Annotated in this window: 49 protein-coding genes, 1 tRNA gene and 1 pseudogene (1 of these 51 only partly in view); 22 read left to right on the top strand and 29 right to left on the bottom strand. The window is 62.0% G+C overall.

Features of this window, described 5'->3' with window-relative positions; genetic code table 11:
* Positions 1–18: 18 nt before the first annotated feature.
* The 5 genes and pseudogenes from HPO_RS20520 to HPO_RS10275 form a co-directional block, all read right to left on the bottom strand.
* Positions 19–249: a hypothetical protein gene (locus HPO_RS20520; protein WP_157532766.1), complete on the bottom strand. Its 231-nt coding sequence runs from the start codon at positions 247–249 to the stop codon at positions 19–21.
* A gap of 196 nt (positions 250–445) precedes the next feature.
* Positions 446–763 (bottom strand): YkgJ family cysteine cluster protein, encoded by a 318-nt coding sequence (locus tag HPO_RS10290; RefSeq protein WP_035597991.1) that lies wholly within the window; start codon positions 761–763, stop codon positions 446–448.
* Positions 764–911: 148 nt separating this feature from the next.
* A complete protein-coding gene (locus tag HPO_RS10285; protein ID WP_035597990.1) occupies positions 912–1283 on the bottom strand; it encodes a DUF4168 domain-containing protein in 372 nt (123 codons plus the stop codon).
* 166 nt (positions 1284–1449) lie between these two features.
* A pseudogene (locus HPO_RS10280) lies at positions 1450–2275 on the bottom strand (TIGR00282 family metallophosphoesterase).
* A 96-nt stretch (positions 2276–2371) separates the two neighbouring features.
* Complete coding sequence (locus HPO_RS10275; RefSeq protein WP_035597987.1) at positions 2372–4117, bottom strand: hypothetical protein; 1746 nt, start codon at positions 4115–4117, stop codon at positions 2372–2374.
* Positions 4118–4186: 69 nt separating this feature from the next.
* Here HPO_RS10275 and HPO_RS10270 point away from each other — a divergent pair, with 69 nt between their 5' ends.
* Complete coding sequence (locus HPO_RS10270; RefSeq protein ID WP_035597985.1) at positions 4187–4906, top strand: M48 family metallopeptidase; 720 nt, start codon at positions 4187–4189, stop codon at positions 4904–4906.
* A 121-nt stretch (positions 4907–5027) separates the two neighbouring features.
* On the opposite strand, the gene HPO_RS10265 is transcribed toward HPO_RS10270, so the two are convergent.
* Together HPO_RS10265 and HPO_RS10260 are read right to left on the bottom strand one after the other, a co-directional pair.
* On the bottom strand, positions 5028–5558 hold the full coding sequence (locus tag HPO_RS10265) for a hypothetical protein (protein ID WP_035597983.1): 531 nt from the start codon (positions 5556–5558) through the stop codon (positions 5028–5030).
* A 71-nt stretch (positions 5559–5629) separates the two neighbouring features.
* Complete coding sequence (locus HPO_RS10260; RefSeq protein WP_035597980.1) at positions 5630–6508, bottom strand: motility-associated protein; 879 nt, start codon at positions 6506–6508, stop codon at positions 5630–5632.
* A gap of 136 nt (positions 6509–6644) precedes the next feature.
* On the opposite strand from HPO_RS10260, the gene HPO_RS10255 reads away from it, so the two are divergent.
* Positions 6645–7916 (top strand): MFS transporter, encoded by a 1272-nt coding sequence (locus tag HPO_RS10255; protein WP_035597977.1) that lies wholly within the window; start codon positions 6645–6647, stop codon positions 7914–7916.
* 21 nt (positions 7917–7937) lie between these two features.
* On the opposite strand, the gene HPO_RS10250 is transcribed toward HPO_RS10255, so the two are convergent.
* Positions 7938–9272, bottom strand: a complete 1335-nt coding sequence (locus HPO_RS10250) for a lytic murein transglycosylase (RefSeq protein ID WP_241767897.1) — start codon at positions 9270–9272, stop codon at positions 7938–7940.
* A 111-nt stretch (positions 9273–9383) separates the two neighbouring features.
* Here HPO_RS10250 and ykgO point away from each other — a divergent pair, with 111 nt between their 5' ends.
* The 7 genes from ykgO to HPO_RS10215 are packed head-to-tail and all read left to right on the top strand — an operon-like array spanning position 9384 to position 13472.
* A complete protein-coding gene (gene ykgO / locus HPO_RS10245) occupies positions 9384–9509 on the top strand; it encodes a type B 50S ribosomal protein L36 (protein WP_011648318.1) in 126 nt (41 codons plus the stop codon).
* A 31-nt stretch (positions 9510–9540) separates the two neighbouring features.
* Positions 9541–10149: an HAD family hydrolase gene (locus HPO_RS10240; RefSeq protein ID WP_035597975.1), complete on the top strand. Its 609-nt coding sequence runs from the start codon at positions 9541–9543 to the stop codon at positions 10147–10149.
* A gap of 15 nt (positions 10150–10164) precedes the next feature.
* The gene (locus tag HPO_RS10235) at positions 10165–10761 is read left to right on the top strand and encodes a tetratricopeptide repeat protein (protein ID WP_241767896.1); all 597 of its coding nucleotides are present in this window, start codon (positions 10165–10167) and stop codon (positions 10759–10761) included.
* A gap of 5 nt (positions 10762–10766) precedes the next feature.
* Complete coding sequence (locus HPO_RS10230; RefSeq protein ID WP_035597974.1) at positions 10767–11717, top strand: alpha/beta fold hydrolase; 951 nt, start codon at positions 10767–10769, stop codon at positions 11715–11717.
* Between the two features lie 36 nt (positions 11718–11753).
* Positions 11754–12017 (top strand): DUF2312 domain-containing protein, encoded by a 264-nt coding sequence (locus HPO_RS10225; RefSeq protein WP_199285915.1) that lies wholly within the window; start codon positions 11754–11756, stop codon positions 12015–12017.
* A gap of 49 nt (positions 12018–12066) precedes the next feature.
* Positions 12067–12564, top strand: a complete 498-nt coding sequence (locus HPO_RS20825; RefSeq protein ID WP_199285914.1) for a hypothetical protein — start codon at positions 12067–12069, stop codon at positions 12562–12564.
* A 26-nt stretch (positions 12565–12590) separates the two neighbouring features.
* Positions 12591–13472: an SDR family oxidoreductase gene (locus HPO_RS10215; protein ID WP_035597972.1), complete on the top strand. Its 882-nt coding sequence runs from the start codon at positions 12591–12593 to the stop codon at positions 13470–13472.
* Positions 13473–13489: 17 nt separating this feature from the next.
* Here the strand turns inward: HPO_RS10215 and rpoN are convergent, their stop codons facing one another.
* The 11 genes from rpoN to HPO_RS10160 form a co-directional block, all read right to left on the bottom strand.
* Positions 13490–14986: an RNA polymerase factor sigma-54 gene (gene rpoN, locus HPO_RS10210; RefSeq protein ID WP_035597970.1), complete on the bottom strand. Its 1497-nt coding sequence runs from the start codon at positions 14984–14986 to the stop codon at positions 13490–13492.
* An 18-nt stretch (positions 14987–15004) separates the two neighbouring features.
* Complete coding sequence (gene lptB, locus HPO_RS10205; protein WP_051612506.1) at positions 15005–15739, bottom strand: LPS export ABC transporter ATP-binding protein; 735 nt, start codon at positions 15737–15739, stop codon at positions 15005–15007.
* Between the two features lie 93 nt (positions 15740–15832).
* Positions 15833–16363, bottom strand: a complete 531-nt coding sequence (locus tag HPO_RS10200; protein ID WP_035597964.1) for an LptA/OstA family protein — start codon at positions 16361–16363, stop codon at positions 15833–15835.
* Complete coding sequence (lptC, locus tag HPO_RS10195; RefSeq protein WP_051612505.1) at positions 16350–17027, bottom strand: LPS export ABC transporter periplasmic protein LptC; 678 nt, start codon at positions 17025–17027, stop codon at positions 16350–16352. The genes HPO_RS10200 and lptC overlap by 14 nt, the downstream gene beginning before the upstream one ends.
* 101 nt (positions 17028–17128) lie before the next feature.
* Positions 17129–17743: a ribonuclease D gene (locus HPO_RS10190; protein WP_035597960.1), complete on the bottom strand. Its 615-nt coding sequence runs from the start codon at positions 17741–17743 to the stop codon at positions 17129–17131.
* Between the two features lie 49 nt (positions 17744–17792).
* The gene (locus HPO_RS10185; RefSeq protein WP_035597957.1) at positions 17793–18257 is read right to left on the bottom strand and encodes a YaiI/YqxD family protein; all 465 of its coding nucleotides are present in this window, start codon (positions 18255–18257) and stop codon (positions 17793–17795) included.
* Positions 18254–19288, bottom strand: coding sequence for an SO2930 family diheme c-type cytochrome (locus tag HPO_RS10180; protein WP_035597951.1), 1035 nt, complete (start codon positions 19286–19288; stop codon positions 18254–18256). The genes HPO_RS10185 and HPO_RS10180 overlap by 4 nt, the downstream gene beginning before the upstream one ends.
* A 13-nt stretch (positions 19289–19301) precedes the next feature.
* Positions 19302–20549 carry a parallel beta-helix domain-containing protein gene (locus HPO_RS10175; RefSeq protein ID WP_035597949.1) on the bottom strand — a complete coding sequence of 416 codons (1248 nt, stop codon included), beginning with the start codon at positions 20547–20549 and terminating at the stop codon, positions 19302–19304.
* Positions 20550–20670: 121 nt separating this feature from the next.
* Positions 20671–20910, bottom strand: a complete 240-nt coding sequence (locus HPO_RS10170) for a DUF1150 family protein (protein ID WP_035597946.1) — start codon at positions 20908–20910, stop codon at positions 20671–20673.
* A 337-nt stretch (positions 20911–21247) separates the two neighbouring features.
* Positions 21248–21323, bottom strand: a tRNA-Ala gene (locus HPO_RS10165).
* Between the two features lie 54 nt (positions 21324–21377).
* A complete protein-coding gene (locus tag HPO_RS10160; RefSeq protein ID WP_035597938.1) occupies positions 21378–21899 on the bottom strand; it encodes a TIGR02300 family protein in 522 nt (173 codons plus the stop codon).
* 129 nt (positions 21900–22028) lie between these two features.
* Here HPO_RS10160 and aroA point away from each other — a divergent pair, with 129 nt between their 5' ends.
* The 6 genes from aroA to mscL all read left to right on the top strand — a co-directional run bounded on the left by aroA (position 22029) and on the right by mscL (position 28222).
* A complete protein-coding gene (aroA, locus tag HPO_RS10155) occupies positions 22029–23348 on the top strand; it encodes a 3-phosphoshikimate 1-carboxyvinyltransferase (RefSeq protein ID WP_035597935.1) in 1320 nt (439 codons plus the stop codon).
* A 54-nt stretch (positions 23349–23402) separates the two neighbouring features.
* Positions 23403–24494 carry an NADH:flavin oxidoreductase gene (locus tag HPO_RS10150; protein ID WP_035597933.1) on the top strand — a complete coding sequence of 364 codons (1092 nt, stop codon included), beginning with the start codon at positions 23403–23405 and terminating at the stop codon, positions 24492–24494.
* Positions 24495–24538: 44 nt separating this feature from the next.
* Positions 24539–25177 (top strand): (d)CMP kinase, encoded by a 639-nt coding sequence (gene cmk, locus HPO_RS10145; protein ID WP_035597929.1) that lies wholly within the window; start codon positions 24539–24541, stop codon positions 25175–25177.
* Between the two features lie 143 nt (positions 25178–25320).
* Positions 25321–27288, top strand: a complete 1968-nt coding sequence (rpsA, locus tag HPO_RS10140; RefSeq protein ID WP_035597927.1) for a 30S ribosomal protein S1 — start codon at positions 25321–25323, stop codon at positions 27286–27288.
* 115 nt (positions 27289–27403) lie between these two features.
* Positions 27404–27703: an integration host factor subunit beta gene (locus HPO_RS10135; protein WP_035597925.1), complete on the top strand. Its 300-nt coding sequence runs from the start codon at positions 27404–27406 to the stop codon at positions 27701–27703.
* A gap of 105 nt (positions 27704–27808) precedes the next feature.
* A complete protein-coding gene (mscL, locus tag HPO_RS10130; RefSeq protein ID WP_035597924.1) occupies positions 27809–28222 on the top strand; it encodes a large conductance mechanosensitive channel protein MscL in 414 nt (137 codons plus the stop codon).
* Positions 28223–28344: 122 nt separating this feature from the next.
* Here the strand turns inward: mscL and HPO_RS10125 are convergent, their stop codons facing one another.
* From HPO_RS10125 to HPO_RS10105, 5 genes are read right to left on the bottom strand one after another with little or no spacing between them, the layout of a single operon-like run.
* A complete protein-coding gene (locus HPO_RS10125; protein ID WP_035597921.1) occupies positions 28345–28986 on the bottom strand; it encodes an HAD-IA family hydrolase in 642 nt (213 codons plus the stop codon).
* Positions 28986–29711, bottom strand: coding sequence for a DUF3299 domain-containing protein (locus HPO_RS10120; RefSeq protein WP_035597918.1), 726 nt, complete (start codon positions 29709–29711; stop codon positions 28986–28988). Before HPO_RS10120 ends, HPO_RS10125 begins: the two co-directional genes overlap by 1 nt.
* A gap of 48 nt (positions 29712–29759) precedes the next feature.
* Positions 29760–31028: an ABC transporter permease gene (locus HPO_RS10115; protein ID WP_035597915.1), complete on the bottom strand. Its 1269-nt coding sequence runs from the start codon at positions 31026–31028 to the stop codon at positions 29760–29762.
* Positions 31025–31720 (bottom strand): ABC transporter ATP-binding protein, encoded by a 696-nt coding sequence (locus HPO_RS10110; protein WP_035597914.1) that lies wholly within the window; start codon positions 31718–31720, stop codon positions 31025–31027. Before HPO_RS10110 ends, HPO_RS10115 begins: the two co-directional genes overlap by 4 nt.
* 7 nt (positions 31721–31727) lie before the next feature.
* Positions 31728–32384, bottom strand: coding sequence for a ZrgA family zinc uptake protein (locus tag HPO_RS10105; protein ID WP_035597911.1), 657 nt, complete (start codon positions 32382–32384; stop codon positions 31728–31730).
* 330 nt (positions 32385–32714) lie between these two features.
* Between HPO_RS10105 and HPO_RS10100 the strand changes: the two genes are divergently transcribed.
* Both HPO_RS10100 and HPO_RS10095 read left to right on the top strand, forming a co-directional pair.
* Entirely contained in the window at positions 32715–33392 is a 678-nt protein-coding gene (locus tag HPO_RS10100) for a ZIP family metal transporter (protein WP_233349192.1), read from the top strand.
* Positions 33393–33457: 65 nt separating this feature from the next.
* The gene (locus HPO_RS10095; RefSeq protein ID WP_035597908.1) at positions 33458–34309 is read left to right on the top strand and encodes a hypothetical protein; all 852 of its coding nucleotides are present in this window, start codon (positions 33458–33460) and stop codon (positions 34307–34309) included.
* Here HPO_RS10095 and HPO_RS10090 read toward each other — a convergent pair.
* Complete coding sequence (locus HPO_RS10090; protein ID WP_051612511.1) at positions 34306–34755, bottom strand: Lrp/AsnC family transcriptional regulator; 450 nt, start codon at positions 34753–34755, stop codon at positions 34306–34308. The two genes, HPO_RS10095 and HPO_RS10090, sit on opposite strands and share 4 nt — an antisense overlap.
* Positions 34756–34860: 105 nt before the next feature.
* Here HPO_RS10090 and HPO_RS10085 point away from each other — a divergent pair, with 105 nt between their 5' ends.
* Entirely contained in the window at positions 34861–35934 is a 1074-nt protein-coding gene (locus HPO_RS10085) for a PLP-dependent cysteine synthase family protein (protein ID WP_035597902.1), read from the top strand.
* 6 nt (positions 35935–35940) lie between these two features.
* Here the strand turns inward: HPO_RS10085 and HPO_RS10080 are convergent, their stop codons facing one another.
* Positions 35941–37242, bottom strand: coding sequence for a polyhydroxyalkanoate depolymerase (locus HPO_RS10080; RefSeq protein WP_035597900.1), 1302 nt, complete (start codon positions 37240–37242; stop codon positions 35941–35943).
* Positions 37243–37497: 255 nt separating this feature from the next.
* Here HPO_RS10080 and HPO_RS10075 point away from each other — a divergent pair, with 255 nt between their 5' ends.
* Positions 37498–37839, top strand: coding sequence for a hypothetical protein (locus HPO_RS10075; protein WP_157532762.1), 342 nt, complete (start codon positions 37498–37500; stop codon positions 37837–37839).
* Here HPO_RS10075 and HPO_RS10070 read toward each other — a convergent pair.
* On the bottom strand, positions 37836–38258 hold the full coding sequence (locus HPO_RS10070) for a hypothetical protein (RefSeq protein WP_035597895.1): 423 nt from the start codon (positions 38256–38258) through the stop codon (positions 37836–37838). The genes HPO_RS10075 and HPO_RS10070 overlap by 4 nt on opposite strands.
* A 155-nt stretch (positions 38259–38413) precedes the next feature.
* Between HPO_RS10070 and HPO_RS10065 the strand changes: the two genes are divergently transcribed.
* Both HPO_RS10065 and HPO_RS10060 read left to right on the top strand, forming a co-directional pair.
* Positions 38414–39292 carry a CHAD domain-containing protein gene (locus HPO_RS10065; protein ID WP_035597892.1) on the top strand — a complete coding sequence of 293 codons (879 nt, stop codon included), beginning with the start codon at positions 38414–38416 and terminating at the stop codon, positions 39290–39292.
* Positions 39293–39374: 82 nt separating this feature from the next.
* Positions 39375–40433 (top strand): phytase, encoded by a 1059-nt coding sequence (locus tag HPO_RS10060; RefSeq protein ID WP_035597889.1) that lies wholly within the window; start codon positions 39375–39377, stop codon positions 40431–40433.
* A 13-nt stretch (positions 40434–40446) separates the two neighbouring features.
* On the opposite strand, the gene HPO_RS10055 is transcribed toward HPO_RS10060, so the two are convergent.
* Positions 40447–41121 (bottom strand): DNA-3-methyladenine glycosylase I, encoded by a 675-nt coding sequence (locus HPO_RS10055; protein ID WP_035597887.1) that lies wholly within the window; start codon positions 41119–41121, stop codon positions 40447–40449.
* Between the two features lie 9 nt (positions 41122–41130).
* Complete coding sequence (locus HPO_RS10050) at positions 41131–42264, bottom strand: iron-containing alcohol dehydrogenase (RefSeq protein ID WP_035598062.1); 1134 nt, start codon at positions 42262–42264, stop codon at positions 41131–41133.
* A gap of 286 nt (positions 42265–42550) precedes the next feature.
* Here HPO_RS10050 and HPO_RS10045 point away from each other — a divergent pair, with 286 nt between their 5' ends.
* On the top strand, positions 42551–42680 hold the 5' portion of the coding sequence (locus tag HPO_RS10045) for an OmpW/AlkL family protein (RefSeq protein WP_035597885.1). The gene runs 551 nt beyond the window's last position; only the first 130 of its 681 coding nucleotides appear in the window; its start codon is at positions 42551–42553; the stop codon falls past the right edge of the window.

Below are 42680 nucleotides of genomic sequence, written 5' to 3'. Positions count from 1 at the left end.
GATTAATTTCTGGGAGGATTACCCGTCCACCTCGTAGCGAGGGTCGGCATTTTCATGCCAATATACGTCATTTCCAACTGCTTGGCTCGATGGAGCACTCTCGCGCTTAAGCGGAAGACGAAATACCACTGCAAGTGGACAAAGCGACCCAGCGGGCTCATCCACCCTTAATACCTCATTCCCCCGCGCAATTTCATCTTCATAAATGGGTAATAGATCGGGACTCAATTTTTTACGAATGTCGTTCATCTTCATTTTCCTAGCGGAATAGTCTGCAAGGGTTGCAAACTAGTTCCATAATTTCTGATGAAAAACTGATTTGCTCGACCTAAGCCAAGATGGGGATTGGCCAAAGCAAGCGTAGGGTGGGTTGAGCAGCGCGATACCCACCGTCCGCCCCCGCCCCACACGCCGCCCGGTGGGTTACGCCTTCGGCTATCCCACCCTACGACGCTTCCCGCGCCAAAGCCCCCATCACCCCATTCGCCCGTCTTGCCTTGACGCATTCAAAGCTCCCGGCACGGAAGGCGCGGCAGGCTTCGGGGCGGTCTTCGTAGACTTGGCAGGCGGCCTTGCCGTTTGACAGGTCTAGGTGAATGCAGTGGCCGCATTCGAAGCGGACGAAGGTGCGCCCCTCTTCGGTGAAGAGGCTTTCCGGCGGCAGGGAGCGGGCGGCGTCCCAGGGGAGGAGTTCGAGATAGCGGGGGTTCCGGCTGAAACAGCAGGCGCCGCAGGACACACAGTCAAACGACACATCGGGCATGGGATTGCGAAAGACGGCTCCACCGCCCGGCCCGCGCCTCTCGCAGCTCCCGGCAGCGCGGCGCGATTTACGCCAACTCATTTTTCCATGCAAGAGGGGCCGTCCCTGCCGGAACGGCCCCTTTAAGAAGGTGGCTTTTCAGCCTGCCTCAGCTGCCGAATTCGGCGCGCAGCTTGGCAAGGGTCGCCTCATCGGTTTCGGCCAGCTGGATAATCTCCGTATACCGCTTGGGCGTGATGCCTTCGGTCTGGATGGCGGCGGTGATCTGCTGCTCGGCCTTGGCCTGAACGGCAGCGGCCTCATCCTCGCTCGTGGCAGCCTGCAGCTCCAGCGTCATCTTGTTGGCAACCTCAGTCACCTTCTTGTTGGCGGCCACGAACTGGGTGGCTTCAGCGTCTGTCATCGGCGCGATGGCCACGGGCGCTGCCTCAGTGCCCTGCGCAAGAGCCGTGCCCCCGCCCATGGCGGCCAGCGCCAGCATTGCCGAAACAGTGCGTGCCCGGAATTTCTGTAGAGCCATGATACGTTCTCCTCTCAGGTCTCTCCAAATGTCTGGCATCAGCCAAACAAAAGCGGGCCAGCGGCTCAACCCCTGGAGCGCCTTTCTGAGGGGATTGTAATATAATGCTTTGTCATGACATTCCGGACACGAACCCGTATCCTGAAGCGCCCACAACAGAAAACGCCTAGACCGCCGGCACCTGCGGGCTGAGCCGGCCACCCATCCGGATCGGCTCCACGCGCAGGGCGAGGCCCGTGCGGTCGTCCGTTTCTACATAGGTTCCGCACAACGTCCCCTCGCCGAGGGCGGGCTGATACCCGCTCTCCGGGCAATTGCGTGGTGAACCGGTAAAGCGACATTTCCTTCTGCATACCGATCACCGAATCATAATCCCCGCACATGCCGGCGTCCGTGTGATAGGCCGTGCCGCCATTCAGGATCATCGTATCGGCGGTGGGCACATGCGTATGGCTGCCGACCACAAGGCTGGCGCGGCCATCGCAATGATGACCCATGGCCATCTTCTCGCTGGTCGCCTCGCAATGCATGTCCACGATCACGGCGTCCGCCACCGCGCCCAGCGGCATCTGGTCGAGCGCCGCATCGGCCGCCACGAACGGACAGGCCAGCGACTGGCGCATGAAGACATTGCCCTGAAGCTGCACCACGCCCACCCGGCGCCCGTCGGGCAGCATGTAAAGCTCTGCCCCCTTCCCCGGCGCGCCAGCGCCCACGGGGTAGTTCAGTGGGCGGAGCAGGCGCGGCTCGCGCTCGATATAGGTGAGGGCTTCGCGCTGATCCCAGGCATGGTCGCCCAGCGTCAGGCAGTCAGCGCCCGCGCCGAAGAACTCCTCCGCAATCTGACGGGTGAGCCCAAAGCCACCGGCGGCATTCTCGCCATTCACCACGACAAAATCGAGCCGCAGCCGCGCGCGCAGGCCTGGCAGGTGCTCCAGCACCGCCGCCCGTCCGGGCTTGCCGACTACATCTCCAAAAAACGCCAGTCTCATATGCTCAAGCCTATGACTCCATTATCTCTCATTGAAAAGGGCGCGGCAGCCTTCCGGCCCCGCGCCCTTCCCTGTCTTGCCTCAGCCGGCAATCGCTTACTTGTTGCCAGCGGAGAAGCCGAGCTTCGTCTTGTCCAGCTTCTTGGCCGGGTCAGACGGGTTGCTTGCCGCGTCCACGAAGGTCTGCGCCGTCACCGGCGTCTGCGGCGTCATGCTGATCGTCAGGGTCTTGGGATCCTGAACGAAGCTGGAGATCGCCGTTGCCAGCTCGGTTACGACGGCCACATCAATGCCGGTGCTGCCCGCCATCATCGGCGCCATGGCCATCACGCCGGAAATCTGCGCGCGCAGGTTTGCCGGGTCCTCACCAGACTGAGCGGCATAAGCGTTCAGAGCGCGGTTGAAGAAGCCATTGTCGGCGAACGAGACTTCAAACTGATGGAAGGCCAGCTTGCTCATCATCGCCTCCATCATCGCGTCCGGATTGGCCTCAAGCTGAGCGGCCGACGACGCAGCGGCAATTGCCTTGGAGCCTTCATACTTGGCCGAAACGTCCAGCTTGAAGCCATCGTTAAGCTGCCAGTAGTTCTTGCCCTTCGGCAGGGTCACGACGTCTGCATCCGGATCATAAAGCTGCTCGCCGGCGGCGCTCAGCGTCAGTGTCTCATAGCCCAGTGTCGCCAGCGCGCCGGCAAACTGCTCCCCATCGGGATTGTCACGGGCAGCCACTGTCAGCGTGAACGGATCGGTGGTGATCTTGGTCGCCCGGCCCTGGCCATCGCGGCCAACATAGGAATTGAACGAGGCCATATCGATGCTGGCGCCGATGACGTCCGCCTTCAGGCCCTTCATCAGGGCTGCGTCAAAACCCGGATTGCCCGGATCGGCCTGCATCGCCTCGGTCATGGCGGTGGGATCGGCCGAGCTGTTGGCAGCCGCGGCGATCAGGCCGTAGTCGAGACCGGCAAGGCCAAAGCCGTCCAGCGTGATGTTCACGTCTCCGGAGGTTTCTTCGCTGAACTGGAAGTTCAGCTTCGACAGGCCGAGCTTGCCGGCCTTCTCTTCCTTCAGCCCGTCGATATAGAACGAGGCCAGCTCAAAGCCGCCCGAGCCGCTTGCATCCACGATGTCGAGATCGACATCCTTGATGGCCCAGCGATCAAAAGACAGCGCCGCGCCTTCGGGAAGATCGGCGGGCTCGCCCTGCCCGAACAGGCTGGCCACCCAGGCGGCGGTTTCCGGCGACGGGTTGATCAGTTCGATGGTGCCGACCGTGCCCCGGCTTTGATCTTCAGAGCCTTCAACCGGGGTCACGGAAATGTCGGACAAGCGCATCAGCGAGAAGTTCGCCGCGCCATTGATCATGCCGAGGCCGTCAAATTCCAGCTTGGCAGCCTTAACCACCGGCGGCGGGCCGGCCGGCTCGGTCGCGTTCATGCTGGCGCTGTACTCTTCCAGCGTCATTTCCGAGCCATCATCGGCAATGCCGTCGCCATCATAATCCATATAGGAGAAGAGCTCAGCGATCTCTTCTTCGGTGTAGAGCGGCTCGCTTGGGCCCGTGTCCCTGGGGATGGACAAGATCACATTCGTGAAGACCGCCTTGTCACCGTTGATATCCCGGCTGTCGAAAGACAGGATACCAGATCCGGACTCAGCCAAAGAGAAGGCTGCCAAGGCCTGAGAAGCGGTAGCTGCATCCCCTTTCCGAAGCGAGATGTCCGAAAGTTTTGACACATCAAATTCAACTGCCGCGAGAGCGGCCTCACCACTCGGCTTGTCTTTCTGCCCACATGCCGTAAGCAAAGTTATAGCGATCACGCCGGTGAGCAGATACTTCATAAGATGTCCCTCTGGTTTCGGTTTGGGGGGTGCGGTGTGGCCGCTGTGTTTAGTGCGGATTCTTTACACATGCTCTACAACAATGGCCAGACCATGACATTGAAGGCACCCGGCGGACAGCGGGTGAAAGTACGCCTTGAGGTCAATGCCAAGGCCAGGCGGCTGATTATCCGGCTCGACGAGCGCCGCCGGGAAGCCGTTGCGATTGCGCCAAGTCCACGGCAGATGGAAGCCGCCGCCGCATTCGCGGCCGAGCGGGTGGACTGGATTTCCTCAAGGCTTCAGCACCTTCCGGAAATCGTCCGATTCGAAGAGGGCGCAATTTTCAACTACAGGGGGTATCCCTGTCAGATTTCAGGTGAGGGCGGAGGCCGGCTGGCCAAGCTTTCGGCAGGCGAGCCAAAAATCCTTTCTGTTCCAGGGGATGCCGAAACCATTCATCTGCGGGTGGAGCGGTTCCTGAAGAAGCAGGCGCGTGCCGAGCTGACACGTGCTGTTAAACGCCACACCGAGACCCTTGGCGTTGAATATAAAGGAATTTCCGTTAAGGACACGCGCTCCCGCTGGGGATCGTGCACCTCTGATGGGCAGCTTTCCTTCTCATGGCGACTTATCATGGCCCCGCCGGAAGTCCTTGATTACGTGGCCGCCCACGAATGCGCCCACCTGAAAGAGATGAACCATTCGAACAAATTCTGGTCTCTGGTGGCAAAATGCTGCCCTGACTGGAAGCGCCACAGATCCTGGCTGCGCGTTCACGGGGCAGAACTTCAGGCCGCTGGTGAATAATCCGTGTCAAGACGGATTTTCCGCACAAACCGGAAATAAATTTTCTCCCCAAGAGGGAGAATACCGATTCCAGACCGAAGCCCGCCGGAGCACCCTGAGTATTTGAGTGCGGTTTTGAAGCTTAGGTCTCGAGTTGGGATTTGGACTCAGGGAGAGAGAACTCGAACCCGATTGCGCGCGCGCCATAGGCCCCTTCGCGATAGCGTTCGATGTTCTCTTTGAACCACTCCTGGATATGCTCAAAGATATGCGCATTGAAGGGCCGGGCATCTTCCTCCGTGATCGGGAGGTGGAACTCGTATTCGGCGCCCTCCTCGATATGCACGATGAAGCTCTCGCCCGCCTTCCGGCAGTGCAGCGCCAGCCGCAACCAGTCCTGCGACTTGGTAACCCGTACGGCCAGGCCAAATGAGACCGGCCCCAGCGGACGAAAACCGCGCGGCGGAATGGAGAAGGCCTGGTCGCCATAGGAGCGCGGCTCAAAGGGACCGGCCGGGGGCACCAGATGCACGCACACACCATCGCTGGCGCCCAGATAGTCACAGAGGCCCGAACGGACCTCTTCCGCGAGGCGCCGGATACGGTTGTAGTTTTCCTCCGCCAGGGCCTGGTAGACCTCAACAGTGGCAACAAGTTCATCGAAGCGGGACATAGGCGACAGCCTTATTCTGCAGATTGGAGTGGTTTGCAGGCGAGCCTAGCGTCTATGCCTTCCGGCGCCAATCAGGCAGCTGGTCTTCGCGCACCTGCGAGCGGGGTCACCTGCGCCCCGCCCATTCCGGCGGCATCCGGCTGCAACGCCAGAGGCAGGGTCGTGCGCGCCATCTCAATGGCGAGCGACGGCGCCGCGCCCTCCCCAAAGCTGCGGATGAGCACCCGGATGGTTTCGAGGAATACGGCCTCTTCCTCGACAATCTGGCCATAGCGCGCTGCAATCGGCCCCACGAGGCCGTAAGCCAGGAACACGCCGAGGAAGGTGCCCAGCAGCGCAGCCCCGATCATCGCGCCCAGAATGGCGGGCTCCTGATCAATCGCGCCCATGGTGCGGATGATGCCCAGCACTGCCGCCACAATGCCCAGCGCCGGCAGGGCGTCGGCCAGGGTCTGCAGCGCGCCGACTGCCTTGGCCCGCTGCGCCATATGCCCGTCAATGGCTTCCATCATCCGCTGATCCGCCCGCTGAGGATCAGAAAGATCCAGCGCCATCAGGCGGAACGCGTCACAGATCAGCGTGCGTGCAGGCGCATCTTCCAGAATGCGGGGCGCGGCTTGGAAAAGCGCTGATTCCTCCGGCATCTCGATGTCAGCTTCGATGGCAACAAAGCCCCGGCGCTTGACGGCTCGCATCAGGCCGCCGGTCAACGTGAAGAGGTCGGCATAGTCCGCCTTCTTCCAGCGCGCGCCCTTGAAGGCGCGCACAAAACCGGCAAACGCCTCCCGCGCAACGGCAGGCGAATTTGCCAGCATCACCGTGCCGATGGCCGCCCCGCCGATCAGCGCCAGCTCAAACGGCAGCGCGTGCATCGCCGCCGGTCCGCCGGTCAAGGCAAGACCACCGCCCACCAGCAGGAGCACAATGACAAGACCGGCAAGTTGGAGCACCGCGCGTCATTTCCCTTTCAAGACTCAGAAGCTGAGCCTACCCTTCATGCCCGGCGCGTCTTAAAGCCACGTTCACAAGGGGCGTATTCGGGCGCACCGCACTCGGCAAAATCCGTGGGGAGCGGAAAACATACTCATGCCAGGCACAAATGACCGGCTGCCCGATCAGTCCCGCCCGGATCGCCGGGGCGCTTTCATCCTTCTCTTCTTCGCGCTCATGGCCATCGGGGCCGGCAATACCATGCTGCTTGCCGCAGTGCTGCCCCAGCTGACGCGGGAAATGGAGATGCCGGACTGGATGGCCGGCGCCGTATTTTCACTCTCGGCCCTGCTGTGGTCGCTCACCTCTCCCTTCTGGGGGAAACGCTCCAACATCTGGGGCCGCCGCAAGGTCGCCGCCATTGGCCTGGCTGGCTATGCCGCCTCAATGTTCTTCATCTGGCTGACAGGACGGCTCGCCCTGTCCGGCATCATGACGAACATCATTCTTGTCTTCATTTGCCTCGCGCTGGCCCGCTCACTGTTCGGCCTGATCGGCTCGGCGGCCAACCCGGCCGCGCAGGCCTATGTAGCCGACCGCACCAGCAAGGCAGAGCGCCAGAGCGAGATTGCCTTCCTTTCCTCCGGCTTCAGCGTGGGCAGCGTCATTGGTCCGGCGTTTGCCGCCGCGCTGGTGGCCTGGGTCGGTATCCTCTCCCCTGCCCTGGTGACCGCGCTGCTGGCGGGCACGATGGCTGCGCTCGTCTGGTGGCGCCTGCCGGAAACCCGCGCGCCAGTCGCCGACGCCGTCAAACTGGAAGCGGAAATCAGCGCCAAGGGCCTCTGGCACTCTGACCGGGTACTGCCCTTCCTCGTCTATGCGGTCGCCATGTCACTGGTCACCGGCGTACTGACCCAGGTGTTCGTTTTCGCCGTGATGGACAAGCTCGGTGTCGCGGGACGGGAGGCTGCACAATATACCGGCCCGGCCTTCACCGTAGGCGCAGTAGCCGTGCTGCTCGCCCAGCTCGTGATCATTCCGCGCCTGCATCTGCGCAACAAGACCCTGATGTGGGTGGGCTGCGTGCCGCTCCTGATGGGCACACTGATGATTGTCTTCGCCAATGATTTTGCGAGCCTCATCCTGTCACAATTCCTGATCGGCCTTGGCCAAGGCCTTGCCCGGCCTGGCTTCTCCAGCGGTGCCTCGCTCGCCGTCTCGCCCCAGCTTCAGGGAAATGTCGCCGGGCTCGTCATCTCCGCCAACGGTATGGGCTACATCGTGACGCCCTTCTTCGGGCTGTTCTTCTACGAATATGTCAGCCGCGAACTGCCATTCTATCTCTGCGCCGGCATGCTGATTGCGATGTTCTTCTATGCCCGGTTCGGCATGAAGGACGGGCTGGGCGAGATCCGGGAGGACGACTGACGCCTCCCCAGGAACCCGCGCCTAATTGATGGCAGGCGTGCCTGAGCGGACAGCCGCCAGCATTTCCTTGGTGGGATAGCCATCTGCCAGGAAGCCGCGTGCCTTCTGGAAGTTCTGCAGCGCCGTCTTGGTCCGCCGGCCCGCAATCCCGTCAGCGGTGCCCGCGTCATAGCCCAGGGCATTGAGTCCGTCCTGGAGGTCTCGGACTTCAGCCACCGTCAGCGGTGCCAGATGTTTCGGCCAGGCGGCCACCGGGCCACCCTTTCCGATGATCATGTCGCCGGAAAGCCCCACAGCCAGCGCGTAGGAATCGGCACGGTTATAGGTCTTGAACACGTTGAAGTTCTTGAACAGCAGGAATTTCGGCCCGCTGGCCCCGGCCGGCAGCCAGAGTTCGGCAAAATCGGCCCCGCCGGTCTCGAAAGCGCCGCCCCGGATCGGGGAAAGCCCTGCGGCTACCCAGGTCGCCATCCGGCGCTCACTGCCATCCGCCAGGCTGAAATCAAACCCTTCGGGTGTCAGCACCTCAATGCCCCAAGGCTGGCCCTTCATGTATCCGGACCGGGCGAGATAATTGGCGGCCGAAGCAAGGGCATCTGCCTCACTTTTCCAGACGTCCTTGCGGCCATCGCCGTCAAAATCGACGGCGTGGGCCACATAGGTGGAAGGCATGAACTGGGTCTGCCCCATCGCCCCCGCCCAGCCTGCAATCAGGTCTCCCCTGCGGGCATCACCATCCTTCAGGATTTTCATCAGGGCATAGAGTTCGGATTCGGCCAGATTCCGCCGCCGGCCTTCCACGGCCATATTGGCCAGCGCATTGGCTGCATCATCCCGGCCGATAAAACCGCCGAAATTCGTCTCCATCCCCCAGATCGCCAGCAGCGCCGAGCGGTCGACCCCATAGGCCGCCTCAATGGCATCCAGGGTCGTGCGGGTAGAGGAAAGTTTCTGCTGGCCCTGAGTGATCCGTGTATTGCCCAGCGGCGTGGCCAGATAATCCCAGATCGGCTTGGCAAACTCGGCTTGATCGCTGGGCGCGGTCTGAGTTTGCACCGTGTCAGCGCTGCCCAGCCACATTGTGATCGGGCTGATATTTTCCAGCATCGACTTCACGATCGCCCGGTCATGGCCTGCGGCCATCGCGCGGGCGGAGAAATCGTCACGCCAGGCATCCATGGCTGCATGGCCGGAGGATTTATAGACAATCGGCCCGGTTTCTGGCGCCGGAGAGGGCGTTCCCGTCACCGGGGGCTTTGGCGAAGGCGCCTGAGGCCCGGCTGCGCACGAGGCTAGCGCCCCGCAGACAATGGCAATTCCCATCCATTTTGAACGGGCCAGTCCTGTGATAATCATGGCCTTTGCCCCTTTGGCGGCCTTCTCGCCGCAGTTACCGTCCTTGACTCGGCTATCCGGATTCATTACGCGCTCCGCTTTCCCAATTCCTAAACGTTCCAGGCCAGACCCATGAAAGTCCGCTCGTCTCTCAAATCGCTCAAGTCACGTCACCGCGACTGCAAGATCGTGCGCCGTAAGGGCCGGGTCTATGTGATCAACAAAACCGACCCGCGTTTCAAAGCGAAACAAGGCTGACCCTTAGATGAACAGGGAATGAGGCGGCACCATGACAGCCCGCATCGCCCTGTTTGATTTAGGTGGCGTCCTCCTCGATTGGTCGCCTGCGCGGCTTTATTCCCAGATCTTCAGCAACGCGGCTGAAGCGGACCGGTTCCTTGCCGAAGTATGCACCATGGCGTGGCATACCGAGCATGATCGCGGCGTCAGCTTTGCTGACAATGCCGCTCCGCTGATCGCGCAATATCCCCAGTACGAATCCCAGATCCTTGCCTGGCACAGCCGCTGGGGCGAGATGTTCGGGGGCTATGTTTCCGGCACCGACCGTCTGGTGGAAATGCTGTTCGGCCGCGAAGTGCCCCTTTACGGTCTTTCCAACATGCCCGCGGAAATCTGGCCCCAGATGCTGGATATGTTTCCGGCCCTGCACCGTTTCCGCGACATCGTGGTTTCCGGCCAGATCGGGCTGATCAAGCCAGACCCGGCCGTCTTCCATTATGCCCGCACCCGCATGGGCGATCCCGATCCCGGTGAGGTGCTGTTCATTGATGATCTGCCCCGGAATATCGCGATGGCAGACGCGCTCGGCTACCAGACCCACCTGTTCACAGGCGCTGCCCGGCTGGAAAGCGAACTGATCCGCCAGGGACTTCTCTGACCCTGAAAGGCGTCTTTGACAGTTGATCTGAAGGCGGGCGTTGCCGCCGGCCGCCGGCGCGTCATATTGGAAACCATGATCAAGCAGCTTCTCCCTGCCCTTCTGCTGTTTTCGCTGGCGCCGCTGGCGCAGGCCTTTCCGTCCGACGAGATGTTCGAAAAACTGAAAGCGGCTGAGGATGAGGCGATCGCGGCCGATGTTGCTGATGATATCTGGGCCAGCTGGCTGGAATCCGGGTCGCCCAGCGCTGACCTCGTGATGCGCCGGGCGGCCGAAGCGCTGGCTTATGGCGAAACGGAGCTTGCCCGCGACCTGCTGGACCGGGTGATCCTCATGCGGCCGGACTTTGCCGAAGCCTGGCACCGGCGCGCGGGCATCTTCCTGTCGGAGGAGAACTATTCCGAAGCACTGCGCGACCTGAACCAGACGCTGGAGGCAGAGCCCCGTCATTTCGGCGCCTGGCTCGGTATGGGCTTTGTCCTCGAACAGCTAGGCGGGGAAGCCGAAGCGCTCGACAGCTACCGGGAAGCGCTGAAAATCTATCCGTTGATGCCTCAGGCCAAGGCGGCGGAGGCGCGCCTGACGCTGAAGGCCGAAGGCCTGGAGCTTTGAAACGCATGATCACCGTGTCTCTGGTGGCCCTGTCGGGCCTCAGCCTTGGCGCCTGTGTCTCCAGCATGGCCTATACCTCAAAGGTAGAGGCGGCTTACCCGCCGGACGGCCAGCAGGTCGCTGTCAATGGCCATAGCGTCCATGTCATGACCCGTGGGCCGGAAGCTGCGCCGGTCGTGCTGATGATCCATGGCGCCAGCGCAAATGCCCGCGAATTCACCTGGACGCTGGCCCCGCGCCTGGAAATGGATTTGCGCGTGCTGATGGTAGACAGGCCGGGGCATGGCTATTCTGAACGCTTTGGCGGCGCAGACACGCTGGCCGCACAGGCCGCTCAGATGGCCGGCGCGCTGGAGCTGCTGGCCCCTGGCCGCAAGGCGACCGTGGTAGGCCATTCCTTTGGCGGCGCCGTGGCCCTAAGACTGGCGCTTGACCGGCCAGACCTTGTCTCCAGCCTGGTCCTGCTGGCGCCCGTCACCCATGATTGGGGCGACGCAGAGGGCGGCACCGCCTGGTACAATTCCTTTGCCGCCAACCCGGTATTCGGGCCGTTCTTTTCCCAACTTGCCCCGATTGCCGGGCCAGCGCAGATGAAAAACGGCATTTCCGGCGTCTTCGCCCCGGCACCCACCCCGCCTGACTATTTCGAAAACTCCGGCATCGGACTTTTCCTGCGCCCGCCAAACTTCCGCGCCAATGCCCAGGATATGACCCAGCTGAAGCAGGAACTGGCCGAGCAATCCCGGCGCTATGGCGAGCTTGCCGTGCCCATCACCGTATTTTCCGGCAGCAAGGATACGGTCGTTTCACCAAAACTTCATACCGCCCGGCTCAAGAAGCAGGTTCCCATCGAACTGGTGATCCTGCCAGACGAGGGACATATGCCTCATCATGGCGAGGGCAGCGCTGTAGCGGGCGCCATCCGGCGGCTGGCCTTTGGCCGCCAGACCCGCTAAAGCCTTCCTCTCGCCTCAGCCCGGAAAGGACACCCCATGGACGACAGCTTTGAGCTGACCAAAATCGACGAAACCACCCGGGAAAAGCTCCGCCAGACCGTTGCCAAGATCGAGCGGCTGGAAGAGGAGAAGAAGGAGGTCGCCGAGCAGATCAAGGAAGTCTATGCCGAAGCCAAGGCGATCGGCTTTGACACCAAGGCCCTTCGTCAGGTGATCCGCCTCCGGAAGATCGAACGTGCCGAGCGCGAGGAACAGGAAATGATCCTCGAAACCTATCTCATTGCCCTTGGCGAGGCCTGAGACCAGGGGGATAATTGCGGCAACGGGCAAATTCGTCTGATGTGATCGCATGACCAGAGAAGTCGATGAGCGCAAGAAGCGCGCGGCGCTGAGGAAGCTGCGAAAAGCCGCGATGCTGGCCGAAAAAGGCCTTGGGCCTCCCTTGTCGGACTGGGAACGCGAATTTCTCGAGGAGGTTGAAGACCGGATCGAGAAATTCGGCTCTGCCTTTGCCGATCCCATGAAAGGCGCGGAAGGTGAGGCCCTTTCCAGCCTGCAGCAGGCAAAACTGCGCGAGATTGACAAGAAAGCCCGCGGCAAACCCAGTCGCGGCCTGCAGACGCGAAAGCCGATGGGCATGAAGCGCAAGCCGGTCCCGCGCGCACGCGACCATGATGTTGAGGCTGATGAGCCTGAAATAGCGCCCGAGCCGCCCGCCAAGCCAAAACCCACCCTGGTGCCCGCCTCCAGCCTGTCCCCACCCGAGCCCGGTAAGATCACCCGCCTGCGTCAGACAAAGCCCCGCCTGACAGTGATTGAAGGCGGCGCAAAAAAAACTGAAAACTGACGAGCGTTTCAGACGTATAGTCAGGTATGACCGATCTGACCGCTCCCGCCCTCCCCCGCAGCCTGCTTGTCACCGGCGCCTCCACCGGCATTGGAGAGGCCTGCGCCCGCCACATGGCCGCCAGAGGCTGGACTGTATTTGCCGGAGTTCGCAGCCTGAAGGACGCCGACGCCCTGAAAGACGGCGCCATGGGTGATCTTCGGCCGCTGATTCTGGATGTTACCAAGCCCGAACAAGTGGAGGCCGCCGTCACCACGATTGGCACTGCGCTCGGCAATAAGCGTCTCTCGGGCCTCCTCAACAATGCCGGCATTGCCAAGATGGGACCGCTGGCGATCCAGCCGCTGGACGATTTCGAGGCCCATTTCAGCGTCAACGTGTTCGGCTTGCTGCGCGTGACGCAGGCCATGGTGCCCCTGCTTGGCGGTGACCCGGCCCGCCAAGGCCCGCCTGGGCGCATCGTCACGATCACCTCGGTCGGCGGCAAGATCGCCGCCCCCTTCCTCGGCGCTTACACCGCCACCAAACATGCAAATGAGGCGATGACCGACACACTCCGCCGCGAACTCGCGATCTATGGCATCGATGCCATCGCCGTCGGCCCCGGCTCGGTGCGCACGCCTATCTGGAACAAGGCCGAAAAGGACAATGAAGACGGCCTCTATTCCGGAAGCGATTGGGAAAAGCCTTTGGAAATTTTCGAAGAAACCATGCTGAAAGGCGGCAAGACGGGCCTCCCGCCTCAGAAGATCGCTGAAGTCGTCGAAGACGCGCTCAGCAGTCGCAAACCCAAGGCCCGCTATGCCCCGGTGCCCGACAAGCTCACCAACTTCACCATCGCCAGCCGCCTGCCCAAACGCTGGCTTGACGCGATTTTCATCAAGCGCTTCGAGTTGAAGAAGAAATAACGCGAGTAGTTCAGAAATCAGCCCGCCCGGCCCATGCGGCGGCGCTGGACGCTCGAGGGAATGTTGAGGCTTTCGCGATATTTCGCCACCGTGCGGCGGGCAATCTCGATGCCGAATCCGGTGAGGATTTCAACGATCTGGTCGTCCGAAAGCACATCTTCGGGCGCTTCTTCATCGATCAGCTGCTTGATCCGGTGACGGACGGCCTCGGCCGAATGGGCCTCCCCGCCGCCGGTCGCAGGGATGGAGGCAGAGAAGAAGTATTTGAATTCGAAAAGGCCCCGCGGGGTGGCCATGTATTTGTTCGTGGTGACCCGGCTGACGGTGGATTCGTGCATCTCGATGGCATCAGCCACCTGCTTGAGGTTCAGCGGCCGCAGATGCGCCACACCATGGGCGAAGAACCCGTCCTGCTGACGGACGATCTCGCTCGCCACCTTCAGGATGGTGCGGGCGCGCTGGTCCAGGGACTTCACCAGCCAGCTGGCCGAGGCGGCACATTCAGAGATGAATTCCTTCTCCTTCTCGCGCATCGGCAGGGCGGTGACCTCGGCATAATAGGCCTTGTCCATCAGCACGCGGGGCAGATTGTCAGAATTGAGCTCAACGGCAAACATGCCGTTGGGCAGTTCACGGACGTAAACATCTGGCGCCACGGCGACGGTGGTGTCGCTGGAAAAACCCGCGCCCGGCTTGGGCGAAAGCTGGCGCAGTTCCAGCAGCATGTCCTGGATGTCGGCCTTGTCGACCCCGCACACATCCATCAACGCCTTCATGTCATGACGGGCCACAAGGTGGAGATTGTCCAGCATCGCCTGCATGGCAGGGTCCAGCCGGCCGCGATCCCTCAGCTGCAACGCCAGGCATTCGGGCACAGAGCGCGCCATCACGCCGGTCGGGTCAAAGCCCTGGCAAACGGTCAGCACTGCCTCGACATTGGCAATGTCGGCGCCCAGCGCCTTGGCAACATCTTCCAGCGGCGCGCGCAGATAGCCGGTCTCGTCCATCTCATCGATCAGCCGGGCAGCGATCAGCCGGTCAGCGGCCGAAAGGCCCGCAAAGCTGAGCTGGGAATGGAGATGCTCGTGCAGCGTCACATCGCCGGAAACGTTGGCCGCATAGTCGAAATCTTCAGAGGCCGGACCATTGGAGGCGCCCGACCAATCGGTGGTGGCAGAAGGCCCGCGCGCATCGGCGGCCAGGGCGGCATCAGAGCCGGTGCCCGGCTCGAACACATCTTCGCCCGGCGCGTCCAACTGGTCGCGGGCTTCGCCAAGGCCAGAGCGCTCGTCAAGGGTCAGCTGTTCGCGGCTCTTGGGGTCGCTCGCTTCGGCGGCGGCGGAGCCGCCCTCATCCTCGACCTTCACGAGCAGCGGATTGCGCTCAAGCTCGGCCTCGATGAATTCGGAAAGCTCCTGGTTCGACAGCTGAAGAAGTTTGATCGCCTGCTGAAGCTGCGGCGTCATCACCAGGGATTGGCCCTGGCGCATGTCTAGTGATTGTTTCATGGCCATAGGCCGCGCCCCCTGAGATCAAGCGGCGAACTGCTCACCCAGATAGACCCTGCGCACATCCTCATTCTTCAGCACATCCTCTGGCGTGCCGGTGAACAGAACTTCACCATCATACATGACATAAGCCCGGTCGACGATCTGGAGCGTTTCACGCACCTGGTGATCCGTGATCAGAACACCCAGGCCGCGCTGCTTCAGATAGCGGACAAGTTCGGAAATGTCGGAGATGGCGAGCGGGTCGATGCCGGTGAACGGTTCGTCCAGTAGCATGAAGCTCGGACGAGACGCGAGCGCGCGGGCGATCTCCACGCGCCGCCGTTCACCGCCCGACAGGGAGGTGGCAGGCTGGTTGCGCAGATGTTCGACATGCAACTCGCTGAGCAGGCCATCGACCTGTGCCATCCGCGCAGCCCGGTCTTTCTCGACCAGTTCCGCCACGGCGAGCACATTTTCTTCTACAGTCATCCCCCGGAAGATTGACGCTTCCTGCGGAAGATACCCCACGCCCAGACGGGCGCGCTGATACATCGGAAGGCGGGTAACGTCCTCGCCATCGATGGAAATGGAACCGGAATCGGCTCCGATCAGCCCCATGATCATGTAGAAGCAGGTGGTCTTGCCGGCCCCGTTGGGTCCAAGCAGGCCGACGACTTCTCCCCGCGCAAGGGAGAGCGAAACATCGCGCACAACCTGACGCTTGCCAAAGGCTTTGGCGAGGTTGCTGACGACAAGGCCTTCGGCCGGTTCGCTCATGATCTGGTCATTCCCTTTACGTGGAGCGGTATCGCCGCCCTCTGCTACCCTAGACCGTCATGCTTAAGATCGGCTTCAGGATTCCGTCAAAATTCACCGGTTCGCCTGTGATTGGGTCTCCGGATCGATCACCATGCGGGTGCGCCCGCCGCCGCCTTCCAGCGTGGTGCGGCGATTGCCGATCTCCATCTTCAGACGCTGACCCTCCGCCACGTCCCGGTCCCGCATCAGGGCTACATTGCCGGTCATCGTGATGGTATCGGTGGCCAGCTCATAAATTCCGCGGTCACCCTTCGCCTTCAACTCGGGGGTGACGTAATAGACGTTCCCTTCGGCCACGATCGACTGCACCTGGCCAAAGCCGGCGGCCACGCCCTGAGTGCTGGCGCCCGGCGCCGGCTCACCGGTAAAGAGGATGGTGACGGTATCAGCCCGCAGGCGCGCAGTGCCCTGGCGGATGTCGACATTGCCCACCAGCAGGACCTTGCGCTCCCGCTCCAAGCTCTCGGTCCGCTCCGAATTGATATAGATCGGCCCGCCCTCAGAAGAGATCTGCGCATGGGCCGGCACGCCCATCAAAAGGCCAAGCACAAGGCCGATACCGGCTGCCTTAAGGAGTGCCATCTTGTTCACCTTCACGCGTTTCTGCCGATGGTTCGGACTTGCTGGGATAAATCACTGTCTGGACATTGCCCATGAAGACGATGCGGTCACCGCCATCAAGGATTTCATACGAGTCTGCCCGAATATCTCCAAGAGGGCCCCTGCCCTGCAAGGGCGAAAGGCCTTCCACACGGTCTTCGGCCACATGCAGCCGGGCGCCCTGCGAATTGAAAATATAACCGGCCGCATCCGATATCCGCACATCCTCATACAGTTCCAGGATGCCGGTATCGCGGTCATAAAAGCCTGACGGCGCCTGCACTTCTGTCCCCTTGGAGTCGCGTAGCACCGGGCCGACCAGGTCAACCGCCCCCTCTCGGGAGCGGCGGCGCTTGGCTGCTTCAGCGGTGATCGTGAAGATCTCGCCGGCCGCGTCGCGCCCGGTAAAGCGAGGATTGATCATGGTCACCGCCTGGGTGTCGTCCACCGGCGGGGGGCGGCTTTCCTGATTGATGGCGCTGCGCACGATATAGCCGAGGAACAGGCCAATGGAGATGGCAGCAGCCGCCACCAGCCCATAGCGCAGATACTTCACCCGCGAAGACCGGCGCCGCGCCTGCGCCAGCGTCAGCTGCCGCCGGGGCGCCCAGAGCGAGATCGGATCATTGTGACGGGTTGCGTCCATGGAGGCGGGCAAAATCCGGCTAAACTGCAGTCAACCGGGAGTCTTACCCGTGATGTTCGTGCTGTGAAAGCACGAGAAGGCAGGTATTGGCGGGACTTTGCTCAGCTGTGAGCAAAAATATCCTCGTCCGGCCATCCCGCCAGGTCGAGGTCGGCCCGCACCGGCAGGAAGGCAAAGCACGCCTCAGCCAGCTGCTTGCGGCCCTCGCGCTCCAGCATGGCCTCGAGCCCTGCCTTGATCTGGTGCAGATAGAGCACATCGCTGGCAGCATACTGGATCTGGGCGTCGGTCAGCTTGCTCTGACCCCAGTCAGAGCTCTGCTGGGCCTTGGACATGTCGACCCCCGCCACCTCGCGGGCAACATCCTTCAGGCCATGCTTGTCGGTATAGGTCCGGGCAAGGCGTGAGGCGATCTTGGTACACCAGATCGGCGCGCAGGTAATGCCCATCCAGCGCTTCATCATCACCACGTCAAACCGGGCGAAGTGGAAGATCTTCAGCACCTTGGGATCGGTCAGCAGCGCCTTGAGGTTCGGGCAGTCGTAATCACGGCTCAGCTGTACGATGTGCGCCTTGCCGTCGCCGGCCGAAATCTGCACGAGGGTGAGATTGTCCCGCAGGGGGTTCAGGCCCATCGCCTCGGTATCGACGGCAATCACGGGGCCAAGGTCGAGACCTTCGGGAAGGTCGCCCTTATGGAGGGTGATCTGGTTCATATAGCGGCCCTTATCACGGCGCGCGTTAAGCGCAAGTCAAAGGCGACGCTTACCCCTGCGCGCGCTTCGCCGCCACAATGGCTGCATCCAGCGCCGAAAGGAAGCGCGAACGGTCCGCCTTGCTGAAGGGCGGCGGCCCGCCTGCCCCGATCCCGGCAACGCCCACCCGGCGGTCTGCCATGATCGACCTTGTGGCCATGGCCGTGCCGATGGAGTCGTCCGTAAACGGCTTGCCGGAGGGGCTGATGACACGCGCCCCGGCCTTCAGGCTGCGGTCTGCCAGCGGAATGTCCGCCGTCACGACAATCGCGTCCGGCCCGGCCGCCTCGGCGATCCAGTCATCGGCGGCGTCAAAGCCGTCACTGACAATCTTGCGCGAGATCAGCTTGTGTTCGGGAATGCGCAGATAGGAATTGGCCACGACCACCACGGCCACCTGATGGCGCAAGGCCACGGTGTAGATCTCGTCCTTCACAGGGCAGGCATCGGCATCGACAAGGATACGAACGGTCATTCGGTCTCCATCGCCGCAATCCACTCCCGGATCAAGGCGAGGCTGTGAGGATCGGCCACACTGCGGCCAAGCTCCGGCATGGCTACGCCCGGCTCGGTTGAGGCCATCCGGTAAAGCAGGATCGAGGCGTCGGGGTCTCCCGGCACGATCACCTGTTTCAAGCCGCCCGAGCCGCGCCCGGCGGCAACGGGATGTTTCAGGATGCCGATCCGGGCCTGGCCGGTCTCTGTGGAGGCAAGCCAGAGCCCGGAATTGGACGCCGATCCGTCCGCCTTGTGACAATGAGCACAGTTCACGTCCAGCCACGCCCGCGCCCGCAGGTCCAGCGGGGCAGACGGATCAAAGGCGTAAGGCTCTCCCTCCACATCCTCCGGCACTCCGGAAAGGATGCCCGCCGCCTCCCAGCGCGTCAGCTGGTCCTTATGGGCAAGGTGACGCACCTTCGGCCCAATCGGGGCTATGTCCTTGCCCGCCTGATGGCAGGTCTTGCACTGGTTCTGATTGGGCACGGCATAGCGAAGCTCAAGCGTCTCGCCGTCCGGGCTGATGGTCTCGATGCCGAGCCGCTGACCGGCAGGGCTGTAGACTGCTTCGGTCTGCGCCGCGTTCCAGATATATGGATAGGCGGCCCAGCCGCCCGCCTTGTGAATGAGGAGGCGCGTCTCCACCCGCCATTGCCCCTCTTCCGGCGCGCGCATGTCGGGGGCGAACGCAAAGGTCTTTACCAGCACGGAGCCAACCGGAAAATCGAACACATCCGTTTCGCGATAGGCCGCCGCCTGACCGTCCGGCACGAACACGAAGCGGTGCTTGGCGGCGTGGTCTGTAAACAGCGGATTGATCAGGTCATAGGGCAGAACGCCGGGTGCAGGCGCGCCCGACGCCATATCGGCAAACAGTCCGTAATCGGAAAGGCTGGGGGCGGGATCTTCCGCGAGGATCACGCCAAGATCAGGCCCCGGCGCCCCCTTCCCTGCCGGCGAGCAGGCCGCCAGCAGGAAAAGCGGGGCAAGCAGAACCACCCATCTCATGACTGTACGTACCTCAGCGATCCGCGTGCGGCAGAACGATGGCGGCAGGCTCTGCGGCAGGCGTGGCCTGCGGACGCTCCGGCGAAGGCGCCATGGTGGCCGGATCGATCGGATACTTACCAAGTCCGAAGCTGATGAAGCCCACTTCCGGCCCTTCCAGCACGGCAAGGTTCACGTCCTGCGCCGCGCCTTCGCCCCAGCGGGCCACCCCGTCCCAGACAATCGCTGGCAGCGTGCCGCCCAACGCGGCAGCCAGGGGCGCAAGATCCCCCTGCGGATCATTGCCGCCGGCGCCGTAGAAATTGTCCCGCAGCACCAGATCGCGTGGCAGCGGATTATACCGCTCATCCGTGAACGGCAGCGAATAGGACATGATCAGCACATGGGCAGAGCGGTTGTCGTCGAACTTGTTGTCGAACACATGCACATTCTGGTTGGCCATTACGATGACACCGGTGCCCGAAGGCACGCTTGCCACAATATTGCCAGCAGGCGCAAAGTTGCGCGTATTGTTACTGCCGATCTCGTTGTCGAAGATGCGGGTGGAGTTGCCGCCCGTCACCGGAAGGTCGGGCAGGTCGAACACCAGGATGCCGCCGGTATTGTTGCGGGCGATGTTGCCATAGACATCGGCATTCATCGAATTTTCGATCTCGATGCCGGCCACATTATATTCGACCACGGAATTGCGGACGATGATATTGTCCGACTGGCCCACATAGATGCCGGCGTCGGAAGCCGCGCGGACAGTAACATTTTCCACCAGTACATTTTTCGACTCGACCGGGTATACGCCGTAGGCGCCGTTATTCTCGTCTGGCCCGCCCGTCCATTCCACGGTCAGGTAACGGTAGATGATCTGATCCGCGCCCTTGGACTTGATCCCGTCGCCCTTGGTGTTGCGGACAGCGAAATCCATCAGCGTCACATCATCGGAGGTCACCAGCAGGCCCTCGCCCGCGCCTTCCTGGCCGGTGAAATCGAGGATCGTCTTCTCCTGGCCTGCCCCGCGCAGCGTAACGCCGTCGATATCCAGAGACAGACCGTCGGCAAGCTGGAACGTGCCTTCCGGCAGCATGATTGTCTCGCCGGGTTTGGCCGCGATCAGCGCCGCCTGCAGCGTTGCGCCAAAATCGCCTTCGGCAGACAGCGGCGCTGGCAGTTCATTGATGGCGGCCGGCTTGTCGCTTGTCGCAGGTGAGCAGGCAGCCAGCGTCAGCAGAATGGCAGCGCCGCCGAGAGCGAGCAGTCGAATTGTCATGGGTTCCCTCCCCGGGATTGTTATGACGCAAGTGTCAACTTCAATCCGGGGAAAAGCAAGACCGGTGAATAGCAAAGCTGGGCGCCCGATAGAACTCGGCGCCCAGCCTGTTGTTGCCGGCTCAGTGGACGCTGAGCGGGTGGAGATCGTTGGCGTGGCAGGCGGCAAAGGCAGCGTCACGCCCTTCCACGATGGCAAGGCGCTGGCCGTCCGCGGAGAATACCATGAACAGGTCCTCCGGGTCGTCGATGTCGGCGAGCGCGTCGGGCGGCAGAAGGCCGCTGATCTCGCCCACATCCATATGGCGGATATAGACGAGAGCTTCTTTCTCAAACAGGTCAGTCTTGATTTCGGTCGTCATCAGTCCACTCCTTTCCGCGCCCCGGCGGGGTCGCTGGCAGAGGGCTCACTGGCCACCTTGCCATGCAGGAAAGGTGGGCCTGCATTGTGGCCGGTTCAAGCACCTTGATGCGGCATCATAGCGGCAACCCCTTAAGGACCGTTACCGGCCGCGCCGTTGCCCGAAATGTTCCCAGCCTGCCCGCCAAACGGTCAGGATTGTCCAGAAACTGTCCGGAATTGTCCAAGAATGTCCGCAGGTGTCCGCGTTTGCCGTGGGTTATGGCGGAAAAACAAAAGGCCGCCCTTGCGGGGCGGCCCTTGCGTTCACTTTTCCGTGTACCGGAAAAGTGGGGTCCTGGTGGAGCCAAGGGGAGTCGAACCCCTGACCTCTTGCATGCCATGCAAGCGCTCTCCCAACTGAGCTATGGCCCCGGACCGGGAAGCGGATGCACTAAACGAGCGCTGATCCGCTTTCAAGCCCCTTTTTCACCGATCGTCGTCTTCATCATCATCTGCGATTTCGAGGTCGTCATCTCCGTCCTCGTCATCGTCGATTTCGAAGTCTTCCTCATCATCGTCGGCGATGATGATGTCGTCTTCGTCGTCTTCATCGACGCCGTCCTCGGAGAAGCCCGAAGGCACTTTGCCTTCCTCGTCTTCATCCTCAGCGCCTTCCAGAACGATGTCATCGTCATCAGCGCCAAGTTCCTTGGCGTCTTCTTCATCTTCTTCGGCGTCGTCATCAACCTCAGCGGAGTCGTCCTCGTCGTCATCCCGGATGACGGCGTCTTCCTCTTCCTCGAGATCTTCTTCGTCCTCATCTGCCGCTTTCACAGCAGCGCGGGCCGCCTTCGCCTTCACCTTGGTGATGGTCGTGCGGATCACTTCGTCTTCAGGGTCGAACTCGTTGCCGCATTTGGGGCAAACGGCCGGGCGTTTGTTCAGATCGTAGAAACGAGACTCGCAGGACGGGCAGACCTGCTTGGTTCCGAGTTTGTCCTTGGACATGGGGCTTGCGCGCTCCTCTTGGGGCAAAAAGCCAATTGGAAGTTGGCGGCGCGCTTGCCATGAACGCCCCGCGCTGTCAAAGCCCCAATTTACATCTGCAACCCGCCTTTCTGACGAGACCTTTCCCCAATGGTATGGACCAGCCACCCGGTCAAACGCCTCGCCGGCGCCATTCGCGCGCCCGGAGACAAATCCTGCAGCCACCGCGCGCTGATCTTTGGAGGCCTTGCTGAGGGCGAAAGCCGCTTCACAGGGCTGCTGGAAGGCGATGACGTGCTGCGCACCGGCCAGGCCATGCAGGCGATGGGCGCCACCGTCACGCGCACCGGCCCAGGTGCCTGGGAAGTGACAGGTGTGGGCGCGAAAGGCCTCTCCTCACCCAAAAACGTTCTGGACTTCGGCAACTCCGGCACCGGCTCCCGCCTGCTAATGGGGGTGATGGCGGGGTATGATCTCACTGCTTCCCTGACGGGCGACGCGTCGCTCTGCTCACGCCCAATGAACCGGGTGCTTAATCCGCTGCGCCAAATGGGCCTGAAAGATACCGCCGGGCCGGATGGCAAACTGCCCTTCACACTGACGGGATCGAAATCCCTGAAAGCCATCCGCTATGCCCCGCCCCAGGCAAGCGCGCAGGTGAAATCCGCCGTGCTGCTGGCGGGTCTCAATGCCGAGGGAGAAACGGTGGTCGTCGAAGCCAAGGCAACGCGCGACCATACCGAACGAATGCTGCAGGGCTTTGGCGCGGCACTCTCGTTCAAAACAGAGCCGGGCGGCGCCCATGAGATTGGCCTCAAAGGCGGCCAGCGCCTCTACGGGCTCGAGGCCGCCATTCCGGGCGACCCCTCTTCGGCCGCCTTCCTCATCGCGGCGGGCATCCTCTCGCCTCAGGGCGATGTGACAGTTGAGAATGTGATGTCGAACCCCACCCGGTCCGGCTTCTATGACGCGGTTGACCTGATGGGCGCCGGCCTCGGCGCCGAGGAACGCGGCGAAGCGGCCGGGGAACGCCTGATCGACCTGCATGCGGGCTATGCCGGCCTCAAAGGCATCGCTGTGCCCGAACGCCTCGTTGCCTCAATGATCGACGAATTCCCAATCCTCGCCGTGCTCGCCGCCTTCGCCAATGGCGAAACCCGCGTCACCGGCGCTGAAGAACTGCGCGTCAAGGAAAGCGACCGGATCGGCGCGGTTGTGGCCATGCTGCGCGTCAATGGCGTGGAAGTGGAAGAGACCGAAGACGGCTTCACCGTGCAGGGCTGCGGCGGCCCGCCCCCCGGCGGCGGCCTCGTTGAGACCCGTCACGACCACCGCATCGCCATGAGCGCGCTGGTCATGGGCACAGCGTCACAGAACCCCGTCAGCGTCGACGACATCTCCATGATTGATACGAGCTATCCGGAATTCATGAGCCATATGGCAACGCTGGGCGCGGACATTCGGGGCTGACCCCTGCCGCGAGGGCAAAATTGACGGATCGGATTCCCGCGCCAATGTCGGCGCATGACAACGCTGTTTGATCCCCTCTCCTTCACCCGTGGCCCGGCCATGAAGAACCGCTTCATGCTGGCCCCGCTCACCAACATGCAGAGCCATGCCGATGGCACGCTCAGCGATGACGAGTTTCACTGGCTGGTGAAACGCGCCGAAGGCGGCTTTGGCCTGACCATGACCTGCGCTGCCCATGTTCAGGCCGATGGCCAAGGCTTTCCCGGACAGCTGGGCGTGTTTGACGACAAGCACCTGCCCGGCCTCACCCGTCTTGCCAGGGCGCTGAATGATCAGGGCACCCATTCGGTGGTGCAGCTGCACCATGCCGGGATGCGCACCCCGCGCGAATTGATCGGCGGTCGCGCGCCGCTGTGCCCATCAGCCGACGCAGAAACAGGCGCCCGCGCCCTGACGCTTGACGAAGTGAAACAGGTTGCAACGGATTTCATCGCGGCCGCAAAACGCTGCGAGACGGCCGGCTTTCACGGCGTGGAGCTGCACGGCGCCCATGGCTATCTGCTCTGCCAGTTCATCAGCGCCGACATCAACAAGCGCGAAGACGAGTATGGCGGCTCCTTCGAGAACCGGACCCGCCTGCTCTGGGAGATCATCGCCGGCGTTCGGGCCGAATGCGGGAAGGACTTCTCCCTTGGCGTTCGCCTGTCACCGGAACGCTTCGGCATGGACATTGGCGAGATCCGCCGCCTTGCCAGCGAGCTGATGACCAGCGGTGACATCGATTATCTCGACATGTCGCTGTGGGACACGTTCAAGGAGCCTGAAGATCCAAGCTTCAAGGGCCGCCCCCTGGTCGAATGGTTCACCGGCCTGCCGCGCGGCAATTGCCGCCTGGGCGCCGCCGGAAAGCTCACGACTGGCGAAAGCTGCGGGCGCGCGATGGAGGCCGGGCTCGACTATGTCGTGATCGGCCGCGGCGCGATCCTGCACCATGACTTCCCCAAGAAGGTGGCGGCAGACGCAAACTTCCAGCCGATCGCCCTGCCCGTTCCCGAAGCACATCTGGTGGCCGAGGGGCTGGGCCCGGTCTTCGTCAACTACATGAAGACCTGGAAGGGCTTCGTCGCAGAAGCGGCCACAGCCTGAGACCTTCTTGACTTAAGGGCGGGGCTGGCTCACTCCCCGCCTCCATGATTATCGCAATCGACGGCACAACCGCTTCCGGCAAGGGCACCATCGCGCGGCGCCTGGCCGCCCATTATGGGCTGCCGCATATGGACACCGGTCGCCTTTACCGGGCTGTCGCCGTGGCCGCGATGAAACAGGATGTACCCTTGGATGCAGCCGGGCCGCTGGCCGATATCGCCCGGATGCTGGATCTGAGTGACTTCGTGGAACACGAGCTGCGCTCAGCGGAAGCTGGCAAGGCCGCGAGCGTGGTGGCCGCGATCCCTTCCGTGCGTCAGGCCCTGTTCGAGCTGCAGCGGGCCTTTGCGACCCGCGCGGGCGGCGCGCTGCTGGACGGGCGCGACATCGGCACGGTGATCGCGCCAGACGCGGATGTGAAGCTTTGGGTGGACGCCGATGTGCGCCAGCGGGGCGAACGCCGCTGGAGGGAACTTGTCGGTCATGGCGAAGACGTGACGCTGGATCAGGTCATCGATCAGCTGAAGATCCGCGATGCCCGCGATCAGGGGCGGACAGACGCTCCCGCGGCGATGGCCGCCGATGCCATCTTGATCGATACCACTGATCTCACTATAGACGCGGCTGTGGAAAGGGCGATGGCTGCCGTTGAGGCTGCTCTCGCCAAGGGAAAGACTGCCTGAGGGGCGCCCGCAAAGGGATGCTTCAATCCAAACAGGCGGTGCCCGCTTCAGATATTGAAAGACCACGCGACGGGTCGGATGTGCGCAGGCGGCAATGGTGCCGGTCCTGCCTTTGAACCATTCGGCCCTCCCCCGGAGACCCCATGACCAACCAAATGAACCCCTCCTCGGCCGATTTCGCCTCGATGTTCGAGTCGTCGGCAGCGGCATCTGCCATGCAGGAAGGCCAGGTTATCCCGGCCACCGTCCTGCGCATCGACAATGACTCCGTCGTCGTCGACATCGGCCTGAAGACCGAAGGCCGCATCCCGACCAAAGAATTCCTGCTTGAAGACAAGCAACCCGCCCCCGGTGACCTGATCGACGTTTACCTGGACCGGATCGAAAACGCGCTGGGCGAAGCCGTTCTCTCGCGCGACAAGGCCCGCCGCGAAGAGCGCTGGGTGAAGCTGGAGCGCAGCTTCTCCAAAGGCGAGCCCGTCAAGGGCGCCATTTCCGGCCGCGTCAAAGGCGGCTTCACCGTCGACCTCGGCGGCGTCAACGCCTTCCTCCCCGGCTCCCAGGTGGACATCCGCCCGGTGCGCGATGTCGGCCCGCTCATGGGCGAAGTGCAGCCGTTTGCGGTCCTCAAGCTCGACCGCGTTCGCGGCAACATTGTTGTCTCGCGCCGCGCGATCCTCGAAGAGAGCCGCGCCGAACAGCGCGCCGAGATCGTTTCCGACATGGCTGAAGGCGACGTCCGCAAGGGTATCGTCAAGAACATCACCGATTACGGTGCGTTCGTTGACCTCGGCGGCATCGACGGCCTGCTGCACGTCACCGACATGTCCTACAAGCGCATCAACCACCCCTCGCAGGTGGTCGAAGTGGGTCAGGAAGTCGAAGTCCAGATCATCAAGATCAACCCGGAAACCCAGCGTATCTCGCTTGGCATGAAGCAGCTCGGCACCGATCCGTGGGACAATATCTCGTCCCGCTACCCGGTCGGCGGCCGCCTGAAGGGCACTGTCACCAACATCACCGACTACGGCGCGTTCGTGGAGCTGGAAGATGGTGTGGAAGGCCTGATCCACGTCTCCGAAATGAGCTGGACCAAGAAAAACGTCCACCCCGGCAAGATCCTCTCGACCTCTCAGGAAGTCGATGTGGAAGTGCTGGACGTTGACAGCGAAAAGCGCCGCATCTCGCTTGGCCTCAAGCAGACCATGGACAATCCGTGGAGCGCCTTCCTCGCTGCGAACCCGGTTGGTACCGAAATCGAAGGCGAAGTTCGCGGGATCACCGAGTTCGGCCTCTTCATCGGCCTCGGCCCGGACCTCGACGGCATGGTGCACATCAACGACATCGCCTGGGACAAATCCGGCGATCAGGCGATCGAAGCCTTCACCAAGGGCGACCGTGTCAAAGCGAAAGTTCTCGATGTCGACGTCGATAAAGAGCGCATCTCGCTGGGCATCAAGCAGCTTTCCGGTGACCCGATCGAAGCAGCTGCCAGCGAGTCTGGTGGCGGCGGCGGCGGTCTGAAGCGCGGCGCAACCGTGACCTGCACCGTCACGGAAGTGACCTCGGGCGGCATCGAAGTCGAGTTCGGCACCCCGGCGGTGAAGTCCTTCATCCGCCGCTCCGACCTCTCCCGCGACCGCGCCGACCAGCGCCCCGAGCGTTTCGCTGTGGGTGACAAGGTCGATGCCAAGATCGTGACCGTGGACCGCGCAACGCGCCGCGTTTCGCTCTCGATCAAGGCTCTGGAGATCGCCGAAGAAGCCGAAGCCGTTGCACAGTACGGCTCTGCAGACGCAGGCGCTTCGCTGGGCGACATTCTGGGCGCTGCCCTCGCCTCCTCGAAAGGCAAGCCGAAAGCCGCCGCGGACACTGATGCCCTCGACGACCGGGGCCGTCTCGATGCACCGCAAGGCGAAGCGGACGACCTCAAGAAGCTGAAAGGCCTCGGGCCGGCTTTCGAGAAGAAGCTGAACGAAGCGGGCATCTACCACTTCTGGCAGATCGCTGCGCTCTCCGACGCGCAGATCGCAGACCTCGAAGAGGAACTGGCAATCCAGGGCCGTTTCGAGCGCGATGGCTGGAAAGATCAGGCTGATTCCCTCGCTTGAGGTTAGCCCATCTGGGGGCTTGCCCGGCTGAAACCGGGCCGGCCATCTAAATTTCCCGAAATGTTTGCGGCGGGGGCCTAGCGCTCCCGCCGCAAATGCGTTTATTATCAATGCGATGCTCAAGTCCCAACTCATAGAGAAGCTCGCGGCTGAAAACGCGCACCTGCGTCACGAAGACGTCGAAAAGGTCGTGAACGTTATCCTCAGCGAGATTGGCGAAGCGCTGGCTCGGGGCGACCGGGTAGAACTGCGCGGCTTCGGGGCCTTCTCCGTGCGCAAGCGGGACGCCCGCAAGGGCCGCAATCCCCGCACCGGCGAGCCTGTTAAAGTGCCCGCCAAGGCAGTCCCCTTCTTCAAGGCTGGCAAGGAACTCCGCGCCCGCGTCAATGGCGGCAATGATCCCGAAGCGAGATAGGTAGCGCTCTTTCGCGCGCCTGATGCAGCGCCTTGACGCTCGGGCCAAACCCCGCGAACTCTAATTCAAACTCTGGCTGCATCCTGCCAAAGGGAAGGGGTTAATATGTTTAAGGAATTCAAAGAGTTCGCTCTCAAGGGCAATCTCGTCGATCTTGCCGTCGGCTTTATCCTCGGCGGTGCATTCGGCACGATCGTCACCTCGCTTGTGAACGACATCATGATGCCGCCGCTCGGCATGCTGATGGGCGGCGCCGATTTCTCCGACCTCTTCATTTCCCTCAACGGCCAGGCTTACGCCTCTCTGGCCGCTGCATCGGAAGCCGGTGCCCCGGTGATTGCCTATGGCAGGTTCATCAACGCGCTCATCTCCTTCACGATCATGGCATTCGCGCTGTTCTTCGTGGTCAAGGGCATGAACACGCTGAAGAAGAAAGAGGCCGCAGCCCCGCCGCCGGCCCCGCCGCGTCAGGAAGTGCTTCTGGAAGAAATCCGCAACCTGCTGGCCAAGAACCAGTAAGGAACCTGCGGAAAATCAGGGTTCGCAAAGTATTAAGCAGTTAGCTGCTACTTTGTGGATAGTAGAGTACCGCGTAGAGTGCGGAAGGGCGGCCTGTCGGGTCGCCCTTCTTGCTTTCAGGCTCAGGATGTCTTCTGCAGGCCGAGCGTTTGCTCCAGCAGATCATGCGCGCCCTCAGTAAAGTGGAAGGCCTGCCAGCCCCGGCGCCTTGCGGCGGCGATATTCTCCTCCATATCATCCACAAGGAGGAGGCTTTCCGGGGCAATCTCCAGCTCCATTTCGATGTGAGCGAAATAGTCCGTATCCGGCTTGGCGATCCCCATCCGGCCGGCAGCAAAGATGCGTTCCACCCGCTCACCAAAGCCCATTGTGGTTTCGATATAGGACGTACGGTGGATCTCGTTATTGGTTGCCATCACATGACGCACGCCCCGCGCCTTGAGCGGCTCGAACAGCGCCAGGGTGCGGTGATCGGGCAGTGCATCACGCTCGAACCAGTAATCAAGGATCTCGGCAGCGCGTCCGGCCGCAGCATTCGCTTCAGCCCATTCGGTGACTAGCTCCACCAGGCAAGCCTGCCCCACCATCGCCTTCTGAAACCGGCCCGCGAAGAGGTAACTGAAGAAGGAGTGAAGTGAGAGGCCCAGATCCTGCTCGAAATTGCGGGACCAGGCGAAAACCCCCTGCTCGATATTGCTATTGAGAACGCCGTCAAAATCCCATGCGATGACCTGCACAGCCGCCGGATCGAACGGTGATGTCATCAGTAGGTGTATTCCTCGATGGCGGTCAGCGTGATCGTGTAGGCTGCATCTGCCAGTTCGCTTTCCTGCGTCTGGGTGTGGATGGTGCCTTCAATCCAGACGGCCTGGGCCAGATCCTTCATCTTGATCGGCTTCTCCGACATCACGAACACGGTCTGGTTCGGCGGCGGCGGCGGCGCATGGATGCAGGCGCCGAAATACGGCACGAGCAGGAATTCCTTGATCTGCGCATCGGCGCCATATTCGAACGGCACCGTGTAGCCGGGGATACGGATCTTCTTGCCGTTGAGTTCCTTGACGGTGTTGAACGTCCCGATCTGGACAGCCGTATCGGCTGCAGAGCCTTCGGCAATGCCCGCGCCGGAATAAAGCATGGCCATCTGAGCCTGATACATCTGGGCGAGGCGTTCCTCCTCCCCTTCCGGCATCAGGTCTTCCCAGCCGATCCGTTTCACGCCGCGGGCGGCGAGTTCGGCATCCTTGCGGGCCTGTTCCTCTGCACGTTTCTTGGCGGCTTCAGCCCGCGCCGCGGCGCGCTCGGCAGCGCTTTGGCCGATCTTGTCGCCAACCTTGGGGCCTTCCGACTTGGTTTCGGGGGGCGCTTCCTTGGCAGGTTTTGCCGGAGCCGCTTCCGCTGTGCCGGAACTGGAGGCGCCGCCACAAGCGGCAGCAAGCGCAAAGGCAACGGTGGCGAAGGCAAAACCGGGGAGGGATGTCGTTTTCATGCCCCCTGTTTAAAGCGCCCGCGGCTGCAGTTCCAGAGCACAATGCTGTTACAATCGGACGCTGAGCCCGTCTGCGAGTGACCGGCGCATCGCCGCGACGGCCGGCACTGCGCCGATCACGAGGGCGGCGAGCGTGACCGCGCCCAGCACATAAAGATCCAGCAGACCGGGCCCACCCGCCCCGAAAGCGACGCCGCAGCGGGCCTGCAACATGGGCGCGACCGCTGCGAACACGCCATGCACGATGACGATCCCGATCAGGGCCCCCATGAAACCGATGAGGCCGGATTCGAGGACCAGCAGGGAGAAGATGTGCCCGGGCCGCGCGCCCGTCGCACGCAGGATCGACATCTCCCGGCGCCGCTCATTCAGGCTGGTGAGGATCGAGGTAAGGATCGACACCAGACCGACCGCAATTACGAAGCCGGACACCGCCAGCAGGGCGCGCTCGGCAATCGACGTGACGCCCCAAAGCTCGCGCAGCGCCTCCCCCGGAATGATCGCCATCAGCGGTTCGCCGCGATTGGTGTTGATCTGCCGGCGTGTGGTGAGGATGGTGCCCTTCCGCTCCAGACCTACGAAGATCGCTGTCACAGTCTTGGGGGTAAGGTCGAAGGAGCGGATCATCTCGGTCGGGATGGAATCGGCCAGCGGGTTCTTCGCGCCGGTTTCCCAGCCGACATGGATCGCGGTGATGGCTTCGAGCGAGACATGCACGGTGCGGTCGACTGGCGTTCCGGTCGATCTGAGGATGCCCGACACGCGGAAGGGACGGTTCTCGTGGCCCGAGCCGAGATCAGCCGCGCCGATGCCATGGGTGAGAATGAGCGGCGTTCCGATCTCGTATCCCAGTTCGCGCGCCACATCCGCGCCGATCACGGCATCAAACAGGTCATCGAAGATCGTGCCTTCAGCCAATTCCAGCGGCTGCCCGCCGCCATATTTGTAGTGCTGGAAATAATCGGTGCTGGTCCCCATCACGCGGTAGCCGCGATGGCTGTCGCCCAGGGCGATCGGGACGGCCCAGGCAACATCCGGGCGCTCCGCAATCTGACGATAGGTTGGCCAGGAAACTTCGGCTGTCGCCGAGCCCATGCGGAACACGGAATAGAGCAGAAGATTGACAGTCCCCGTCGGCGCGCCGACGATCAGGTCCGTTCCGGAAATCGTGTTCTCAAACCCTTCGCGGGCCCCGCTGCGGGCCTTCTCGACCCCAAGGAACAGCGCAACGGAAAGCGCCACGGCCACGATGGTTAGGATCACCGAGCCTTTGCGGTTGAGAAGGCTTGCCCAGGCAAGGGAGAAAAGAGCGGTCATGCTGGCGCCCCTGCCCTGTTCATTGCGGTAAGATCGGCGGCCCGCGTAAACAGACCTGCGAGAGAGGCGTCATGGCTGACGAAGAGAAGGCTTGCGCCAGAGCGCTCTACCTCTTCGGACAGCAGATTGATGAACCGGTCGCGCGCGTCCGCATCCAGGGCCGAGGTCGGCTCATCCGCAATCACCAGGCTGGGGCTGCCGATCAGGGCGCGGGCGGCCGCAACGCGTTGTTGCTGGCCGACGGAAAGATCTGACACCCGCCGCTCAAGCAGGCTTTCATCCGTCAGGCCAAGCCGGGCCAGCAGGCGGCGTGCCTCCGCCTGCGGATCATTTCCCGCTGCCTTGCGGCGCGCGGGCGAGAAACGCAGGGGCAGCAGGACGTTCCCCGTGACCGACAGATAGGGCACCAGATTGAACATCTGGAAGATGACGCCCATCCGGTCCGCCCGCAGACGGTCACGCTGTGCGGCCGGCAGCTTGCTCATATCTTCGCCCAGAACACTGATGCGGCCCGCCTGGGGTTGGAGCACACCGGCAATCAAGCCAAGAAGCGTCGACTTGCCGGAACCAGACGGCCCCCGCAGAAACACGCGCTCACCGGCCTCGACGCGGAAAGCATCCATGTCGAGCACTTGCGGGCCGCTCTTCCAGGCAAAGCGCAGCCCTTCGATATCGATTACGGGATCAGCCATACCGTTCTTATTTCAGGGAAAGCTCCGGGGAGGAAGGCGTCAGCTCTGCGGCTTTCTGGGCTGTGTCAGTCACAAATACGGCATTGACCTTCTCGAAGCCCGGAAACGCGCTGAAGCCAGCAAAACGCGCAGCAGTCACACCGCCAGTATTAGCGCAGGTCCAGGTGAAGTTTACATGTCCATCGGCGTGGCCGCTGGAGGTGTCCACTTCGGCTGCCGGGGTCTCGGCCGTGCAGGTTCCACCGGTCAGCGTGATGAAGCCAGGCAGCGCTGCGATCACTTCCGGTGTGAACACACCGTCTGCTTCGGAGAGGCCGAAATTGGCCAGCGGCGAAACAAGTTCTGCCGTCAGCTTGCTGCCTTCTATGACGAAGGCCAGATCCGCGATGCCGTGAACATGGGCAGCTCCACCCGCATGATCGTGATCATGATCGTGGTCATGGTCGTGAGCTTCCCCCTCTTCATGGTCATGCGCTTCGCCTTCGGCATGATCTTCTGCGTGCGCGTCATGGCTGTCTTCGGCAGGAACTTCCGTCGGCAGCGCGGCGCCGGCCTCGACGGGGCCAGGCGCTGCCGGCGGGGGCGTGCCTGGACCACAGGCCGCGAGCACCGATAGGGCAGCCCCGGCGAGCAATGGCAGCGAAACACGGGCAAGATGGGTCATAAACAGCTCCTGATTTTTCCGGACTTGGCGGTGCGGCCCAAAGGAAAACCGGCCCACACCGCAAAAATTACTGGCAGGCGGAAGAGTGAAACATTATAACACTTTTCGCAAGGTGCCCGAGCGCACAAGCGCAGCCCTTCTTTAACCCCTGCCCCCTTTTCAGGCCGCAGCAAATCGGACACACGCCGCCGGATGCCCCTTTCTCTTCAGGCGCCAATCCTATTCGGACTCCTCGCGGCTCTGGTCACTTCGGCAGGCCTGATTGCCGTTGCTGTGCGCAGTGAGTGGACTGTGCGCCAATCCGGCCTGTTCTCTCTGGCCGCTGGGGGAATGCTCATCTCCCTCACGCTGCTGCACATTGCTCCCGAAGCGCTGGTGATGAATGGCCGCGCGCCGTACTTCATGCTGGCAGGCTTCTTCGGCGGCCTGCTGCTGAGTTCCGGGATCAGCACGATCTTTCCGGAGAAAGCTGGCGGACGATCCCAGGCGCTGACGCCATTGCTGGCGGTGGGGCTTCATTCTTTCCTGGATGGGGTGATCTATTCAGTCACGTTTGCAGCAAGCTTCGAGGCAGGCGTCTACGCCTCCACCTCGCTCATCATGCACGAATTTGCCGAAGGCGTGATCGCCTTTGCAATTCTTGCCCGGCACGGCTTCCGGGTTCGTGAGGCGGTAATCTGGGCGTTCCTGGCGGCCGGGGCGACAACCCCGCTGGGGGCATTGGTGAGCGGACTTTTCGTCAATGGGCTCGGACCGGATGTTGTCGCCGCACTTTATGCCATTTCGGCAGGCCTGTTGATCTATGTGGCGACTGGCCCCCTGATGCAGCCGCTGAAGGAAGAGCCGCCCCTTCGCGGCGTGGCGGCGCTGGGCGCGGGCATTCTGATCGCCATGCTGCTCTTGCTGGCGCCGCTACATGGCCATGGAGGCCATGACCATGCCCATGATCATGATCATGACCATATCCACCTTCTGAAAGACCCTTCCGGTATCCATCCGTCCGACTGAGGGAACCGGCATAGGCCTTGCACCGTTACTCCTGAAACAGCGCCTTGAGGCGCGGGAGGCCGGGTATGGTTAATTTCAATTTCTGGACGAAACTCTCTTCCTTTTTTATAGTCTTGGTAGCGACATCGCTGGCGGCCGAGGCGCAGGAGGGGTGTGGCCTCAGCGATGTGGCGAGGTTTCAGACGGCCGTTCTCCAACCGGCAGAAGAGGCGACGCCCGCCTATCTCAAACGTACTGCAGAAAGTTTTCTTGCCGACTGCCCAGATCGTTTTGAAGCGCGCGACGCCCATCTGATTGCGGCGCGCAGCGCCATGGATGCGGGCATCGCTGCCGACGCGGTAACGCATTACAATCAGGCTATTGCGCGAGGCGCCCGCCTGTCCCCAGTTCAGCGGCTGGACCAGTCAGTCGCCCTTCTTGCTTCCGGCCAGGAACGGGAAGCGCTGGAAGCGCGAAACCTCGCGATCAGTGAATGGCTGGAAGCGCTGACCGCGCGCGGAATGACGAATTTTGACATCCGGAAATCACGTGGCGGCGTCATTCTGGCTGTCAGCTTCCCTCAGCAGGATCCCGACGCCTCGGTGCAGGCCCTGTGGCTGGCTGTGCCCGATGGTCCGGGGTTGCCGGCCGCCGCCGTCTTGCGGCCAGACCCGATGCGGGCGTCATTGAGAGCTTTGCGCACGGGCCGCGCCCCTTCGGCGCTGACAATCCTGGAGCAGCGCACCTGTCAGGATGCCCGCATTCTGCGGGAAACAGCGGCGCCTGCCGCCATAGAAAGTTTTGACCGGGCAGCAACCGAAGCCATGCGCAGCTATCTTCGTCAGCCTGCGGGGTTGGCGAAAACCGCGCCCGGCGAGCCCCTACCCAGCTGCCTGATGCCTGAACTTATGCTGCCCGTGCCAGCCGCCGCATACTAGAGCGGCAGTTCGGTCGTATTTTTCAGGCACTCCATCGCAAAGGTGGCGCTGACATCGGCCAGATCGACCTTGGCAATCAGCGCTTTGTAAACGCGGTCATAATCGGCCACGCTGCCGACCTGAACTTTCAGCAGATAGTCGACATCCCCGGCCATTCGATAGAATTCGACTACTTCCGGAATGGACTGGACCGCCGAGGCAAAGCGTTGAAGCCAGGCGGCGGAATGATCCCGGGTGCGGATGGCCACGAACACCGTTTGGGCCAGCCCCACTTTTTCAGGATCGATCAGTGCGACCCGCCGGGAGACGACCCCAGCCTCTTCCAGGCGCTTTACCCGCCGCCAGCAGGTATTCACCGAAATACTGACGCGATCAGCCATCGATTCGAGCGATATGCTGCTGTCTGATTGCAGCAGACGCAGGATGGTCCGATCAGTATCATCAATATTTTCCATATTTGAAGTTATTATTCGAAAATTTTCATCATACAATAACCAAAACTGATGTGTTCATGAGATGAATTTCTGCGAGCGCTGTGAGACTCTCCTCATATGCCTCAGCCCGCTCCCGCTCTTAAGCAGCCAGCCCTCACGTCTCCCCAGGCAGCCCCCGCTTGCCAGGAGGCGCGGCTAAAGGCGCTTTCCGCCCTGATCGGCCGCACACCGATGCTTTCCATCCGTCTGCGTTTCCGGGGCCGGGAACGGGTGATCCACGCCAAGGCAGAGCACTACAATCTGACTGGATCGATCAAGGACCGGATGGCCCTCTCGATCCTCGCCTGCGCTTATCGCTCCGGCACGCTGAAGCCCGGCGACACGATTGCCGAAGCAACCAGCGGCAATGCGGGCATTGCCCTCACCGCACTTGGCCGCGCCCTTGGGCATCGGGTCGAGATCTTCATGCCGGACTGGATGAGCGACGAGCGCAAGAACCTGCTGCGCAGCCTGGGGGCTAACCTCAACCTTCTCACCCGTGAGGAAGGCGGCTTCATCGGCGCGATTGCAGCCACGGAGCAACTCGCCGCCAGCCGGGCCGGCGTATTCCTGCCCTGCCAGTTTTCCAACGCCGACAATTCGGCCGCCCATACCAACACGACCGCCCGTGAACTGATCAACCAACTGGCCTGCCTCGACATAAAGCCTGACGCCTTCGTAGCGGGTGTCGGTACCGGCGGCACCGTGATGGGCGTTGGCCGTGCGCTGAAGGCTGCGTTTCCAAAAGTGAAAATTCACCCGCTGGAACCCCAGGAGTCCCCCACCCTCTCCACCGGCTACAAGGTGGGGCAGCACCGCATACAGGGCATCTCTGATGACTTCATTCCGGCGCTGGTAAAGCTGGATCAGCTTGATGAGGTGATTGCCGTCTCCGATGGCGACGCCATCCGAATGGCACAGCGCCTGGCGCGGGAACTTGGGCTTGGCGTAGGCATTTCATCCGGCGCAAATCTCATCGGCGCCCTGATCGCTGCGGAAAAACTGGGGGATGATGCGTGCGTCGCCACCGTCTTCTGTGACGACAACAAAAAGTATCTTTCCACCGCTCTGGCCGGCGAAGAGCCGCACAAGGAAGGCCATGTCAGCCCCGAAATCGAATTGCTCGATTTCGAAGCAAATGTGTGCGCCTGACGGCGGCTATCGGCGTTTCGAAACAGCAGGTTCCTGGGCGGCTTCTTCCTTTTCGCGCACCGTGAACCGGCGCGTGAACTGGGTGACCCGCGGCGCAATCTCGGTTTCAAACCGGGACCCGTTGAACACGCCATAGTGGCCAACGCCCGGCTGAATATAATCCGTACGCATATCTTCCGGAATGTTTGTGCAGATATCATGAGCGGCCTGCGTCTGGCCGATACCTGAAATGTCGTCTTTCTCACCTTCCACCGTCATCAACGCCACCGTGCGGACCGCTTCCGGCTTCACCAGGCGCTCGCCACGGTACTTGTAGATACCCCGCGGCAGGTGATGTTCCTGAAACACCCGCTGGATAGTCTGCAGGTAGAACTCTTCCGTCAGATCAAGGACGGAGAGGTATTCATCATAGAACTCGCGGTGCTTGGCGGCGTTGTCACCATCGCCGCCGACCAGATGATTGAAAAATTTCCAGTGCGCATCGACATGCCGGTCCCAGTTCATGTTCATGAACGAAGCCAACTGCACAAAGCCCGGATAAACGCGGCGCAGAACACCCGGATAGGGCGCCGGCACGGTGTAGATCATGTTCTGCTCAAACCACTCGAACGGGCGTTCCTCGGCGAGCTTGTTGGGAACCGTCGGCGAACGGCGGGCATCGATCGGTGAGCCCATGAAGGTCATGGTCGCGGGAAGCGCTGGATCTTCATCCTCAGCCATCATCGAGATGGCAGCCAGCACGGGCGGCCCCGGCTGACAGACAGCGAGCACATGCGCGCCGCCGCCCAGATGGGTCAGCATCTTGCGGACATGGTCGATATAGTCATCCAGATCGAACCGGCCGAGCCAGACCGGCGCCATGCGCGCATCCGTCCAATCGGCGATGTAGACGTCATGCGTCTCGAGAAACCCTTCGACGGTTCCACGCAGCAGCGTTGCATAGTGGCCAGACAGGGGGGCCACGATCAGCAGGCGAGGCAATGGCGCGGCATTCTTGCGGCGCGCTTGGGCCAGCTTGTCCGCATCCTTCTTGAAGTGAACGAGGCCGCACCAGGGAGACCGCCAGGCAATCTGAGGCTCGACGGGGACATCTATGCTGTTGATACGGACCGACGAGATGCGCCACTCAGGCTTGCCGTAATAGCGCGTTGCGCTTTCGAACACGTCCGCCATTGCCGCGAGGGATTTGCCATAGCTGGTATGGCCCATCGGATTGAACGGGGAGTTGAGCGCCGCGCGCCCCGCCCGCGCGGCAAGCCGCATTGGCGCCATCGCCACCCGGTTCAGTTCAACAAGGGAATAGAGCATTGTCTTTGTAACCCTCTTTGCTGCAGTGCAGCGTACGCCTCAAAAAACACTGCGGCAAATGTTTTCGCCAGCCGCAACATGCCCCAAGGGAAAGGTGAGGGTTAACTGAAAGTCTTGAAAAATACTGAAACTTCCGGGCCACAACCCGTACAGAGTTAACATCCGGCAGGTAGATGTTCTCGTCAGGGGAGAATCCTGCCCGGAGTGTTGCTGATGTTTCTGACCTGCCAGCCCAACCCGCATGATGACGGTCGCATGACCCGGGCCCTTATTTTCGAGAATACGCCAGGCACCCGGTTCGCCATTGATGCCGAAACGCTGCACCGCCACCCGGAACTCCTGAAGCCTTTTGGCCGGTGGCTGCACATCCGGCTGCGTATCCTGGACGCACTGGCATATCTTTCCTGTCTGGTGGGTGTCATTGCCGCCCTGGTCGTCGGCTGGTGGATGGCAGGGCTTGGGCTGGTCATCTGTGTGATGATGCTGGCCGCCAACAGGAAAACGGCTGGCCGTCTGGCAAAATCTGCTGCGCAGCGATCATCGGAAAGCTTCCGGAAGTTGCACGAAATGGGCTGTCTCTGGCTGGTAATGGCCTAAAGGCCGAAAAGCCCCAGCACGACTGCCGCAACGGCGGCAACCGTGAACATCAACGAAAGCATGACTGAACTGCCCCGCTGTTCCTTGCGGCGAGTACGGACGCCTTTGGGATTCTTGCCTTCCTTCGGCGCGAGCATCATCCGCGTCGAGAAGAATCCGAAGCAGGACACCAGGGCGACCGTTCCGGCAATCCAACTGGTGGCGAGCAAGAACAGCGCGCCGGACACCAGCAGCATGCCCGCAATCGGCGTCGCCGTGCGGTACAGCAATTCGCGAACATGCGTGTCGGCCCGCGCCCCCGTCAGCTTGTCAAAGCTGCAATTGGGCGAAGCGATCGAGGCGACCCAGGAGGCCCCAATCGCCATGGCGCAGGTTATCAGGGCAATACCGTTGGAAAGGGTCTGAAGGCTTTGAAGCATGCTTCCTTATCGCCGGATTCGCGGCAAAGACATGTAGATTTTTGACAAGTTTCTGTAGGGTCACACTCGCCTTGAGAGCGAGCATATTGGCAGCCGGGCCCAGCTTGTGACAGCTTGCCTTTGCCGAACACGGACGGAGGGCAGATTTCAACACCATGGCTTATCGATTGAAGCCCGGCAGTGAGCGCGTTGAAGAGGGCATCCGGCGCATCGCCGGGGAAGAGTTCGCGCGAATGGCGGAGGTGATCGCCGCGGCAGACCTGCCAGCCCCCCGGAAAGTTCACGAGGTGCGCAAGTGCACCAAGCGGTTACGCTCTGTGATCCGCCTCATCGGGCCGGTGTTTGAAGAAGCGCCGATGGAGAATGCAGCCCTGAGAGACGCAGCCCGCCAGCTTTCTGAAGCACGAGACTCAAGCGCCATCCTGGATAGTCTGCGGCGTCTGAAATTACCGCCGGAAATGCTTGCCGATACCGAAGCGACTCTCGCGGGCGATTCCGGCGCGCCCAGTGGTGGCGCCGCTACGGCCAGGCTTCTGAAAACCTTCGACCGCGACATGCGGAGCGCGGCCAAACGCGCCGCCGGCTGGGAGGTTCGCGCGGAGGGGTTCGCCGCCCTGCAGCCCGGCCTCAAGCGCAGCTACAGGAAGCTGCGGAGAAACTTCTCGGAGGCGATCCGCACGGGCGAAGAAGAAATGATCCATGACTGGCGGAAAAGTGCCAAAAGCCATTGGCACCATACGCTTCTGCTGGGACGCAGCTGCCCGGATGCCATGGACGGTCATGCCCGCATGGCAAACCGGCTCTCCGAAAGCCTGGGAGACTGGCGCGACAGCGGACTGCTTGTGGCAGCACTCAAAGCCCTGCCTGATGACCGGCTGGACAAGGACACGTTGAAAAAACTCTTCCGCGCCGCCGCGCGTGACCAGAAAAGGCTTCTGAAAAAGGCCGAGCGCATCTCGCGCCTGCTGACCGCTGAAAAGCCGGCAGCCCTTGCTGCCAGGTGGGCCGTCTATTGGGAGGCCAGCGAGGCCTGAACGCCGCTTCGTCGCGATACTGTCATGCAGCAGCGATAAAGAAGGCGTCGAATCGTGTCTTGCCTGCTTTCCTGGAGCCCCCATGTCTTTTTTCCGGCCCGCCCTTGCCCTGTCGCTTGTCCTGACGGTGGGCGCCTGCGCGTCTGCACCTGCCGCTGTAATCGACGGTCAGAAATTCGTCATGGCCAGCGTGGAAACGGCCCCTGCAGGCGCCAAAGGGGACGCCGCAGATGATCCGGCCCTGTGGAAACATCCGGCAGATCCCGCACAGTCCCTGATCCTTGGCACCAACAAGAAAGAGGGCCTGGTTGTGTTCGGGCTCGACGGCGCAGAAGTTCAGCGCCTGCCGATCGGCCTGATCAACAATGTGGATGTTCGTCAGTCTGCGGATCGGTCCTTCGATATTGCTGTGGCCAGCAATGATCAGGTCAACGCCATCTCCGTCTTCCTGATCGACCGGGTAACCGGAGAGGTGAGCCATCGCGGCGACATTCCGACAAATACAGTAGAGCCCTATGGCATTTGCCAGGCCCGCGAAGGGGAAAGCGATCTCGCAGGCGTGACCTACAAGGACGGGACATTGCAGATCTGGTCGCTCTCGGTCGGCGAGAATGAGCTCAGCGGAGATCTTCTGAAATCCGTCAAACTCGATACGCAGCTTGAGGGCTGCGTCTTCGACGAAGCCAACGGGCTCATCTTTGTCGGAGAAGAAGACAGAGGCCTGTGGACGGTCGCCTATCGCGAAGAAGCGCCCCAGCCTGTGCTGGTCGACACGGTTGGTGGCGCCGCTGGCCTCGTGGCCGATGTGGAAGGGGTATCGATCTGGAGAGGCGGGAATGGCGCAGGCTGGGTGGTGGCGTCCGCGCAGGCAGCCAACCGCTTCGTTGTTTATGACCGGCAAGCGCCGCACGCGCCGCGCGGCAGCTTTTCAATTATCGCCAATGAAGCGCTGGACATAGATGAGGTGACCCATACAGACGGGCTGGACGCTTTTTCCGGCGCCCTGCCCGGCTTCCCCCGCGGGGTTCTGATCGTGCAGGATGACGGCAATCCCAGGTCTGGAGAGAACCAGAACTTCAAGGTCGTGAACTGGGCCGATGTGGAAGCGGCGCTCGGCCTGCCGGAGATGGCCGCCGAATAGGCCCGCCACCGTGTCAGCCGGCACTCATCGCGAGCAGCCGGCTGATCTGCGCCCGCGGTAATCCGCTGTCGGAATGAAACTCATTGATTGCTTCCTGCAGCGCGGTGAGATCGCGCTTGCTGGTAGCTGCCGGGCTGTCCAGAATGCCCTCGCGCGCCAGAGCGGCGCAGACATCGGGCGACGCAATCCACGCATCCCATCCAGCAAAACGCAGGAAGTACTGTCCCGTTGCCCCGCCAAGGCGTGAGCCGCGCTTGCTCAGGAGTGTAAGCAAGCCAAGCTGATCCGTCGCTGGCCAGCTTGCGAGAAAGCGGCCGAAACCGCCCTCCTCCTGGTCGACATCTGCAACGAACCTTGCATTCTCGAGCGTTGCCCGGATCTTCTGTCCGTTGCGCACGATCCGCTCGTCCGCCAGCAGACGGTCCATCATCTCGTCGCCGAAGAAGGCAAGCTTGCCCGGATCGAACCCCTCAAAGGCCACCTCAAAGCCCGGCCACTTTGCTTCTATGACCTTCCAGTTGAACCCCGCATTGAACACACAGCGCGTCATTACCGAGAGAAGCCGGCTGGACGGCACTTTCTCCAGATGCATGACCGCGTGCGTGTTGCGCGACTTCTCAAGCGCCGCCCGCTCTCCCCCATGATGGCTGCCAGCCATCTTGAGTATCGGAGCAAAGCGGCGCTTCATGGAAGTTCCTCAGCCCAGCGCGATCTCGTAAACGGCTGCGTAGTCGTCGGCGCTCATCGCACGGGGGTTGCCCGCATGGGCAAGATCCACCAGAGCATATTCAACGATCCCCGGCCCATCCGATGCCGTCAGGCCCATGGCGCTCAGCGTGGGCGGAATGCCGATGGCATTGTTGAGATCCTGAATGGCATCGGCCAGATCCGCGCCGGCCTTGAGGCCCATCGCCTGGCGCAGGCGGGCATACTTTTCGTCTGCGGCGCCATTATGGAATCGCAGGATGTGCGGCAGGAAAACGGCGTTCAGCGTGCCGTGGTGAAGCTTCTTCTCATGCAGCCGCCCAGCGGCGTGGCTGAGCGCATGAACCCCGCCAAGCCCCTTCACGAAGGCGAGCGCTCCTTCATAGCTCGCCATCATCATGTGCCAGCGGGCCTCTTCATCCGAGCCATCCTTGACGGCACGCTTCAGCATGCCCATCCCGAACGCGCGGTGTGCGCCGTCATAGCCGATAGCTTCCGCAGGCGGATTAATTGCCGGCGTGAGCACAGCCTCGATGCAATGCGTCAGCGCGTCCATACCGGTTGCTGCTGTGAGCCCGGCCGGAAGACCGATGGTAAGGTCCGGATCACAGAGGGCGACAAGCGGAATGAGATTGGGCGAGGCAAAGGTTTCCTTCCGCCCATTCTCCATGATGATGACCATGCCGATGGACACTTCCGAGCCGGTTCCCGCCGTTGTCGGGATGGCGATCAGCGGCGGAATCTTGCCGACCAGCTTAGAGCCGCCGACGATCGCCGCGAAATTTTCCAGAGGCCCTTCATGGCTCGCCATCAGGCCAATTGCCTTGGCGTGGTCCATGGAAGAACCACCGCCCACAGCTATGATCCCGTCAGCGCCGGATTCCTTGTAGAGCGCGGTCGCGATCTTGGTTTGCGCCTCGGTGGGGTTGGGCACGGTTTCGGCAAAGACGCCGGCAGGGGCGACGTCGAGTGCATCTTCGACCTTTGCAAGGATGCCGGAAGCCTTGATGCCCGCATCCGTCACGATGAAGGGGCGCGTGATGCCCCGCGCCTTTGCGAGTTTGGAAAGCTGTTTGAGTGCGCCAGAATCGAAGACGCACTGCGTGAGGAAATTCATAACCGGCATGGGAAGCTCCAGAAGGCGGAAAACGCGCCATGTTCCCAAGTGCGCTGCGTCAAGGCAAGCCTTTCCCTAGGGCAGCGCGCTGCTCACAGCGCCGCACCTCCCAAGGTAGCAGGACGCAGTTGGTATCCAGCATCGCTGCCCCTGATTTTTATCTCAATACGGACGAGTACCTAAATGAGCGCATGTGCCGCGCGGCTCGGAGCCGCGCGGCAAACTGGGCAATTTCGCCTTTAATTCCAGAGGCTTACCTGTATCTCATCACTCACAAAAACAGCGGGTTTCGACAATGAAAAAGCTCCTCGCAGCCACCTTGATGGCAGGCACAGCCCTGATGGGATTTGCCGGCACGGCATCGGCCGATGATAACCCCTGGATGGTGCGCGCACGCGTCATCGGCGTTCTGCCCGACGAATCCG

Origin of the sequence: Hyphomonas polymorpha PS728 (assembly GCF_000685315.1) — a bacterium.
In the GTDB taxonomy this organism is placed as follows: domain Bacteria; phylum Pseudomonadota; class Alphaproteobacteria; order Caulobacterales; family Hyphomonadaceae; genus Hyphomonas; species Hyphomonas polymorpha.
The sequence above is the reverse complement of the archived record's forward strand: the minus strand, read 5'-3'. Positions and strand labels throughout refer to the sequence as shown.

What these genes read in the sequence shown, in the direction of transcription:
- ykgO (WP_011648318.1), top strand. Translation starts at nt 9,384, where the DNA reads ATGAAAGTCCGCTCGTCTCTCAAATCGCTCAAGTCACGTCACCGCGAC.
- HPO_RS10200 (WP_035597964.1), bottom strand. Translation starts at nt 16,363, where the DNA reads ATGGCACTCCTTAAGGCAGCCGGTATCGGCCTTGTGCTTGGCCTTTTG.
- HPO_RS10125 (WP_035597921.1), bottom strand. Translation starts at nt 28,986, where the DNA reads ATGACATCACCGTTCGATCCGGCGGCTGTGCAGGTCATCGCATGGGAT.
- mscL (WP_035597924.1), top strand. Translation starts at nt 27,809, where the DNA reads ATGTTTAAGGAATTCAAAGAGTTCGCTCTCAAGGGCAATCTCGTCGAT.
- HPO_RS10055 (WP_035597887.1), bottom strand. Translation starts at nt 41,121, where the DNA reads ATGAAGCGCCGCTTTGCTCCGATACTCAAGATGGCTGGCAGCCATCAT.
- HPO_RS10080 (WP_035597900.1), bottom strand. Translation starts at nt 37,242, where the DNA reads ATGCTCTATTCCCTTGTTGAACTGAACCGGGTGGCGATGGCGCCAATG.
- HPO_RS10285 (WP_035597990.1), bottom strand. Translation starts at nt 1,283, where the DNA reads ATGGCTCTACAGAAATTCCGGGCACGCACTGTTTCGGCAATGCTGGCG.
- HPO_RS10105 (WP_035597911.1), bottom strand. Translation starts at nt 32,384, where the DNA reads ATGACCCATCTTGCCCGTGTTTCGCTGCCATTGCTCGCCGGGGCTGCC.
- HPO_RS10170 (WP_035597946.1), bottom strand. Translation starts at nt 20,910, where the DNA reads ATGACGACCGAAATCAAGACTGACCTGTTTGAGAAAGAAGCTCTCGTC.
- lptC (WP_051612505.1), bottom strand. Translation starts at nt 17,027, where the DNA reads ATGGACGCAACCCGTCACAATGATCCGATCTCGCTCTGGGCGCCCCGG.
- HPO_RS10110 (WP_035597914.1), bottom strand. Translation starts at nt 31,720, where the DNA reads ATGGCTGATCCCGTAATCGATATCGAAGGGCTGCGCTTTGCCTGGAAG.
- HPO_RS10120 (WP_035597918.1), bottom strand. Translation starts at nt 29,711, where the DNA reads ATGAAAACGACATCCCTCCCCGGTTTTGCCTTCGCCACCGTTGCCTTT.
- HPO_RS10095 (WP_035597908.1), top strand. Translation starts at nt 33,458, where the DNA reads ATGGTTAATTTCAATTTCTGGACGAAACTCTCTTCCTTTTTTATAGTC.
- HPO_RS10115 (WP_035597915.1), bottom strand. Translation starts at nt 31,028, where the DNA reads ATGACCGCTCTTTTCTCCCTTGCCTGGGCAAGCCTTCTCAACCGCAAA.
- HPO_RS10075 (WP_157532762.1), top strand. Translation starts at nt 37,498, where the DNA reads ATGACCCGGGCCCTTATTTTCGAGAATACGCCAGGCACCCGGTTCGCC.
- HPO_RS10215 (WP_035597972.1), top strand. Translation starts at nt 12,591, where the DNA reads ATGACCGATCTGACCGCTCCCGCCCTCCCCCGCAGCCTGCTTGTCACC.
- HPO_RS10060 (WP_035597889.1), top strand. Translation starts at nt 39,375, where the DNA reads ATGTCTTTTTTCCGGCCCGCCCTTGCCCTGTCGCTTGTCCTGACGGTG.
- rpsA (WP_035597927.1), top strand. Translation starts at nt 25,321, where the DNA reads ATGACCAACCAAATGAACCCCTCCTCGGCCGATTTCGCCTCGATGTTC.
- HPO_RS10085 (WP_035597902.1), top strand. Translation starts at nt 34,861, where the DNA reads ATGCCTCAGCCCGCTCCCGCTCTTAAGCAGCCAGCCCTCACGTCTCCC.
- HPO_RS10225 (WP_199285915.1), top strand. Translation starts at nt 11,754, where the DNA reads ATGGACGACAGCTTTGAGCTGACCAAAATCGACGAAACCACCCGGGAA.
- HPO_RS20520 (WP_157532766.1), bottom strand. Translation starts at nt 249, where the DNA reads ATGAACGACATTCGTAAAAAATTGAGTCCCGATCTATTACCCATTTAT.
- HPO_RS10175 (WP_035597949.1), bottom strand. Translation starts at nt 20,549, where the DNA reads ATGACAATTCGACTGCTCGCTCTCGGCGGCGCTGCCATTCTGCTGACG.
- rpoN (WP_035597970.1), bottom strand. Translation starts at nt 14,986, where the DNA reads ATGGCCATGAAACAATCACTAGACATGCGCCAGGGCCAATCCCTGGTG.
- HPO_RS10065 (WP_035597892.1), top strand. Translation starts at nt 38,414, where the DNA reads ATGGCTTATCGATTGAAGCCCGGCAGTGAGCGCGTTGAAGAGGGCATC.
- HPO_RS10150 (WP_035597933.1), top strand. Translation starts at nt 23,403, where the DNA reads ATGACAACGCTGTTTGATCCCCTCTCCTTCACCCGTGGCCCGGCCATG.
- HPO_RS10100 (WP_233349192.1), top strand. Translation starts at nt 32,715, where the DNA reads ATGCTCATCTCCCTCACGCTGCTGCACATTGCTCCCGAAGCGCTGGTG.
- HPO_RS10265 (WP_035597983.1), bottom strand. Translation starts at nt 5,558, where the DNA reads ATGTCCCGCTTCGATGAACTTGTTGCCACTGTTGAGGTCTACCAGGCC.
- HPO_RS10275 (WP_035597987.1), bottom strand. Translation starts at nt 4,117, where the DNA reads ATGAAGTATCTGCTCACCGGCGTGATCGCTATAACTTTGCTTACGGCA.
- HPO_RS10255 (WP_035597977.1), top strand. Translation starts at nt 6,645, where the DNA reads ATGCCAGGCACAAATGACCGGCTGCCCGATCAGTCCCGCCCGGATCGC.
- HPO_RS20825 (WP_199285914.1), top strand. Translation starts at nt 12,067, where the DNA reads ATGACCAGAGAAGTCGATGAGCGCAAGAAGCGCGCGGCGCTGAGGAAG.
- HPO_RS10250 (WP_241767897.1), bottom strand. Translation starts at nt 9,272, where the DNA reads ATGATTATCACAGGACTGGCCCGTTCAAAATGGATGGGAATTGCCATT.
- HPO_RS10185 (WP_035597957.1), bottom strand. Translation starts at nt 18,257, where the DNA reads ATGACCGTTCGTATCCTTGTCGATGCCGATGCCTGCCCTGTGAAGGAC.
- HPO_RS10135 (WP_035597925.1), top strand. Translation starts at nt 27,404, where the DNA reads ATGCTCAAGTCCCAACTCATAGAGAAGCTCGCGGCTGAAAACGCGCAC.
- HPO_RS10190 (WP_035597960.1), bottom strand. Translation starts at nt 17,743, where the DNA reads ATGAACCAGATCACCCTCCATAAGGGCGACCTTCCCGAAGGTCTCGAC.
- HPO_RS10240 (WP_035597975.1), top strand. Translation starts at nt 9,541, where the DNA reads ATGACAGCCCGCATCGCCCTGTTTGATTTAGGTGGCGTCCTCCTCGAT.
- HPO_RS10050 (WP_035598062.1), bottom strand. Translation starts at nt 42,264, where the DNA reads ATGCCGGTTATGAATTTCCTCACGCAGTGCGTCTTCGATTCTGGCGCA.
- lptB (WP_051612506.1), bottom strand. Translation starts at nt 15,739, where the DNA reads ATGAGCGAACCGGCCGAAGGCCTTGTCGTCAGCAACCTCGCCAAAGCC.
- aroA (WP_035597935.1), top strand. Translation starts at nt 22,029, where the DNA reads ATGGTATGGACCAGCCACCCGGTCAAACGCCTCGCCGGCGCCATTCGC.
- HPO_RS10180 (WP_035597951.1), bottom strand. Translation starts at nt 19,288, where the DNA reads ATGAGATGGGTGGTTCTGCTTGCCCCGCTTTTCCTGCTGGCGGCCTGC.
- HPO_RS10160 (WP_035597938.1), bottom strand. Translation starts at nt 21,899, where the DNA reads ATGTCCAAGGACAAACTCGGAACCAAGCAGGTCTGCCCGTCCTGCGAG.
- HPO_RS10070 (WP_035597895.1), bottom strand. Translation starts at nt 38,258, where the DNA reads ATGCTTCAAAGCCTTCAGACCCTTTCCAACGGTATTGCCCTGATAACC.
- HPO_RS10290 (WP_035597991.1), bottom strand. Translation starts at nt 763, where the DNA reads ATGCCCGATGTGTCGTTTGACTGTGTGTCCTGCGGCGCCTGCTGTTTC.
- HPO_RS10270 (WP_035597985.1), top strand. Translation starts at nt 4,187, where the DNA reads ATGCTCTACAACAATGGCCAGACCATGACATTGAAGGCACCCGGCGGA.
- HPO_RS10230 (WP_035597974.1), top strand. Translation starts at nt 10,767, where the DNA reads ATGATCACCGTGTCTCTGGTGGCCCTGTCGGGCCTCAGCCTTGGCGCC.
- cmk (WP_035597929.1), top strand. Translation starts at nt 24,539, where the DNA reads ATGATTATCGCAATCGACGGCACAACCGCTTCCGGCAAGGGCACCATC.